The sequence below is a fragment of the Acinetobacter sp. GN11 genome (assembly GCF_054823985.1).
In genome coordinates this window covers 1-45,598 of sequence record NZ_JRVL01000030.1, presented here as the reverse complement: position 1 = coordinate 45,598, position 45,598 = coordinate 1, and the positions used below count along the sequence as shown (strand labels likewise).

Annotated in this window: 42 protein-coding genes and 1 riboswitch; of the genes, 18 read left to right on the top strand and 24 right to left on the bottom strand. The window is 39.7% G+C overall.

The genetic code is table 11. The features are described 5' to 3' along the window. The first annotated feature begins 5 nt into the window (after positions 1-5). Positions 6-2,162, top strand: coding sequence for a TonB-dependent siderophore receptor (locus tag NL42_RS03960; RefSeq protein WP_461311833.1), 2,157 nt, complete (start codon positions 6-8; stop codon positions 2,160-2,162). Between the two features lie 60 nt (positions 2,163-2,222). Here NL42_RS03960 and NL42_RS03955 read toward each other — a convergent pair whose 3' ends face one another. The 5 genes from NL42_RS03955 to NL42_RS03935 all read right to left on the bottom strand — a co-directional run bounded on the left by NL42_RS03955 (position 2,223) and on the right by NL42_RS03935 (position 9,073). Continuing rightward, positions 2,223-2,798 (bottom strand): TMEM165/GDT1 family protein, encoded by a 576-nt coding sequence (locus NL42_RS03955; protein WP_003654075.1) that lies wholly within the window; start codon positions 2,796-2,798, stop codon positions 2,223-2,225. Positions 2,799-2,813: 15 nt separating this feature from the next. Further along, a riboswitch (yybP-ykoY riboswitch) is annotated at positions 2,814-2,999 on the bottom strand. A 28-nt stretch (positions 3,000-3,027) separates the two neighbouring features. Next, on the bottom strand, positions 3,028-3,306 hold the full coding sequence (locus NL42_RS03950) for a hypothetical protein (RefSeq protein ID WP_461311830.1): 279 nt from the start codon (positions 3,304-3,306) through the stop codon (positions 3,028-3,030). Between the two features lie 145 nt (positions 3,307-3,451). Beyond that, positions 3,452-5,410 carry a 2-oxo acid dehydrogenase subunit E2 gene (locus tag NL42_RS03945; RefSeq protein WP_461311829.1) on the bottom strand — a complete coding sequence of 653 codons (1,959 nt, stop codon included), beginning with the start codon at positions 5,408-5,410 and terminating at the stop codon, positions 3,452-3,454. Positions 5,411-5,412: 2 nt separating this feature from the next. Beyond that, positions 5,413-8,130 carry a pyruvate dehydrogenase (acetyl-transferring), homodimeric type gene (gene aceE / locus NL42_RS03940; protein WP_461311828.1) on the bottom strand — a complete coding sequence of 906 codons (2,718 nt, stop codon included), beginning with the start codon at positions 8,128-8,130 and terminating at the stop codon, positions 5,413-5,415. Between the two features lie 250 nt (positions 8,131-8,380). Beyond that, positions 8,381-9,073, bottom strand: a complete 693-nt coding sequence (locus tag NL42_RS03935) for a M23 family metallopeptidase (RefSeq protein ID WP_252611270.1) — start codon at positions 9,071-9,073, stop codon at positions 8,381-8,383. A gap of 107 nt (positions 9,074-9,180) precedes the next feature. Between NL42_RS03935 and NL42_RS03930 the strand changes: the two genes are divergently transcribed. Beyond that, positions 9,181-9,621 carry a DUF721 domain-containing protein gene (locus tag NL42_RS03930; RefSeq protein WP_461311827.1) on the top strand — a complete coding sequence of 147 codons (441 nt, stop codon included), beginning with the start codon at positions 9,181-9,183 and terminating at the stop codon, positions 9,619-9,621. Positions 9,622-9,718: 97 nt separating this feature from the next. Here the strand turns inward: NL42_RS03930 and lpxC are convergent, their stop codons facing one another. The 8 genes from lpxC to gshB all read right to left on the bottom strand — a co-directional run bounded on the left by lpxC (position 9,719) and on the right by gshB (position 18,955). Beyond that, on the bottom strand, positions 9,719-10,621 hold the full coding sequence (gene lpxC, locus NL42_RS03925; protein WP_004790060.1) for a UDP-3-O-acyl-N-acetylglucosamine deacetylase: 903 nt from the start codon (positions 10,619-10,621) through the stop codon (positions 9,719-9,721). Between the two features lie 110 nt (positions 10,622-10,731). Next, positions 10,732-11,907 (bottom strand): cell division protein FtsZ, encoded by a 1,176-nt coding sequence (ftsZ, locus tag NL42_RS03920; RefSeq protein ID WP_016139861.1) that lies wholly within the window; start codon positions 11,905-11,907, stop codon positions 10,732-10,734. 164 nt (positions 11,908-12,071) lie between these two features. Next, on the bottom strand, positions 12,072-13,334 hold the full coding sequence (gene ftsA, locus NL42_RS03915) for a cell division protein FtsA (RefSeq protein WP_016139860.1): 1,263 nt from the start codon (positions 13,332-13,334) through the stop codon (positions 12,072-12,074). Positions 13,335-13,394: 60 nt separating this feature from the next. After that, complete coding sequence (locus tag NL42_RS03910) at positions 13,395-14,249, bottom strand: cell division protein FtsQ/DivIB (RefSeq protein WP_461311826.1); 855 nt, start codon at positions 14,247-14,249, stop codon at positions 13,395-13,397. Positions 14,250-14,251: 2 nt separating this feature from the next. Then, the gene (locus NL42_RS03905) at positions 14,252-15,178 is read right to left on the bottom strand and encodes a D-alanine--D-alanine ligase (protein ID WP_461311825.1); all 927 of its coding nucleotides are present in this window, start codon (positions 15,176-15,178) and stop codon (positions 14,252-14,254) included. A 36-nt stretch (positions 15,179-15,214) separates the two neighbouring features. Next, positions 15,215-16,663: a UDP-N-acetylmuramate--L-alanine ligase gene (gene murC, locus NL42_RS03900; RefSeq protein WP_003654096.1), complete on the bottom strand. Its 1,449-nt coding sequence runs from the start codon at positions 16,661-16,663 to the stop codon at positions 15,215-15,217. 11 nt (positions 16,664-16,674) lie between these two features. Then, the gene (gene murG, locus NL42_RS03895; protein WP_461311824.1) at positions 16,675-17,772 is read right to left on the bottom strand and encodes an undecaprenyldiphospho-muramoylpentapeptide beta-N-acetylglucosaminyltransferase; all 1,098 of its coding nucleotides are present in this window, start codon (positions 17,770-17,772) and stop codon (positions 16,675-16,677) included. A gap of 238 nt (positions 17,773-18,010) precedes the next feature. Continuing rightward, positions 18,011-18,955 carry a glutathione synthase gene (gene gshB, locus NL42_RS03890; protein WP_461311823.1) on the bottom strand — a complete coding sequence of 315 codons (945 nt, stop codon included), beginning with the start codon at positions 18,953-18,955 and terminating at the stop codon, positions 18,011-18,013. Positions 18,956-19,115: 160 nt separating this feature from the next. Here gshB and NL42_RS03885 point away from each other — a divergent pair, with 160 nt between their 5' ends. Continuing rightward, positions 19,116-19,328, top strand: a complete 213-nt coding sequence (locus NL42_RS03885) for a DUF1737 domain-containing protein (protein ID WP_002122004.1) — start codon at positions 19,116-19,118, stop codon at positions 19,326-19,328. Positions 19,329-19,554: 226 nt separating this feature from the next. Beyond that, positions 19,555-21,744: a TonB-dependent receptor gene (locus NL42_RS03880; protein ID WP_461311822.1), complete on the top strand. Its 2,190-nt coding sequence runs from the start codon at positions 19,555-19,557 to the stop codon at positions 21,742-21,744. Between the two features lie 514 nt (positions 21,745-22,258). Here NL42_RS03880 and NL42_RS03875 read toward each other — a convergent pair. After that, complete coding sequence (locus NL42_RS03875) at positions 22,259-23,119, bottom strand: ImmA/IrrE family metallo-endopeptidase (RefSeq protein ID WP_461311821.1); 861 nt, start codon at positions 23,117-23,119, stop codon at positions 22,259-22,261. Then, positions 23,112-23,447 (bottom strand): helix-turn-helix domain-containing protein, encoded by a 336-nt coding sequence (locus tag NL42_RS03870; RefSeq protein ID WP_461311820.1) that lies wholly within the window; start codon positions 23,445-23,447, stop codon positions 23,112-23,114. The genes NL42_RS03875 and NL42_RS03870 overlap by 8 nt, the downstream gene beginning before the upstream one ends. 206 nt (positions 23,448-23,653) lie before the next feature. Here NL42_RS03870 and NL42_RS03865 point away from each other — a divergent pair, with 206 nt between their 5' ends. Continuing rightward, positions 23,654-23,833 (top strand): hypothetical protein, encoded by a 180-nt coding sequence (locus NL42_RS03865; protein ID WP_461311819.1) that lies wholly within the window; start codon positions 23,654-23,656, stop codon positions 23,831-23,833. Between the two features lie 101 nt (positions 23,834-23,934). Then, complete coding sequence (locus NL42_RS03860) at positions 23,935-24,879, top strand: hypothetical protein (RefSeq protein ID WP_461311818.1); 945 nt, start codon at positions 23,935-23,937, stop codon at positions 24,877-24,879. 292 nt (positions 24,880-25,171) lie between these two features. Here NL42_RS03860 and pyrE read toward each other — a convergent pair whose 3' ends face one another. Continuing rightward, positions 25,172-25,822 (bottom strand): orotate phosphoribosyltransferase, encoded by a 651-nt coding sequence (gene pyrE, locus NL42_RS03855; protein ID WP_461311817.1) that lies wholly within the window; start codon positions 25,820-25,822, stop codon positions 25,172-25,174. Between the two features lie 38 nt (positions 25,823-25,860). Between pyrE and NL42_RS03850 the strand changes: the two genes are divergently transcribed. Beyond that, positions 25,861-26,685 (top strand): exodeoxyribonuclease III, encoded by an 825-nt coding sequence (locus NL42_RS03850; protein WP_461311816.1) that lies wholly within the window; start codon positions 25,861-25,863, stop codon positions 26,683-26,685. Between the two features lie 456 nt (positions 26,686-27,141). Next, a complete protein-coding gene (locus NL42_RS03845) occupies positions 27,142-27,492 on the top strand; it encodes a Spx/MgsR family RNA polymerase-binding regulatory protein (RefSeq protein WP_461311815.1) in 351 nt (116 codons plus the stop codon). Positions 27,493-27,530: 38 nt separating this feature from the next. Here NL42_RS03845 and NL42_RS03840 read toward each other — a convergent pair whose 3' ends face one another. Then, positions 27,531-27,968 (bottom strand): DUF2147 domain-containing protein, encoded by a 438-nt coding sequence (locus NL42_RS03840; protein WP_003654111.1) that lies wholly within the window; start codon positions 27,966-27,968, stop codon positions 27,531-27,533. A 152-nt stretch (positions 27,969-28,120) separates the two neighbouring features. Here NL42_RS03840 and NL42_RS03835 point away from each other — a divergent pair, with 152 nt between their 5' ends. Next, entirely contained in the window at positions 28,121-29,032 is a 912-nt protein-coding gene (locus NL42_RS03835) for an alpha/beta hydrolase (protein WP_461311814.1), read from the top strand. A 174-nt stretch (positions 29,033-29,206) separates the two neighbouring features. Next, a complete protein-coding gene (locus NL42_RS03830; RefSeq protein WP_461311813.1) occupies positions 29,207-30,400 on the top strand; it encodes a GGDEF domain-containing protein in 1,194 nt (397 codons plus the stop codon). Here NL42_RS03830 and dsbD read toward each other — a convergent pair. The 4 genes from dsbD to NL42_RS03810 form a co-directional block, all read right to left on the bottom strand. After that, positions 30,395-32,230, bottom strand: coding sequence for a protein-disulfide reductase DsbD (gene dsbD / locus NL42_RS03825; protein ID WP_461311812.1), 1,836 nt, complete (start codon positions 32,228-32,230; stop codon positions 30,395-30,397). The two genes, NL42_RS03830 and dsbD, sit on opposite strands and share 6 nt — an antisense overlap. Positions 32,231-32,248: 18 nt before the next feature. Then, the gene (locus NL42_RS03820) at positions 32,249-33,016 is read right to left on the bottom strand and encodes a transporter (RefSeq protein WP_461311811.1); all 768 of its coding nucleotides are present in this window, start codon (positions 33,014-33,016) and stop codon (positions 32,249-32,251) included. A gap of 12 nt (positions 33,017-33,028) precedes the next feature. Continuing rightward, entirely contained in the window at positions 33,029-33,574 is a 546-nt protein-coding gene (locus NL42_RS03815) for an ankyrin repeat domain-containing protein (protein WP_252611249.1), read from the bottom strand. A 152-nt stretch (positions 33,575-33,726) separates the two neighbouring features. Then, the gene (locus NL42_RS03810) at positions 33,727-34,077 is read right to left on the bottom strand and encodes an HPF/RaiA family ribosome-associated protein (RefSeq protein ID WP_016139845.1); all 351 of its coding nucleotides are present in this window, start codon (positions 34,075-34,077) and stop codon (positions 33,727-33,729) included. 252 nt (positions 34,078-34,329) lie between these two features. Here NL42_RS03810 and puuE point away from each other — a divergent pair, with 252 nt between their 5' ends. The 5 genes from puuE (at position 34,330) to NL42_RS03785 (ending at position 38,457) form a co-directional block, all read left to right on the top strand. After that, the gene (puuE, locus tag NL42_RS03805; protein WP_461311810.1) at positions 34,330-35,295 is read left to right on the top strand and encodes an allantoinase PuuE; all 966 of its coding nucleotides are present in this window, start codon (positions 34,330-34,332) and stop codon (positions 35,293-35,295) included. Between the two features lie 99 nt (positions 35,296-35,394). Then, the gene (uraD, locus tag NL42_RS03800; RefSeq protein ID WP_461311832.1) at positions 35,395-35,898 is read left to right on the top strand and encodes a 2-oxo-4-hydroxy-4-carboxy-5-ureidoimidazoline decarboxylase; all 504 of its coding nucleotides are present in this window, start codon (positions 35,395-35,397) and stop codon (positions 35,896-35,898) included. Further along, positions 35,895-36,218: a hydroxyisourate hydrolase gene (gene uraH, locus NL42_RS03795; protein WP_198307380.1), complete on the top strand. Its 324-nt coding sequence runs from the start codon at positions 35,895-35,897 to the stop codon at positions 36,216-36,218. The genes uraD and uraH overlap by 4 nt, the downstream gene beginning before the upstream one ends. A gap of 24 nt (positions 36,219-36,242) precedes the next feature. Then, positions 36,243-37,610 (top strand): nucleobase:cation symporter-2 family protein, encoded by a 1,368-nt coding sequence (locus NL42_RS03790; protein ID WP_461311809.1) that lies wholly within the window; start codon positions 36,243-36,245, stop codon positions 37,608-37,610. A 121-nt stretch (positions 37,611-37,731) separates the two neighbouring features. Beyond that, positions 37,732-38,457 (top strand): outer membrane protein OmpK, encoded by a 726-nt coding sequence (locus NL42_RS03785; protein ID WP_461311808.1) that lies wholly within the window; start codon positions 37,732-37,734, stop codon positions 38,455-38,457. A 52-nt stretch (positions 38,458-38,509) separates the two neighbouring features. On the opposite strand, the gene hpxO is transcribed toward NL42_RS03785, so the two are convergent. Beyond that, a complete protein-coding gene (hpxO, locus tag NL42_RS03780; protein ID WP_461311807.1) occupies positions 38,510-39,667 on the bottom strand; it encodes an FAD-dependent urate hydroxylase HpxO in 1,158 nt (385 codons plus the stop codon). 199 nt (positions 39,668-39,866) lie between these two features. Between hpxO and alc the strand changes: the two genes are divergently transcribed. Then, positions 39,867-40,877, top strand: coding sequence for an allantoicase (gene alc / locus NL42_RS03775; RefSeq protein WP_461311806.1), 1,011 nt, complete (start codon positions 39,867-39,869; stop codon positions 40,875-40,877). Then, positions 40,874-41,377, top strand: a complete 504-nt coding sequence (locus NL42_RS03770; RefSeq protein WP_461311831.1) for an ureidoglycolate lyase — start codon at positions 40,874-40,876, stop codon at positions 41,375-41,377. Before alc ends, NL42_RS03770 begins: the two co-directional genes overlap by 4 nt. A gap of 120 nt (positions 41,378-41,497) precedes the next feature. Here NL42_RS03770 and parE read toward each other — a convergent pair whose 3' ends face one another. Both parE and NL42_RS03760 read right to left on the bottom strand, forming a co-directional pair. After that, positions 41,498-43,381, bottom strand: a complete 1,884-nt coding sequence (gene parE, locus NL42_RS03765) for a DNA topoisomerase IV subunit B (RefSeq protein ID WP_461311805.1) — start codon at positions 43,379-43,381, stop codon at positions 41,498-41,500. 14 nt (positions 43,382-43,395) lie between these two features. Then, positions 43,396-43,977, bottom strand: a complete 582-nt coding sequence (locus NL42_RS03760) for a YqiA/YcfP family alpha/beta fold hydrolase (RefSeq protein WP_016139835.1) — start codon at positions 43,975-43,977, stop codon at positions 43,396-43,398. Positions 43,978-44,187: 210 nt separating this feature from the next. Between NL42_RS03760 and NL42_RS03755 the strand changes: the two genes are divergently transcribed. Continuing rightward, positions 44,188-45,531 carry an alpha/beta fold hydrolase gene (locus NL42_RS03755; RefSeq protein ID WP_461311804.1) on the top strand — a complete coding sequence of 448 codons (1,344 nt, stop codon included), beginning with the start codon at positions 44,188-44,190 and terminating at the stop codon, positions 45,529-45,531. The last annotated feature ends 67 nt before the right edge of the window (positions 45,532-45,598 follow it).

The following is a 45,598-nucleotide window of genomic DNA, read 5'->3' as shown; positions in this document are numbered from 1 at the left end:
CTCCCATGAACCAAGCACCTTATTTTTCAAGCTCCAAAACATTGTTAGCAGTCGTTATTTTTAGTTCGATGACAGCAAGTCATGCTGATGAAACAGCAGAACAACAAAATTCGACCAGTGTGCTACCCACAATTTCTATTCAGGCGCAAAAAGAACCCACTTCGCCTTATGTAGCAACAAAAGCAACCTCTGCCTTAAAATCAGATGCGCCCTTATTTAAAACGGCTCAATCGGTTTCAGTAGTGACGCGTGAACAGCTCGACCAGAAACAAGCAAAGACACTTGCAGAGGCACTTGAAGGTGTTGCAGGTGTTGAAGCCGGAAAACTTGGTCGTCGTGGTTGGGATGATTTCGTTATTCGAGGACAAACATCTTCCGATTCGGTTTATGTAGATGGTTTAAGAATCGGTCAAAGCTCTCCAACGCCGTCTGTAGCAGCTGAACTATCGGGCATGGATCAGGTACAAGTTTTAAAAGGCCCAGCCTCTATTAATTTCGGTTTGGTTGCGCCAGGCGGCATGGTGAACTTAGTCACTAAACGACCTGAAGCAGAAAGCTTTGCACGTGCTAGCATGACTTATGGCAGCTATAACTTAAAAGAAGGTACATTCGATTTAAACTATAGCCCTAATAATAGTGAGAAAGGTGCTTTTCGTTTAAATGGCCGCATCTCTGACCAAGATGACCCGACAGATTATGTGTATTTTAAAAATTACTATATCTCCCCTTCTTACAACTTCGACTTAGGTGATAACACTGACCTCTCTGTAATCGCAAGCTATCAGCACCGTGAATATATTCGTCAACAAGGTTTACCTGTTATTGGCACCTTAAAAGACAATCCTAACGGCGCTATAGATCGAAGTTTATATATTGGCGATCCTAATTTCGGTAAATATGAAGCAGATGTTTATCGTACGGGTTATACGTTTAAACATGCATTTGATAATGGCTGGAACTTCAATCAGAATTTTGCCGTACAAAAAACCGAAATGGATGGCACTGCGGTTTTTGCTCGTACAGGTAGTAACTTTTGGGCAGATAAAAACTACACTACCATAAGCCGTAAAAATAATAGCCGCCACCAAATTATTGATAACTTAAGTTTTGCCATCGATAACCGTTTAAATAAACAGTTTGATTTATATGGTATGCAACATGATTTCAATATAGGTGTAGATGCCTTCCAAGAAAAAAGTGATTACACCAATAACCGCTGTAATGTAGGTGATTTAAACATATATGCTCCTGTATATGGGCAAACTGTTACCTGTTCCGACCCTGTCAGCAACCACGATATTAACCGCTTAAAATACGCAGGTTTATATATTCGTGACCGTATTCAACTCAATGACCAATGGCTTTTAAGCTTGTCTGGACGCCAAGACTGGGCACAGACCCAAAGCACAAGCTTAGTTTCAAGTAATACGAGTAAACAATCCGACAATGCATTTACGGGTAGCGCCTCTGTCATGTATACCCTTAATGATATTGTTGCTCCTTATGTTAGCTATGCCACTTCATTTACACCTAACAGTGGTACTGATGTAAATAATAATCCGTTCAAACCTGAAGAAGGAAAACAGGTTGAAGTCGGAATGAAATTACAAAGCCCTGATCAACGGATTCAAGGTGCTATCGCTTGGTATGATTTAAAACGTCAAAATGTTTTAGTCACTGATACTGCGAATAGTGGTTATAAAGCTCAGCGTGGCGAACAGTTAACACGCGGTATTGAAACTGAGCTCAGCGCAGAAATTTTAGAAGGCTTAAAATTAACCGCTGCATATACCTACACCATTGATGCTGAAATTAGTAAAGATGCAAACTCAAGCAATGTAGGAAAAGCACTCGATAATATTCCTGAGCATGCTTATAGCTTGTCAGCACGTTATAAATTTGACCCAGCATCAAAACTTGGTTGGTATGTTGGCGGTGGATTCCGTGGTGAAACATATAAAACTGTCGATGGCTTAGATGTTCACGTTCCGGGCTATACAGTCTTTGACACTGAAGCTGGCTATGACGCTGGACATTGGGGTGCCCAACTTGCGATTCGTAACTTATTTGATAAAGATTACTATGCAGGTGCGCTGAACGAGAATTTAGTGACACTCGGTAACCCACGCCAAATTAACTTCACAGTGAAATTTAACTACTAAAAAGACCTACAAAAAAACGCACTCAATTCGAGTGCGTTTTTTTTGGCAGCTTTAAATGTTTTAGAAGAAGTAATGCTGTACTAAAGTAGAAACACCAACAATTAAGAAAATCGCAGCACCAATTTTATGAATGAGTGAGATAGATAAACGTTCAGCTAATTTATTACCAATAAATACAGCTGGTGCATTGGCAATCATCATACCTAAGGTTGTACCTAGCATCACCCAGAAAATGCTGTCATAACGTGCAGCTAAAGCCACTGTCGCAATCTGAGTTTTATCACCAATTTCTGCTAAGAAAAACAGGATAAAGGTTGCACCAAAAACACCAAATTTTTGCCATCTGTTAATGCTATCAGTTTCATCATCTAGCTTATCTGGAATAAGCATCCAGAAGGCCATACCAATAAAACCACCCGCAAGTACCCAAACTAAAATTTCGGGACTCAAGACGGTCGTAATCCACTGTCCAAGCACAGCAGAGATACCATGGTTAATTAAAGTTGCTAAAAGAATCGCAATGAGAATAGGGATTGGCTTACGGAAACGTGCAGACAGTAAAAGGGCCAACAATTGAGTTTTATCGCCCATTTCAGCTAGGGCAACAATCGAGGTAGAAATCAGAAATTCTTGCATGTCGTTTCTCTGGCTAGCATAAATGCCCATGACCTACCCCTCCTGCTAGCCAAATATCTGCAGAGTGGTAAATCAAAGGTCTTGCCAACTCGGAAACGATGAGACGTTTAAGCTATGATGACCATGTTCTGTTGAACAATTATGTTGATCATCACCTATTCACTCAGAAATGAATAGCGGCTACTCCCCAATGAAGTATGTGCCTATTATATTCGAGCAGTTCTATTTTTCAAACAAAAAATTTTATCCATGCCCACACTAACAGTCGCCCCAAGCCCAATACTAAAGCTAAACAGATACTTAAGTTAATAAACCCAAAATTGTTAATACCAGCTATATGTTGTGATTGAAATTCAAATGGCAAAATAAGTGTTGCCACAAATACTTCCAAACCGATGGCAACGTAGGTCATCCACTCCCAAGGAAAGTGCAAAAGACTGACCCATAATCCCATCAATAAAAATACCACCAACAAAATCGGCAACATGATTTTTAAAAAACCTACCATTTATTATTTCTCCTTTACCTAAAACGAGAAATTTTTCCTCTCTCGATCACTCCCTCTTTATCTGTAGATTAACCTAAAATCAATTAAATTAAATACCAAAATAAAACCCCGCCGAAGCGAGGTTTTAATGATTCATTTCAAAATATTAGATTAATAAAGTACGAATATCTTTAAGAAGTTTCGTAAGTTTATTAGTGAAGCGAGCGGCATCTGCACCATTAATTACACGGTGGTCATAAGACATCGACAACGGCAACATTAAGCGTGGGTCAAAGTCTTTACCATTCCAAACCGGTTGCATCGTTGCAGGTGAAATACCCAAAATCGCAACTTGTGGCCAGTTTACAAGTGGTGTAAATGCTGTACCACCAATCGAACCTAAGCTTGTAATCGTGAAGTTCGCACCTTGTAAGTCTTTCGGTGTTAATTTCTTATCACGTGCTTTTTGACCTAACACACCCAATTCAACTGCAATTTGCTTAATTGATTTTTGGTCTGGGTTACGAAGTACTGGCACAGTTAAACCATCAGGTGTTGCTACCGCAATTCCCATATGGATTTCATTGCGCAAGAGCACTGATTTACCGTCATCAGATAGATGACCTGCAAACTCACGCTCTTCTTTCAACAAATGCGCAACCGCTTTGATAATGAATGCCATAATCGTCAGGCTGATACCTTCTTTTTTGAAGTTGCCTTTCAGCTCATTACGCCAATCTTCTAACTCAGTAATGTCAGCCGAATCAAACTGGGTGACTTGCGGAATAAAGTTATTCAACGACAATTGCGGAATAGATACTTGCTGCAAACGCGTCAGTACTTTTTCTTCCACACCACCAAATGCAGTGAAGTCAGGAAGCTTTGGCAAACCCGAAACCGCTGGTGCAGCCGCAGCAACTGGTACAGCTTGTGGTGCAGTTAAACGAGTCTTCACATAAGTAAAGATATCTTCTTTAACAACACGGCCATGCTCACCAGAAGTTTTAACTTGTGACAAAATCACACCAAGTTCACGAGCAAGCTTACGTACAGCAGGACCTGCATATACTTTAGCGTTTTCGGCTTCTTGCTCTTTGGTTAACTTGTCACTACCAGATGTTGGAGCAGATACAGCCTGAGTCGGAGCAGGAGCTGCCGCTTTAGGTGCTGCTGCCGGAGCTGGAGCTACTTCTGCTTTTGCCACTGGTGCTTGGCCTTCTGCTTCAATTGTTGCAAGCAATATACCTTGTGAAACCTGTTGGCCCGCTTGCAAGTGAATCGCTTTCACAACGCCCGCAACAGTACTTGGTACTTCAACAGTCGCTTTATCTGACTCAACCACAACAAGGCTTTGGTCTACATCAACTTTATCGCCAACTTGTACCAAAATTTCAGCAACAACTGCTTTGTCTACACCCAAATCAGGAACGTTAATATCAACTGGTCCAGATTGAGTAGCAGCCGCAGCTACAGTTTCTTGTTGAACTGGTGCAGGCGCTGCCGCTGGAGCTGCTGTAGAAGCAGGAGCTTCAACTGGCGCACTTGCTGCAGATGTTGTTTTCACTTTAATGAGCACAACGCCTTCTTTAACTGTATCGCCTTCTTTAACTTGAATGCTTTCTACAGTACCCGCAACACTGCTTGGTACTTCTACAGTTGCTTTGTCAGATTCAACAACAACGATGCTTTGCTCAACATCGATTTGTTCGCCAACTTTTACTAAAATTTCACCAACAAGTGCTTTTTCAACACCAATGTCAGGAACTTGAACTTCAACGACTTGGCTAGTAGTTGCCGCTGCTGGTTGTGCAGCAACTTGTGGCGCTGCAGCAGGTGCTTCTTTTTCAGCTGCTGGAGCAGGTTTTGCAACTTCTTCTGCTTGAGCTACAGGTGCATTACCTTCAGCTTCAAGTTCAAACAATACCGTACCTTCAGTTACGCTATCGCCTTCCTTGATTAAGATGCTTTTTACAACACCTGCTGAAGTGCTAGGCACTTCAACAGACGCTTTATCCGACTCAAGCAAAACAAGGCTGTCATTTTCAGCAATGCTATCGCCAACTTTTACCAAAATTTCAGCAACAATTGCTTTATCTACGCCAATATCAGGGGTCTTAATTTGCATGCTTAGTTCCCCTCACCTGTTTGCGCTTCATTGTATTCAGCAACTGCCTGAACTTCTGGATGTGCTTGTGGAGCCCATGCCACTGGACGGTCAGTGTCTAACTCAAAGTTAGAAATTGCATCTTTAACTAAACGTGCATCTACTTCACCTTCGTCAGCTAATTTTTTCAAAGTAGCAACAACGATATGTGCAGCATCAACACCAAAGAAACTACGCAAGTTAGCACGTGTATCTGAGCGACCATAACCATCTGTACCCAACGCAACAAATGGACGACCATCTGGAAGATAAGCACGGATTTGTTCGCTATACGCACGCATATGGTCTGTTGCTGAAACAACAATACCTTCTGTACCGCGTAATTGTTTAGATACCCAAGACTCTTTCACTTCTTCAGTAAGTGGGTGTAAGCGATTGTATTCTTCACATGCCATACCATCACGCGACAACTCATTGAAGCTTGTTACACTCCAAACGTTTGAATGGATTTGGTATTCATCACGTAAGATTTTTGCAGCTTTGATCACTTCACGAAGAATTACACCTGAACCCATCAATTGGACAGTTGCTTTTTCATCTTTTTCGAACAAGTACATACCACGTTTAATGCCTTCCTCAGCGCCTTCAGGCATTGCAGGATGCTCGTAGTTTTCGTTCATTACAGTGAGGTAATAGAACACACGCTCTTGGTTCACGTACATACGTTGTAAACCGTCATGAACGATTACAGCTAACTCATAACCAAAACATGGGTCATAAGATACACAGTTAGGAATCGTGTTCGCCAAGATATGTGAATGACCATCTTGGTGCTGTAAACCTTCACCGTTCAATGTGGTACGACCAGCAGTTGCACCTAACAAGAAACCTTGAGCTTGTGCATCACCCGCAGCCCATGCAATGTCACCAATACGTTGGAAACCAAACATTGAGTAGTACATGTACATTGGAATCATTGGCAAGTTATTGGTTGAATAACTTGTTGCCAACGCAGCCCATGCGCTCATCGCACCAGCTTCGTTAATCCCTTCTTGAAGCATGTGACCATCACTTGCTTCACGGTAATGCATTAACTGTTCTTGGTCTTCTGGGGTATATTTTTGACCGTGAGCAGCATAAATACCAAGCTGACGGAACATACCTTCTAGACCAAAAGTACGCGCTTCATCTGGAACGATTGGTACTACGCGGTCTTTAATTGCTTTTTCTTTAAGTAAAGCAGCAATTAAACGAACCATCACCATAGTGGTAGATTGCTCTTTACCACCTGAACCGTTTAATACTGCATCAAATACAGATAATTCAGGAATCGCTAAAATTTCACTCTCTTTACGACGTGCAGGTAGATAACCACCTAATGCTTCACGGCGCGCCTTCATGTACTTCATTTCTGGAGAGTTTTCACTTGGGCGATAGAATGGAAGCTCTTCTAATTGATCATCTGTAAATGGCAGGTTAAAACGGTCACGTACATATTTTAAAGAATCGATCTGCATTTTTTTGATTTGGTGAGTCTTATTCACCGCTTCAATTTCTTCAGACAAACCATAACCTTTAACAGTTTTTGCAAGAATAACTGTTGGTTGACCTTTGGCTGTCATTGCTTCTGCATAGGCAGCAAAAACTTTGTACGGGTCATGACCACCACGGTTAAGATTATCGATGTCTTCATCGCTTAAATCTTTTACAAGTTCCGCAGCTTCTGGGTACTTGCCAAAGAATTTCTCACGTGTATATGCACCACCTTTCACTTGATAGCGCTGGTATTCACCATCAACTGTTTCTCCCATTACCGCTTTTAAAGCGCCTGTGCTGTCTTTTGCAAGTAGCGGATCCCAATGACGACCCCATACCACTTTAATGACACGCCAGCCTGCACCACGGAATAAAGATTCTAATTCTTGAATGATTTTACCGTTACCACGTACAGGGCCATCTAGACGCTGTAAGTTACAGTTAACAACCCAGATCAAGTTATCAAGTTTTTCACGACCAGCAAGTGAAATTGCACCAGTACTTTCTGGCTCATCCATCTCGCCATCGCCAAGATATGCCCAGACTTTACGATTTTCTTCTTTGATCAAGCCACGATTCATCAAATATTTTTGAATGTGCGCTTGATAAATCGACATGATTGGACCAAGACCCATTGATACAGTTGGGAATTGCCAATAGTCCGGCATTAAATATGGATGTGGATAGCTTGGTAAACCGTTACCGCCAACTTCACGGCGGAAATTACTTAACTGTTCTTCAGTCAAACGCCCTTCAAGGAATGAACGAGCATAAATACCAGGAGCACAATGTCCTTGGTAATAAATCATATCTCCGCCAAAGTTATCGCTGTTTGCGCGGAAGAAATGGTTAAAACCTACGTCATATAATGTTGCACTTGATGCGAAGCTCGCCAAGTGTCCACCTAAATCATCACCTGTTTTATTCGCACGAAGTACCATTGCTAAGGCATTCCAACGAATCAATGCACGAATACGGCGTTCCATATCTTGGTCGCCTGGCATTGCAGGTTGTTCTTCAACAGAAATTGTATTTAAGTAAGGTGTATTGAGACGTTGAATGGGAACATGCTTAGCAATTGCTTGTTGGTAAAGTTTTTCCAATAAGAATGCCGCGCGCTCAGTTCCCATATGTTGTAAAACTGAATCGAATGCATCTTGCCACTCTTGGGTTTCTTGTGCATCGGAGTCACCGTAAAACGCCATAATTCACCTGTTCCTTGTTCTTTAATCTACTTTGTATTTTTACCACGTTTTACCCCTCTCTAGTTATTGCCACGGGTGAATGTGAGGGGGCCCTATTATTTTCTGAATGAATAGTCATTGACCGAGCATTAAACAAAATAACAAAAAAACGCCAATAATGGCGTTTTTTTACACAATCTTTACGTTAAAAAAGGTTTAAGCTAATTTCAGATTCATAAATTTAATAACCTCAACCTTTTTAACTATGCTTTTAAGGAAGCATCGCCAAGTAAGTCGTTGGATTCTTACGTTGACCATCTTTTACTACTTCGTAGTGCAAATGTGGACCAGTACAGCGACCTGTACAACCTACATTAGCAATATGTTCACCTGCCGACACTTGGTCGCCTACACGTACCATTAAGCGCGAAGCATGAGCATAGCGTGTTAAGTAACCATTCCCATGGTTAATTTCAACATATTGACCATAGCCAGTGCCCCAGCCAGATTTAGTTACAATACCTGGGCCTGTCGCATAGATTGGTGTGCCACTCGGAGCAGCCATATCTAAACCGCCATGATGTTCGGCACGACCGCTCATTGTACGACCACCAAAGTTCGAAGAAACTCGTACAGTGTCAGGAAGGGGATGAGAAATTAACCAAGAGTAAGCATTTGAAGAAGAGGCATTAAAAGAGTTCTTTGCGCTCGTATTGCCATATTTTTTTGCGAGCGATTCATTGTTGAGCTCAACCGTTTTTTGGCGTAAGGTCACTGAAACTTTCGCACTCGCCGGAAGATCTAAATCATCAGGATGGGTGTATGAACCTTGAGATAATGTTTTTGATAGTTGTTCCAATCGATCTGAATCAGTAGATTGGTTAATAGTTTGATAATCTGCAAAAGCAACTGATGCTGCCGAAGCGGCAAGTGAAAACGCTAATAAAATACGACGCGTGTGCATAAAAACCTCTTGAAACTGTTCTTACTCAAGTTCCTTATGATCTCTTCCTTGATATCAATCGAAATGAACGCTTAAGATGAAGACAAGAATCTATCCGAGAATGACCCATGTCTAAACCCGATAACGTTTTTCAACAAACCGGAAAACACATAAAAACAGGAAACCTTACGTTTCTAACAACGCAAGTCGCGCAATGGCAAAGACTTACGAAAATAATCCAACCCTTATTGCCCCAACCGGAACAATGGCAGGTCGTGTGTTATCAAAATGGTTCTTTGATCATTACTGGTGAAAATCAGGCGATGATTAGTCAACTCAGTTATTTACAGAACCAATATGTATCTAAATTATCTCAACTTGAAGGGTTAAAAGACTTACAGAGAATTCAGGTTCGCTTGAGAAATAAAAACATTCCAAATCCACCCTCATCTGAGTCATCTAAACCCATTCCCCCGGAAACACAAGAAATGTTACGTAGTGCAGCCGACTTCGTGAGCGACCCTAAGCTTAGCCAAGCTTTACTACGTTTGGCAAGCAATAAAAAATGATGGGCTTTCTATTTCTTAATTAGAATCGTTCTTGTTATGTGATAATAATCACACTTTACAACGTTACAATATAACGTAGCCAAGTAAAGACAATGACTTATGTCACGCTGACATATGGAATTGGACACTCATTCTCGTCATTAAATGTTACAATTTCATAATTACTCGGATCACTTTGAACATTGCGTAACAACTGATTATTTAAAGCATGTCCCGATTTGTAGCCATCAAACTTGGCAATAATTTGATGACCAAGCAAATACAAATCACCTACTGCATCCAAAATCTTATGTCTTACAAATTCATCAGCGAAACGTAAGCCTTCTTCGTTCACAACGCCGGTATCATCTACACCAATCGCATTATCTAAACTTGCGCCCAAAGCTAAGTTATTTGCTTTGAGATAATCTAAATCTTTCATGAAACCAAAAGTACGAGCTTCACTGACTTCATATACAAAAGTTTCAGTAGAAAAGTCGATCGTCGCAGATTGATATTCTTTAGCAAATGCCGGATGGTCAAAATCAATTGTAAAATTTAACTGAAAGCCATTATGCGGACTAAAAATCGCTTTTTTATCATCGATTAATGCTTCAACTGGTTTTAATATTCTTATAAATTTTTTCGGCGCATCCAGCTCACGTAATCCACCTTGCATTAATAGGTAAATAAACGGACCAGCACTCCCATCCATAATCGGAACTTCAGATGCAGATACCTCAACAATAAGGTTATCAATTCCCAAACCTGCAATTGCGCTCATCACATGCTCAATTGTTCCAACTTTTATATCTCCAATCACTAAGTTAGAGCACATAAAAGCTTCTTGAATGAGCAATGCATTTGCATGGATTTCAACGGGCGGGTCTAAATCGATACGACGAAATACAATACCTCCATCCGCGGTATGTGGAATGAAATTGATCATCACTTTTTGACCGCTATGAAGACCTATTCCACTCGCTTTTACCACACGATTGAGAGTACGTTGTTTCACCATGCTTTGTAACTTCTTTTTTAAAACCGCTATACGTTAGCATATTTAGTCATTGATCAAAAACAAAAAAAGGCAGTGTTTAAACACTGCCTTTTTTAAAATTTAATAATTTTTTACTTACGTTGCTGATTTTTCAAGTAATCTTGAATACTCATCGGAGAAGAGCGTGGAGAAGAACTTGCATTACTACTCACTTCATTGTCTGCATTTTGACGCTTATTAATAGCAGGAACGTCATCTTCATCAACAGATTGAGCTGCTTGAGACGATGCATGACTTACAGTATTACGTTTTCTCGGCTCTGCATCTGCTGCATTACGAGTTAAACCAGTTGCAATCACTGTTACACGTAATTCATCACGCGCATCTGGATCAAATACCGTACCGTAGAAGATTTCGCCTTCATCAAGGTCAACAATCTGGTTCACGACATCAGTAATGATTTCAGTTTCGCGTAACGTAATATCATCACCACCAGTAATGTTAATCAACACACCTTTAGCATTAATAATATTGACGTTATCAAGCAATGGACTACGAATAGCCTGTTCAGCTGCTTGACGTGCACGATCTTCACCACGACCTAAACCAGCACCCATCATGGCATAACCACGTGTACTCATTGCAGTTTTCAAATCGGCGAAGTCAAGGTTAATATGACCACGGTTTACAACAAGGTCAAAGATACTACGTACAGCATTTAACAATACATCATCAGCTTTTTTATAAGCATCTTTCATTGAAATATCGCCATATACGCTGAGTAAGCGTTGGTTAGGGATAATAATCAATGAATCAACATGTGCTTCAAGCGCTTCAATACCGCGTTCAGCAGATTTTAAACGGCGACGGCCTTCAAAGTTAAATGGGGTTGTTACAACACCAACGGTCAAAATACCCATTTCTTTGGCAACTTCAGCCACGACAGGTGCCGCGCCTGTGCCCGTACCACCACCCATACCAGCGGTAACGAATACCATATCCGTACCTTCAAGATGGTGACGAATAATTTCACGGCTTTCTTCTGCTGCAACTTGCCCTACTTCAGGGTTAGCACCAGCACCTAAACCACGTGTACTTTGCTCGCCTAACTGAATTTTGAAAGGTGCATTCATACAGTCTAGTGCTTGTTTGTCTGTATTGGCACAAACGAATTTAACACCCTGAATATCAGACTGCACCATGTGTTGAACGGCATTACCGCCACCACCACCTACACCAAATACAGTGAAACGGGCTTGACCGTTGCCATCGTTTAGTTCATCTTCTATAAATTCAAATGAGGCCATGACCTTTAGGGTTCCTAATACATTATGGCAGTCACTTCAGCCCGTATACTGCCTTGATTTTCAAAAATAACTAATTTTAAGAATGCTGTGCAATACAAACCTTGTCAAGTACAGTGGTTTTCTCTTACAACTTCCTAACAATTCTACCAATAAATCCATACATCCTAAAAAATGGCTTTTAGCTTGCTATTAAATGCATTCCAGCCATTTACCATTCGCTCCCATACCGAACGGTCATTTGCCTCTTCAGGCTCTTCAACAGCTTCTTGCAACTCACTTTGGCTAAACATGAGCAAACCAGCGGCTGTTGCATACATCGAACGACGTAATGCTGCCTGATGTTGATCATCAGCATAAACCTGTAACGGCGGATTACCCAAATGTGCGGATACCCCCAACATGCGACGAGCCAAACTCACCATACCTTCGATTTGACAAGCATCTCCTGTCAACACTACACCATGGTATAAACCATGAATTGCACCACTATGTTCGAGTTCATCGCGAATCTGGCTAAAGATCTCTTCATAGCGGGCAATAATAATTTCTGACAACTCAATTCGACTAATGGTTTGAGGGCCATCAATTCCTTCTACCTGAATCATGTGATCTGGCTTAACCGCACTTAAATCGACACAACCATATAGAATTTTAATACGCTCAGCTTCTTCTGTCGTAGTTTGCAATACAGCAGCAATATCACGCGTAACGTGCTCACCACCGCGTTGCAATGTACGTGCCAGAGCCAAACGTCCATCTAGATAAACCGCAAGATTAGTAATGCCTGCGCCAATATCGACCAGACAAACACCATATTCTTTTTCATCTTTAAGCAAGCTTGCCTCAGCGGTTGCCAGGCAAGATACCACCATTTTTTCAACCCCGATATTTGCACCTTTCATAGCGCGATCAAGGTTTTGCATAGTCGCAATCGGCATCATCATTAACTGATAATGTCCGGTCATACTATGGGCAGTCATGTTAATTGGATTCTGCACCCATTCAGCAGAATCACCTAATTCAAAGCCTAACGGCACTGCACTTGCTAAATAGTAATCAGAAGTCACATGACTTGCTTTTGCCAATTCTAACGCGCGCACGACTTCATTTGTTGTAATAACATGTGCTGGATTAGCAACTGGTGTGCGGCCAGAGGCATAAAAACTTTGCAACTCGGTACTCGGAATCGATACCCATGCGCTATGAATGCGACATTCGGCCATATTTTCCGCTTCAGCGACAGCATTTTTAATCGCAGCGATAACTTTATCGAGGCTTACGATTTTTCCTTTATTCATGCCACGATTGCGAGCAGTTGCCATACCGATAACTTGAATGTTATCCGGCGCATGAATTTTTCCAATCAAAACTGAAACTTTATGCGTCCCAATGTCAATCGCAACAACTGAGGGAACAGCTTCATTCATCACTCATACCATTTCTTTGTTGTTTAATACCAGGCAAATTGCCTATTTTAAAGCCACGTATTATGGCTTTGCTTTTGTTCCACCTGCAATGCTTGTGTCATCAATCGTTACAACAAACTGACCATTCACAATTTTAGGTGGTGTTGCGTTCTTCCATTGAATAGATAATCCATTACGATATCGCAAATCAATGGCTGAGATTTTCGACCAGACCGGTTTTAAGTCAGATTGTGCCAGATGACTTAAACGTTGCAACTTATTCATTGTTTGATCTTGGTCAACGATAATTCGTAAACCTGTATCAAACTGCATAAACCAAGTCATTCGCTCCGTCAGATATAACTCTTTTAGGCGCAAATTAGCTGGATGAAATAATTGATTGATTTCATTATAGCGTCGCATCATCATTTTCGACTGGCTTACCGGACCATGGAGTAACGGAAGCTCAGGATGAATCGTCGGATCTGCTTCACTGAATACATCGCCTCCATCGCTTAACAAGCGACCTGTTCCCCAACGGGCGATAGCATGTCGAGGCATCACACGAACACGAATACCATTAGGCCAGGCACGAGATACGACAACTCGGTCTACCCACGAAATTTCTAATGTTTTGTCACGAATCTGTTCTAAATCAGATGTGAAATAATTCGCTTTTATAATTGGAGCAACATGCTGCATCACTTGTTGTGTTTCAACTGAAGACGTTGACCCCACAACCTCTAGCTTTGCAACTGTTGCATCTGTAATAACTTTATATAGCCCATAAATTCCGAATGCCAGCACTACAAATGCAATAACCAACAGCACCCATCCACCAGCATTGGCAAGCTTCTGCTTACGTGTAGGTGGTTTATCATGAATAGAGGTGATGGCCGCACGTTTACGGCGCATGGAAGCCGGAAGTTGTGCCATATTTAAGCCGTACCTTCCAATGTTTGCTCAAGAATGGCAACACACAATTCATCAAAACTATAGCCAACAGCTTTCGCAGCTTTTGGAACTAAAGAGTGGCTGGTCATACCTGGCACAGTGTTTACTTCTAAAAGCCAGAAATTACCCTGCTCATCCTGCATCGCATCAATACGGCCCCAGCTTTCTGCACCAACTGCCTGAAAAGCGCGTAAGCACAATGCTTGTAGGTTCTTCTCTTCTGTCTCACTCAGACCACAAGGAATACCATACTCTACATCATTACGTTGATATTTTGCTTCGTAATCATAGAACGCAACATCTGCTGGTGGCTGTAAACGAATAACTGGTAAAGGCTGACCATTTAGGAATGAGATTGTGAATTCACGACCTGTGATCCACTTTTCTGCCATCACAACAGCATCGTGCTGAGTCGCCTTCTCAATTGCAGCAGCAAAGTCTTCTGCTTTCTCAACCTTACTCATGCCGACACTTGAGCCTTCATGTACAGGTTTGATAATTACAGGTAAGCCTAACTCAGTAATAACCGCATCTAAATCTGTTTCTTTAGTAATAATGCGATATGGTGCTGTAGGTAAATCGCTACCTTGCCATATTTGCTTGGTTTTGACTTTATCCATGCCAATCGCAGAACCTTGCACGCCAGTTCCAGTATAAGGCAGATTTAACCATTCAAGTACACCTTGAATCTGGCCATCTTCACCGCCACGACCATGCAATACAATAAATGCACGATCATAATTTACAAGTTCAGTCACACTGCGGTCTTGCGGATCAAATGCTTCAGCCTGAACACTTGAACGCAATAAAGCATCCAGAACTGCCTGACCACTATCTAAAGACACAGCACGCTCAGCCGATTTCCCACCAAATAGCACGGCAACTTTGCCGAATTTTGTAGCATTTGACACGTTTAAATCCTTAACCCGATAATTCAATATTTTTGTTTATTTCACATACAAATGGTGTTGTGCAAGTTCTACTGAAATTGCTCCAACGTTACCCGCACCCTGCGTTAATAACAAGTCATTTGGTTGTAACACATTTTGCATGATGTTTTGTAAATTACCTTCAACCGGATCGACCAAAATCGGTTCCACCTGTCCACGTAAACGAATACTACGCGCCAAAGTACGGCTGTCAGCACCTACAATAGGCTTTTCACCGGCAGGATAAACTTCCAGTAATAATAATTGATCGACTTGAGAAAGCACTTCAATAAAGTCATCAAAACAATCGCGGGTACGAGAGTAACGATGTGGCTGGAATAACATCACCAAACGACGATCCGGATGGCTCTGACGTGCAGCTTTAATGGTTGCTTCTACTTCTTTCGGATGGTGCCCATAGTCATCAACTAGCTTAACGTTGCCATCAGCAAGTTCGAATTCGCCTTGTACTTGGAAGCGACGACCAACACCACTAAAGCCTGCTAAAGCACGACTAATTGCGTCATCAGAAACACCTTCGTCAGTCGCAACACCAATAGCAGCTAGAGCATTTAAGATATTATGCATGCCCGGTTGGTTGATGGTTAAACGTAGCGGCTCACGACCTTTACGTAACACCGTGAAGTGTGAACGCATGCCATCTTGTTCAACATCAATTGCGCGAATGTCGTTATCTTCATTAAAACCATAAGTAATCACTGGACGGCCTACACGCGGCATGATTTCACGAATGTTGGCGTCATCACCACAAACTACAGCCAAACCATAAAATGGTAAGTTATGAAGGAACTGTACAAACGTATCTTTTAACTTATCAAAACTACCTTCATAGGTATCCATATGGTCAGCATCGATATTCGTTACAATGGCTGCCATTGGCTGCAAATAAAGGAAAGATGCATCTGATTCATCAGCTTCAGCTACGATGAAACGACTTTCACCCAGTGCAGCATTTACACCTGTACTGTTAAGTAAACCACCAATGACATAGGTTGGATCAAGGTTTTCTTCAGCCAACATTGTAGTTAAAAGACTAGTCGTCGTGGTTTTACCATGTGTACCAGCTACAGCAATACCATGACGGTAACGCATAAGCTCACCTAGCATCTCTGCGCGGCGTACGATTGGAGTACGTTGTTCAATCGCTGCTTTGATTTCTGGATTTTCTGGATCAATCGCTGTAGAAACTACAAGCACATTGGCATTTTTAATATTTTCCGCTTGATGGCCGATATAAACCTTGATGCCATTTTGCTCTAATTGTTCTGTAGTTTTAGATGCTTTAATGTCTGAACCAGAAATTTTATAACCTTGGTTACCCAATACCTCTGCAATGCCACACATCCCAGCACCACCGATCCCCACAAAATGAATGTGTTTGATACGGCGCATTTCAGGCACTTTAATCAGTTTTTTTGCTTGGTTCGCAGCTGTTGATGGAGACATAGTAAATCCGATTACATTTTTTGGATAAGATCAACCACATGCTGAGTCGCATTTGGTTGGGCATGTTGACGCGCTTTCACTGCCATTTCTGTAAGTAATTGGCGGTTCATCAGCGAAGTGAACAATTCATTTAAAACATCTGGTGTCATAGTCGATTGCTGGCAAATTTTTGCAGCACCGATATCAGCCAGAAATTTGGCATTTGCAGTTTGGTGATCATCAACTGCTATCGGAAGTGGCACAAAAACTGCGGCCACACCTGCTGTTGCAACTTCTGTTACCGTGAGTGCTCCAGCTCGGCAAATAATTAAATCTGCCTCACTATAAGCCTTTGCCATATCTTCAATAAACGGCAAAACGTGTACAGTTAAATTGGCTGGTGCATCTGCATAGAGTGCTTGAGTTGCCTCAACTTGTTGCTGACCGCACTGGTGAAAAATATTAAGTGGAACTTGTAATTGTTTTAATGCTGGAGGTAAGCGTTCGTTGAGTGCTTTGGCACCTAAAGAACCACCAACAATTAGAATATTTAGAGGCTGCCCTGCTTGCGCGCGCTCATCATAACGCCACTTTGGGCTTAAAATATCTGTGATTTCATGACGTACAGGATTTCCTGTTGTGACGACTTTTCCACCTGCAGGAAATGTATTTGGAAATGCTTCACACACGACTTTAGCAACACGAGACAACTGCGCATTGGTAAAACCAGCAACCGCATTTTGTTCGTGAATAAGTACAGGAATACCTAACAAACGTGCTGCCAAACCACCCGGTCCCGCAACATAACCGCCAAAGCCTGCAACTGCATCAACTTTAAGCTGTTTCATATAACGCATTGCACTTAAAGTAGCTTTTAAAATTTTAAAAGGTGCAGCAATTTTACGGACTAATCCATTGCCACGAACACCTTGAATATCAATTTGATATATTGGAATATTTTGATCTTTTAATAATCGGTTTTCCATACCTGTTGGCGTGGCTAACCATGAAACCTGACAACCTTGTTGTTGAAGTTTTTTGGCTACGGCGAGGGCTGGAAAAACATGTCCACCTGTACCGGCAGCCATCATCATGACATGTTTAGGTTTACTTTGCTTTGAATCGGTCACGGTCTAATTCTTCAACTCAAAAAACAATGGAAATTTTCATCTATTTTTGTAGCCGTTTATTTTAATCCTAAAGCTTCATTAACGAAAAGCTAATTTCACTCGTTTATAACAGAAAGATGTGCTTTTTTGAAAATATGCCTACAAAGCTGTGGTGTATTTAGTATTGTTATTTTATTAATTCATATATTTTCAGGTGATTTCCCATAAATACCGCGGAAAATCACCTGAAATACCTAAATTAAGCTGAACGTCCAGCTTCTAATACATCAAACAGATTATCGGCAATTGATGTACCAAATTGAGCATCAATTTCGCGTATACAGGTTGGACTAGTGACATTAATTTCAGTGACATAATTACCAATCACATCTAAGCCTACAAAAACTAAACCTTTTTCGCGTAAGAAAGGACCAATTTTAGCTGCAATCAACTTGTCATTTTCAGTAAGCGGACGCGCTTGGCCTAAACCACCTGCCGCTAAGTTGCCGCGTACTTCACCATTTTGTGGAATACGAGCTAGACAGTAAGGAATAGGTTCACCATTCACCATTAAAATACGCTTATCCCCTTCTACAATTTCAGGAATATAGCGCTGAGCCATAATTGGGCGGTTGCCTAGCTCTGTAAGCATTTCTAAGGTAGAACCAATATTTACACCATCTTGGTATAAACGGAAAATCCCCATACCGCCCATACCATCAAGCGGCTTAACAATCACATCACCATGTTCTTTAATAAATTCTCGAATTAAACTTTGCTGTGATGTCACAAGTGTAGGCACTTGTAGCTCTGGAAATTGCGTTGCAAAAAGCTTTTCGTTGCAATCACGCAATGATTGAGGCTTATTAATAATCCATGAACCTTCGCGTTCCGCTTGCTCAAGCACATAAGTTGTGTAGACAAAATTCATATCAAACGGCGGATCTTTACGCATAAGCACTACATCATAAGCCGCGATCGATTCTTTTTTCTTTTCGCCTAACTCATAGTAATGATTGTAATCTTCAAAAACTTTTAACGGTGAAATTAGACCGTAAGCCTTACCTTGATCGATATATAAATCTTGCTGTAATGCATAACCTAATTCATGTCCACGACGGCTCGCCGCCCACAACATTGCCATGGTTGAATCCTTTTTAAGGTTTACGGTTTCAATCGGATCCATGACGACAAGTACACGCATGCTCAAGCTCTTCTTAAAATTTAAATTAACATGAGTATAGCTGAGATTTTTCACTGGTTTTTCTTAATTTCAGTAAAACCTTATCTGTTATTTCTTGATCTGGAATTTAAGTAAATTCAGTTAAACTATGACCATAAAATATTATTTTTAAAGGCTAAACATGAAACTTTATCGCTATTTAACTGGCCCTGATGACTCTGCTTTTTGTGCAAGAGTGACTAAAGCACTGAATCATGGTTGGGAATTATATGAAGCACCAACCATGACCTTTAATGGCACACATGTGATTGTTGGACAAGCAATTTGCAAAACGATTGACGAGAATTATGATCCAGAAATGGATATTTTAGATGTTCTCAAAAATAATGCTTAACTCAAACATTTCCTTTCATCTCTAAAAACATCTTCTTAATCCCAATTAATAACTCAAGCTAACCAATACTCCCCCTTGTTAGCTTGAGCAATCGCTACACCATTTCAAAACAAAGACTTAAAAAAGCAATCTCATAAATTTTAAAGACAATAGTTCTTTTATTCTAAACAATTAAATGATTATAATTATCATTTATACTTTTATTTTTGTTAATTGATTTTATTTTATGTTAAGAATTTCTTTATCATCTCCCCAAATTAAGCGTTTATTCCCTCTGAGCTTACTCAGTTTAATGATCTTGAACATTCAAGGTGCTTATGCAGAGGAAGCGACTGATTCAGCCGTAAAAGTTGCGGCTACCATGCCCACCATAAAAATTGAGGCCATGAGTGAACTCGACCCAATTAAAAGTTATATCGACTATGACAAAGCCAATGTCACACGCAATGGTTTAGACAAAAAAGACATTCCTCAAACCGTTGATACGATTGATGTTCAGAAATATAAAATTTATGGATCGAATGATTTAAGCGTTATGCTGCAAGGCACCCCAGGAGTATCCACCAATTACGATATGCGTGGTGACGGTATTACGATTCGTGGTTTTGGTGCCGATACAGGTGATATTTACCGTGATGGCATACGTGAAAGCGGACAAGTACGCCGCAGTACTGCCAATATCGAACGTATTGAAATTTTAAAAGGCCCCGCTTCTGTTTTATATGGTCGTAGCGCTGGTGGTGGAGTTGTGAATATGGTGAGTAAGTTCGCCAATTTTGACTCTAAAAGTTCAGTTGGTGCTTACGCAGGTTCTTACGACAACTACGGAACAACGGCTGACATTAACCAAGTCATTAATGACAATTTAGCAATACGTTTGACTGGAGAATATGGTGAGTCAGGAAGCTTCCGCTCTGGCATTGAAAATAAAATTGAAATGTTTTCACCAAGTTTCACTTATAAAAATGACGATGGAACTCTCACTTGGACTACACAATATACCTATGACAAATTAGGTCGTGTGCCTGATCGAGGTCCAGCATATGAAAACTTGCCTGCGGGAACTTCAATTAAAATGGGATTTGCCCAAGACTGCGATTATGTTGATGATATTTTGCAAGTTGTGCGTACCGATGTGAATTATCAATATGCGCCTGATTGGAACTTTCACTGGGCAGCAAGTTACCGGCAAGCAGAACAAAACTTTGACCACTTTTACTTTGGAACTTATTGTGGGTTAGATGGAAATGACCTAAAAGGTAAAGCATGCACCAGTAAAAAAGGCTACATCAATCAAATTTACTACTGGCAACAAACCAGCAATAAAACCACCACCAATACATTTGATATTAAGGGCAAGTTCAAAACAGGCTCGCTTGAACATCAAATCATGATGGGTACAGACTGGACCTATGAACAGCGAGAACCACGCTTAGCAAATGAAGCTAAAAATGGTTCTATTTACGGCTACGTTAATCCATTCACAGGCGAACGTGAATATAGTCGTGGCAATGGTCCATTAGTGATGAGACAACATAACTACAATGAAGGCACAACTTATGGCGTATTTATTCAAGATTTAATTGCTCTAAACGACCAACTTAAACTCATGTTGGGCTTACGTTATGATTACTTTGACTTTTCAACCACCAACAAATTAACGAATGAACACCGCAATGTAAAAGATGGCAGCTTTAGCCCAAATGTTGGTTTGGTATGGCAACCGCTTCCTGAACATAGTTTTTATACGTCTTACTCTAAGAGCTTTGCACCATTTGGCGGACAAATGGGTGTTAACCAAGTTACTGGAAGCACCGATGTCACAAAAATGGATAAAGAGCCTCAATATAACGAGCAATATGAAGTTGGGGTAAAAAGTGAATGGTTAGATAGTCGTTTAAATACTCAATTTTCTGTCTTTGATATTCGTAAAAATAATATCCGCTATAAACCAAACCCTGACAGTGAACCAGAGGTATGGGCAACCGCGGGTCAGCATCAATCTCGTGGTCTTGAATTTAGTTTTATTGGTCGCGTACTTGATAATGTCTTTGTTCGTGGTGGTTATGGCTACACAGATGCAAAAGTAAAAGAAGACAAACAAAAGCCCGAACAAGAAGGTAACTATTTAGCCAACACATCTAAGAACACTGGTAATTTATTTGTTCGTTATTTACCAACCGAGCAGTGGTATACCGAGGTGGGCGTAACCTATGTCGGGTCTTATTATCCAAATATTAATAATGCAGTAAAAATGGAAGGCTTTAATCGCGTCGATGCAGCAATTGGCTATAGTGCAGACCCTTGGAATGTCACTATTGCAGTGAATAACCTGACCAATAAAGAATACTGGCGCTCAGACAGCATGCCGGGCACACCACGTAATGTGCTATTGCGTTTGAATTATCAGTTTTAAGTAAATATTAAAAAGGCATACCCCTATTTAGAGGTATGCCTTTTTATTTTTAGATACCGTATTTCTCGCGATAAGCTTGCATATTTGCTAGCGCTTCTTTTTCGCATTTGGTGATGATTGAACAAGGTTAACAAGACAAGTTGAGCATGGCCTTGAAGTGTAAGAAGTGGGATGTAAAAGATTTAGAATAGATCGCTTTATTGACAACAAGTGATAAATCCGCTTAAAAAAAGCCGACATATTACAAAGTCGGCTTTTTTACTTTTTTAGAGTAATGCAAATCAATTTAAGATATTGATTTGAAATACTTAAATCAGAATAATTTCGGATAAGAAATTTTATGTTAAATTATAAGCATCTTATCTACGATAGGTTTGCTCATGTTGTAACTTAGGCCATGTGTATCGCTCATGAAAGAGTTTAGAATACAAACTCTTAGTGAAGTTACAGGTAGTTTTTATACTATTTCACTTGCTGCTTAATCTACCATTTTTTATGGATTACACTGTTATAACTAATTTTGGTTTGAACAATACCAAAGTTCCTCATCACGAGGAAGTTTTAAAATAGTAATAATACGATCAAGGCTTTCGGTTAAAAGTTTATATTCTGTCAAATATCCATGAGGTGCTGCACCCTCAAACCAAATATTTGTTTGAATAAGAGAACCTTCTAAACAATTCGGGGTTAAATGATTGGCGCAAAGAGATTTTTCAGGAATTTGAATAATTTTCTTCCGCGTAGGAAATACAGCTTTTGCCCGATATGCTCTTTTACTTGAATAGGACCACTTCATAAAACCATCAATAGAAATAATTGCCACCATATTTTCATCAGTTAATTCCAGCCATTTAATCAAAATGGCTTCCAATGAAACACCATATCGATTGGTGCAAAAACTGAGAAAATCGAAGGAAAAAACTTGCTGTTCTGTAATTTTTCTAAAATCTCGAATAGGTATAAGTAGATTAGAAGCAAATAGGTTTGCTTGATCTTCTATGTTGATCTGATCATCATCAAATTCTCGAATAATTTGTTCTGAACACATGAACTCTTCTTGTTGAGTTCTATGGAGAACATAATGTCCAATTTCATGAGCTTGGGTGAAGCGAATCCTTTCTTTAGAAGGGATCGTATTATTGTAAAGTAGCGTCCAACTGTTATTGTTATTTTTAAAAAGAACCCCTTCAAACCGATCCACATTCGCAGATTCGACTTGGGATATAGGATCATTCCAGTTAAAAAGCGCATGTATATTTTTTGCCAAAAACTCTAGGTCAATTGGAAAGCGCTCAGTTGAATGAGGATAAATAGTATCAAGCATTTTATTTATTTTCGTTGTTGCTTTATAAGGGGTCCAGACTGTTTCAGTCATTTTTATTCCCTGCTTGCTTCAAAACATTCATAATATCCCTAAGCTGCGCTTTTTGGCTCGACTCTAAATTTTTATAGTTTCTAAAAAAAGAATTATCGCTATCAATTTCTGTAGGTTCACGATCATCTTTTTCTAAAAGAAAATCTGTTGTAACGTCAAGATGTTCTGCAATTTGGGCCAATATCTCAGCGGATGGTTTCTTTGCATCATTGTTTTCAAGTTCCCACAAATAACTTTTGCTAATGTTCGCTTTTTTTGCAAGACCTTCTAAAGTCAAATTTTTACCTTTTCTGAGTTTTTTAATTTTATCTCCAAGTATGGTTGGCATGTTGAGTACTCCTTAAAGCATATTTTTCATAATAAAAAATTTTAGCACATAAAAGTTCGTAATAGAGGTATTTATTGCTTGACAATAATGTTAAATACGGTTAATTTTTATTCCAAGTTCGTAATAGAGGTATTTTTATTACTTTTTTTAAGGGCGAAACTTAATTTATTTTGGATATCTCAGTCTGCATAGTAAAGGAGCAAGACATGGCTACAAACACTGGTAATGATTACCGCATTGGTTCTATCAAAGACAGGACCCAACTTAAACATCCCCAAAATCCAGATTATTCAATTAAGAGAGATACAGATACTGGGCGATTCATGCAGGTAAAAGAGGGTGATTTCAAAGGTGTTGCTCACGAAAAAGATCATCGCCGAAAGTGAGTGTTAAGAGCTTTTACATCTAACTCTAATCCACTTTCGGAAAAGCACTGGTGTAAAAGCTATTTATATGGCTAATTTAAATTTATGTGGAGTAAGGGGTAATGAATTTTTTATATTCTTCGTACAAATTAGATTATAAAAACCCAGAGTGTAATTTTTTAAACATAAACCTTGATGAAGACACTTGTTTATTTGTTGATGCCTATGCGATGTCTAGGTCATCAAATCAGTATATGCAGTCAGGGCATAAAACTTTACGAATATTTATGTCTGAAACGCTAATAGGGTTAAAAAATTATATTCAAGATCAAACAGGCATTAACAGGTTATGGCAACCAAAGTGCTTCGCTGAACCAAAAGGTACTGGTATTGGACTGGCTAAGAATGGGCATAAAGGTCGAGGAAGCCATGATGTTAAATGTCAGCAAATTATTACCGCATTGAGGCACTCAAAAGCTGTAGAAACAGGCGATTTAGAAGATTTAGAAGAATTACTGTTGGTTATTGAAGGAATTGGTTCAGATACCATATCAGATATTACAATCAATATCGCCAAAAAACATTTTATTGAATATACACAAGAAAAGTGTCAAGAATTGAATATTCCAATGATTGTAACGAAGGAAAAAATCAGATATTTCTGTAGCGTAGATAGAAAATGGAAAAGCGATACATTCGAGTTACCACACTTGGATGTGGGATTAAATAAAACTTCGAGTTACTTAATTTTTATTCCAAATGAAATTCTCGAAAAAAATATGGCTTATGGGTGTAATTATTTTTACACAAATATTGCAACCCCTATTTATGTTGACCAAGTTCTTCGGGCTGGATCGTCTTTCATTTACTCATTGAAAGATGGGAGTAAAAGAGTTAATAAAAGGGAAATGCGTAAGGAAGATAAATATAAAGGTGGTAAAAAAAGAATGGATGGTTTTATCTCAGAGGACCCCAAATCGCTTAAAGAATATAGAAAATCTGTTGCAGATAAACGGTATAAGCGAAATCAAGAAAAGAAGAATCCAAAAAAAGATGATTCAGAATAATATTAAAACTTATTCATACTAGGATTAGATTTAAAACAATCAATTTCTAGTATGAATAAGTTTCTTAGATTCGCTAAACCTACCATAATACATCTAATGCGAAATTATTTTTATTCAAATATAAGTATCAATATCTTATAAAAAATCGCTCTAAGACTCAGCACACTAGAATGGCTTTTAGTGATTCTTCACGCCCCATGCTTATTCTGCAATCACTATTTCCAATTATTATTTAATTACACTCACCAAAACAAAAAAGGAAGCCACAGCTTCCTTTTTTAATACCTACCTATTAAATACCGTATTTTTCACGATACGCTTGCATATTTGCTAGTGATTCTTTTTCGCCTTTCGCTTCTAAATAATCCATTAAATCTTTCATGGTAATGAGTGCATGCACCGGAATTTCTAATTCTTTTTGAACTTCTTGAATTGCAGAAAGTTCACCTTGCCCACACTCCTGACGATCTAATGCAACCAATACGCCCGCAATAGTCGCGCCTGCATTTTTCAAAATCGTTACGACTTCGCGAATGGCTGTACCTGCAGTAATGACGTCATCAATAATCCAGACTTTTTTACCTTCAACCGCAGCACCCACTAAAACACCGCCTTCACCATGATCTTTAGCTTCTTTACGGTTAAAGCCCCATGGTACGCTTTTGTTATGTGTTTGCGACAAAGCAACAGCAGTCGCTGCTACAAATGGAATCCCTTTATAAGCTGGCCCAAAAATCACATCAACATTTTCACATTGTATTAATTTATCAGCATAGCCTTGTGCTAAAAGAGATAAAGCTTCACCATCGTTGAGTAGGCCTGCATTAAAAAAATAAGGACTCACGCGTCCAGATTTTAAAGTAAACTCACCAAATTTAAGCACACCGCGTGATAATGCGAGTTCGATAAATGCTTGCGGGTTAAATGACACAGGCGTTGTCATGAGGTGCTCCAAATTCACAATTGAGGTTAAATTTTCGCATGATACCAAAGGATCAGTATCCAAGTGATGTAAAAATTCTTCGAGTCGTTTCCATTAACGTAAATGGCTTGCGTTCTTCAGTAACGAAAGGCTTACTTGAATGGTTAGAACAATCAGATGCCGATGTCGTATGCATGCAGGAAAGCCGCATTACCCATGAACAATGGACTGAAAAATTTAGACCCGAAGGATGGCATACCCATCTCTTTCCAGCAGAGCGTGCAGGTTACGCAGGAACTGCCATATATAGCCGCTTACCCTTTATCTCTATTAAAGATGGTTTAGGGTTTGAGTTGGCTGACAGTCAAGGCCGCTTTGTTTCTGCTGAATTCGATTTAGGTTTGTCACATCCGGTACATATTGCGTCATTATACTTACCTTCAGGCTCAAGTGGTGAAGAAGCGCAAGCACGTAAAGATTTATTTTTAGGTGAGTACGCAAAAATCTTGAAACAATGGCGTGATGAAAACAAGTCAGTCATCATTTGTGGTGACTACAATATTGTTCATAAACGAATTGATATCAAAAACTGGTCAGGTAATCAGAAATCATCTGGTTGTTTACCACATGAGCGCGCATGGCTTGACCATATTTACGATGAACTTGGCTATGTCGATACCTTCCGTGTAGTTCGCGCAGAAGCAGAACTTTATTCATGGTGGTCAAATCGAGGTCAAGCTCGTGCAAAAAATGTAGGGTGGCGTATTGACTATCAAGCATGTTCACCAGACTGGAAAACACGTGTAGCCAACGCATGGGTCTTTAAAGATCAATGGTTTAGCGACCACGCACCCGTTATCATCGACTATAAAATTCAAGAATAAGTGAACAAGTGTTCACTTGCATTGTCGTTTTCGCTTACAGCATATGTCGTTTTTGAGTATTTTTCTTACACAGCTTTAACGGCATTATAGCTGCACGGCACAGGGAAGCAGTCAGGATGACGCAAAAGGATAGGACGCCGTAGGAAGATAAAATAAACTTATGATAAGTTTATTTGCAAGGATGTGACATTGGACGTTGAAATGAGACCCGCATGATCAGGATGATTAAATGCGGGTTTTCTCTTTTCTGCCTCTTATATTTTTTGCGCTAAGTTCTTTTAGTTTTAACTTCTTCTTATTAAGCTCATTATCGCTTTGTCTTATGACAATAACATGACATTTCTCTTTCGATTAATCATTATTTTTCATTTGTTTTAAAAGTATCTGTATAAAGTAGTGCTCACATGCATTTTGAGTTAGGCTGTGTGATCTCTCTTTTTGACATGGTCCGATAAAATGTTAAAAATTTATGGAATTAAAAACTGTAGTTCAATGAAAAAAGCATTTGATGCTTTGCAGGTTAAAGCGCTTAGCTATGATTTTCATGATTATAAAAAACAAGGCATTGATGCAGATACCTTAAAAATCTGGTTAAAAGAAATTGGACAAGATACTGTTCTCAACAAAAAGGGAACGACTTGGCGCAAGCTTTCAGAAGACGAACAAACTCGTGCTTTAAGCAGTGAAGATAACCTTATTGAAGCACTGATTGCTCAACCAAGTTTAATTAAAAGACCTGTTTTACAAACCTCAAAAGGTTTTGTTGTAGGTTTTGATGAATCTACCTATCAAAACATCCAAGCATAAAAAAACGAGCCAAATGGCTCGTTTTTTTATGAGGGCTTTTAGTTAGCGCGAATCCACGTTTGGTTACGACCAAGTGCAGAAACACCAATATAGCCACGCAATTTAAGCTTCTTACCGCCGTCTGTTAACTCACCTTTCAATTTGTAAGTTTTGCCAGATTTTGGATCTAAAATCGTACCGTTTTCATAACTATTGCCACCCACATTTTTCAAATTATGTACAATGGTGACACCTTTAAGCGGTTTGTTTTTGTACGGACCTTCACATTTTGTACAAGCATTTTCTTCGCCTGGCGTCAAAATGTTTTGAATGGTAGCAGTTAAGGTTCCATCCTTCTGTTCCGTAAATTTAACTACGGCTTTTGGCTTGTTGGTCTGATCATCAATTGTTTTCCATACCGTTCCATTGAGTGTATCAGCCGCATTGGCAAATGCAGCCATACCAATGAGTCCTAAAGCTAAAGCAATCTTTTTCATTTTTGTAATATCCTTGGGTCTTTCAAGATTTTTAGTATTCAGAAGTCGCAAAGATATTGCAATTTTTGAATGTGACTGTTTCGTGTAACCTTGTAATCTTGCAAAATAAAATTTACAAGAAAACAAGAAACTAGCATAAAAATGGATGCTGTATGAATATATCAAATGTTTGGAAATATTACTTTACAGAAACTTTTCTTAAAACAACAATTCGCAAGCCAAGTCAGCTCAATTTGCCGGCTACCGCCTTACGTCCCGTTCTAGATCAGATGTGTCGTGCTTTCCCACGACAAAAAAATGTTTCTGTACGCCCAATTCGGTTAGCAGGCATTAAAGGTGAGGAAATCAAGCCACAAGATTCTGCCACTCAACTGATTTTCCACATTCACGGCGGCGCTTTTTTTCTTGGCAGTGTCAAAACACACCATGCTTTCATGACCGATTTAGCTTCCCGCACCCAAATGCAGGTTATTCATGTGGACTATCCGCTTGCTCCTGAACACCCTTATCCGGATGCAGCTGAAGCTCTATATGACATCTATCAATCTTTAGTAGTACAAGGCATTCAGCCTAAAGATATTATTTTGTCAGGTGATTCATGCGGAGCAAATTTAGCGTTAGCACTTTGCTTACGTTTAAAAGAGCAACCTGAGCTCATGCCAAGTGGCCTGATTTTATTATCTCCATTTCTAGATTTAACGCTTACCAGCGAGTCTCTCAGATTTAATAAAAAACATGATGCCTTACTATCTATTGAAGCCCTGCAAACCGGAACTCAGTACTATATAGGCAATCAGATCGCGGCCGATGATCCACGTGTTTCACCTATTTTCGATGACTTGCAAGGCCTACCACCCACCTTAGTTCAGGTGGGCTCTAAAGAAATATTATTAGACGATGCCAAGCGTTTTAGAGAAAAAGCTGAAGAAGCTGGTGTTAAAGTTCAATTCAAACTTTATACAGGCATGTGGCATAACTTCCAGATGTTTAATGCATGGTTTGATGAGGCTAAACAAGCATTGGCAGATATTGCTGAATTTGCTCACGAACTCGATAAAACTTAATTTATCTATAAATGATGTGAACGGTGAATAAAACTTTTCACATCATTTACTTTATAAAAAGTCATCATGTATAAATTGAAAATCATGTTATGTTTAAAATATAAATTATTTAAACAATCCAATTTTAGGATGGTCCAACAAAGAGGCATCTATATTTAGGAGCCCTTACTTATTATGAAAAGTCGTTTAATCACTCATCTAATACATAGAATAAAACAGGTGATAATCGATTTCATCCACAATAATCACATCATTAACTGGACGCCATTACAAAAAAGCGCTCTGATGCTCACACTTGCCTGTGCAATGAATTTCAGTTGGATTTTATGGAAAGGTTATATTCTAATTACCCCAAGTGTCTGGCAATGGACACATTTACCTTTAGTTGAATCGCAACTCTGGCTCAATTTATTAACCTTATTTTTATTGGCTCTTTTGATTATCCCCTGCTATCGCTATAAAAATGATGAATGGGCTCAAAGAATTATTCCTTTCGTGAGTGTGCAATTTTTTACGCTCATGCTATGCCATGATGGATATTTAATTGGCAGTATTAGCCCCGCTACCATGGTGGGTTATGTCGGTACCATTGGTGTTGGTCTGGTGTTATTTGACCGAAAAATTGTTTATAGCGCTTTCGTACCTGCAACAATTATTTTAACGGTATGTACTTATTTAAGTATGAGAGGCACTTTGCCTTATGCGCCTTTATTTAATCTGATTGCTATGCAACGTGCCCAAACCAATCCTTTCTGGTTAGGAAGCATGGCATTTTTTATTATGCCCATTTTATTGGCCTGTTTTATTTTATTTGAAATATTACTGACCCAATGGCGTCAGCGAGAAACTTATATTCAACGCTTAAGCCAAATCGATCCATTAACTAATGTATTAAACAGGCGCAGTTTAAACACGCATTTAGAATCAATGCACCAACAGCAATTTGAATATGCAGTGGTACTTCTTGATATCGATCATTTTAAAAAAATTAATGATATATACGGACACCACCAAGGTGATCAGGTCTTAATTGAAATTGCTCAATGTCTGTCAAAAAACTTGCGCAATGAAGATATTATTGGTCGATTTGGCGGAGAGGAATTTATTTTATTACTCCCCCACACCGATATTATTCAAGCAGAAAAAATTGCTGAGCGTTGTCGTCATGCTTTGCAAGAATTGCCTGTTTGTAGCACTCAAAATAATCCAATTCACATTAGTGCAAGTTTTGGTATAAGCTGTTCAGCTTTTGCACAAGACCCTTATCTTGTTATTCGGCAGGCAGACCAAGCACTTTATGCAGTAAAAGCTTCAGGACGTAATCAGGTACGTACATTTCATCAAACTGAAGCTGTTAATACACTATGATTTTTTTAGTTTTGCCAAACTCGCGAGTTGTTGTAAAAGTTCTTGCTGACTAAAAGCACCCGTTAAGCGTAAAGCACGAATCTCTTTTTGCTCTGGGCTTAAAAATAAATAGGTCGGTGGCCCCAAAATATTCCATTGCTTGAGTAGCGCTTCATGTGACTGATCATAATGGCTCAAATCAAGCTTAATTAAATAGTAAGGTGCGAGAGCAGACTGGACCTCAGGTGCTTTTAAAATACGGTGCTCAATCGGTTGGCAAGCAACACACCAGTCTGCATATACATCAACCACAATAGCCCGATCAGTAGGTGCTTCTGCTAAAATCTTTTGGAAGTCTGCCGCGCTAGTCGCAACATGCCACTCGGCCATGTGTTCGGAACTTTGCAAATTTCGATTCTGAATATGTTGATATTGGTTATAGGCTACAAAAGGGATAACGATTAATAATAAGATCGCGTAGAGCCATTGTAGCTGCCCTTTTTTCCAGAAAAACTGATAAACAGCATAGGCTATAAAAGCGAGGCCTAGTACTAAACTAAGTACTTGCATACCCCAATCTGGCAATAAGGGACGAATAAAGTAGAGGCTTAAACCCAACATCAGAAAAGCAAAAATCACTTTAATCTGATGCATCCAGTCGCCTGCTTTAGGCAAGAATTTTGCGCCTAAAATACTTGCCAGTAACAACGGAATTCCCATTCCAAAACCTAAGCAGAATAAAAGCAAAGCGCCTTGCCATTGGTTTTGTGTTTGAGAAATAAATAATAAAGTTCCAGCCAGAGGCGCGGTCATACACGGACCGACCAAAAGTGCAGAAACCACACCCATGACTCCCGCACCTACTAAAGTGCCGCCTTGTTGCATTGACTGAATACGGTCAAGTCGATTTAACCATGTTTGCGGTAAACGAATTTCAAACAAGCCAAATAGGTTCAGAGCAAATACAATAAACAACAAACTAAAAGCAATTAAAGTCGCAGGCTGTTGTAACCAACGCTGAAAATTTAAGCCTGCTGAAGAAGCAATTAAACCCAAGCCTGCATAAACCAATGCCATACTACAAACAAAAGTGAGTGCAATGGTCCAAGCCTTTAGACCTTTATGTTCTCGAATAATTAACGAAGTTAAAATAGGCAGCATCGGTAAAGAACATGGCGTAAATGCGAGCAACATGCCTAAACCGAGAAATAATAAAATCCCATACCAAAGCGAGTGTTCAATTAACTTAGCTGACCAAATCTGATCTTGCGCAATTTGTGGCTCTGAATCTGTAGATGATTCTATTACTGGCTCTTTACTCTGCTCTTTTTCTAAAAGTTTTGAATCTGAAGGAGCTTCTGGTTGGGAATTTGCTAAATCGAGAAATCGTTTTGGCGCTGTTCCCGCTTGGTTTTGCACACCGACCAAACCATCTGCATCGGTTTGAAACTCAATAGTTTGTGGTGGATAACAAATACGGTCTTTGGCGCAGCCCTGCCAAGTCACACTATAGTGCTCTAAAGGCTTTGTCTTAATTTGGAAATTAACTTGATGGTAGTAAACCTGACTTTGCCCATAATTTTCATCATATTGAGCAATCGCTTTAGGTAATTTTAAAGCTAAAGGTTGAGTACCTTGTTGTACGGTAAATTTATGCTGATATAAATAATAATTTGGCTGAATCTGCCAAGATAAACTCGCCGTATGCGACTCAGAAGATTCAACCGAAAATGAAAAAGCCTGTTCGGGAGAGAGCAACTTATCTTGTGCAAAAGCCAACTGGCTAAACACACAAACAGCAACTGCTAGAAAATAAAGAATTCCCTGATGAATAAGCTTTTTCATTAACATAAATTTAAATTGCTTCGATTAGAACAAGAACGCCACGCCTAAGCCACCATTGTAGCTCTTGTCTTGACCCTCTAAATCAACCCCTATACTTGCGTCAAGCTGAGTACGATTATTTACGGCGTACACTAAACCTGTACCTAAACCATATTCATAGTCTTGGCTTTCAGCTTTACGGTAAATGAATTCAGAATATCCGGAAAGTTTACCAGCTATCTTATAGTTGATTGCTGGAATTGCGGTCACAGCCCAATTACTGTTTTGCACTTCGTAACGCATGGTAATTGAGGTATCAATCAAGTCATCATATTTATAAGCCACTGCTGAGCTTAGGCTATAAATATCATCATGCGCAGTAAATTCATCATTACCAGTTGCAATGACAGCCTGAGCTAACACAGCCATTGATAAGTTTTCATCATCGAGATCAATTGCTTTTTTCAAACCGATGCTTACATCACCAAAGCCTGAATTGTCAGTTTTTTTACCAGCATGTTTGGTTTGAGTCCATGCTGGACCTTGCCAACCTAATTGTAATTCTAAGCCATCAGCCAAACCTGTACGGAATAGCATATCTTCACTTACAGTTACGGTCTTTTCTTTAACCCCATCGACAGTCGACTCTGTATAAGTCGCACTAGGTAAACCTTGTTCCCAAGCTAACTTACCCACTGGTGTAATACCTGTTCCGAAGCCTGCTCCAGGACGGTCAAAGGAAAACTCTGCGGCGAAAGTACTTCCGGCAGCAACAGTTGTAAGAGCAAAAGTTAAAATTTGTACTATTTTCATTTTAATATCCAATCAAGTAGTTAATTCTTTCGTCATTTTAGCCCCATGACGGCGCAATAATTCTAATGTTTCACGCTCTTCTTCAAGCGATTCTGACCAATCTATTTCATCAAAATCACAATCAAAGAACAACTGACTGATTGAAGATAAAATGGTGAGTCCTTCTTCATCACGTGAGTTTGGATCAACTTTTTCATCGAGTAAACGTTGAACAGCTGGAGCACATGCCGAGCTTGCAGCATCCCATAACGGACCGTAAAACTCTTCTGCATCCCAAAGGTGTACATTGGCTTTAGCCTGAATTAAAGCTTCAAGAATATCGAGGTAAACTTGTAACGCTTGTTGCTTCTCTTCTTTTGATAATGGTGTACCTGCTTCATAAGCTTCCGATACATTTTCCCACCATTTAAAAATTCCGTCACAAATAATTGATACAGGTGGCCCTTGCTCCGGATCAATAAAGTTCGGATCAAGTCCGTCAGCAAGTAATTTCTGCACTTGCGCGAGTTCTAATTCTTCTATGGCTTTAATTAAAGCTTGCTGCTGGGTGGTTAACATGACCATCTCTCAAAAATATATTAGGGCTATTATGCCTAATCTCATCTCCAGATTTTAGAGGTTGATTGCATCGCATTGCAAACCTAATGTTGTGAATAGTTTATTTTCATCAAATATAAAAAAAGCCCCGAAGGGCTTTTTAGCATTTTCAATTAAACTTCATCATCAATGAATTCTGGTTGCCCACCTCTCGGGTGTTCTTTTTTCTCAAAAGTATGTTCGAGGCTGCGTTTTAATTTTTCAATCGCGCCATGGATTGAAGCGTCAATATTTCCTGCCTTATGGTGAACTGCAACTGGTTTCAAACCTGAAGGACGTGCTTCAATCATACAGTGGATATCTTTGTCACCACTTTTGTCCCCATTTTCATCACTAAAATGAACCGAGAAATGCGTAATACGTTCGCTGTGACGTTGGAATTCTTGAGTAAGTTCTGTACGTACATAAGTAATTAAACGTTCACTATTATGGATGTTTTTATCTGTGCGGATTTCAATATTCATAAATACCATCCTTTCTTTCTTACTGTGGAACTTTTCTATGCAAAACTTTTTTATGTTGGCATGTTTTAAGCATGCATGAACTGACTTCAATTGTACATTTTGATGGTGTAATGGTTTGTTATCTCCTGACTTAAACGTACTGGTTTTAATTTATTTTGAAGATCTTCATATCTTCAATATCAGTCCATCTATAAAAATATGCAAGCTGATTTTTTAAATTTTTATGAAAAATTGAACAAAAGGAGAGCAATCGTGTCCAAATCTTATCTATCTGGAGCCGAGCTCATTGAGCAAATTCAAAAGTCTCCTTATTCACGTGATTTGATCGGTTATCACGGACAGCCTCCACAAGTTAAATGGCCTAACCATGCCAAGATTGCAGTGCAATTTGTTCTTAATTATGAAGAAGGTGGCGAAAAACATATTGAGCACGGCGATGAAGGCTCAGAACAGTTTTTATCGGAGATTATTGGGGCTGCAAGTTACCCAGCGAAACATATGTCGATGGACTCTATGTACGAATATGGTTCACGTGCTGGTTTTTGGCGCATTCATAATGAGTTCCAAAAGCGCAAACTTCCAATGACCATTTTTGGAGTTGCAATGGCACTTGTCCGCAATCCTTATATTGTGGAAGCGATTAAACAAGCTGATTATGATGTGGTTTCTCATGGTTATCGTTGGCTTCACTATCAAGATACTGATATTGAAGTTGAAAAACAGCATATAGAACAAGCTTTATCTATCTTAGAAAACTTATTTGGAAATAAAGTAATAGGTTGGTACACCGGACGTGACAGTCCCAATACCCGTCAGTTACTTGCAGAGTTCCCACAAATTCAATACGACTCTGATTATTATGGCGATGATCTACCTTTTTGGACGACTCTCACCAATGCTGCGGGTGCATCATGTCCTCATCTAATTATTCCTTATACTTTGGAATGTAACGATATGAAATTCTGTTCACCAGGCGGATTTAATAGTTCAGAACAGTTTTTTCAATATTTAAAAGATAGTTTTGATGTGCTGTATGCAGAGGGAGAAACTGCACCAAAAATGATGTCGATTGGAATGCATTGCCGTATTTTAGGGCATCCAGGGCGTTTTAAAGCACTACAAAAATTTCTCGACTATCTTCAAATGCACGATCGAGTCTGGATATGTAGTCGTCAAGATATTGCTGAACATTGGTATAAAAATCACATAACTAAATAATTGATTTTTAATTTTCCAAATTCATAAGCGAACCATGAACCACTCTTGGCACTGTTATTGCTAAAACTCTATATCACGACAACGAGTTTAGGAATAACAGTGTTTTTAGCCGAGTTTAATCAAGCCCCACCCGAACAACTCAAGACTTTGTTAAAAAACTGTGTCCACATTCCCGCATGGGCCGAGAAAATCATCTCAGAACGCCCTTATTCATCAAAAGCGTCTCTTTTAGAGCATGCAGAAAATTTAAGTCAAATGTGGTCATGGCAAGACATTGAAACTGCTTTAGCAACCCACCCAAAAATTGGTGAACGACAAGCAAAAAAACAACTCAATGCAAAAGAGCAACATTTTTCAAATCAGGAACAAGCTGGCATTTCTTTAGATGAACAAACGCAGCAAGCTCTGCTGCAAGGCAACCTCGATTATGAACAAAAGTTTGGCTTTATTTTTTTAATTAGAGCAGCGGGCCTCAGTAGCGATGAGATTTTAAAAAAGCTACATGAACGTTTACAACATGACTTAGCTATCGAAAAAATAATTGTACATGAGCAACTCGCAGCGATTGCTCTGTTACGTCTATCTCAGGAAATACAAGCATGATCAGCACTCATATTTTAGATACGAATTTAGGCAAACCAGCTGCACACGTAGAAGTGAAGTTGTTTCATGCAGAAACCCATGAGCTGATTGCGACCGCAACCACTAATCCAGACGGTCGAGTGGGTGATTTTGGAATAACAGACTTTGCAAAAGGTGCATATCAACTTGAATTTGAAATTGCGCCTTATTTTTCATCGCAGCAAATTAAAACTTTTTTCCCACGTGTTTGTATTCAGTTTTTTGTAGAAGACGTCAATCAGCATTACCACATTCCATTACTGATCAGCCCGTTTGCTTACTCCACTTATCGCGGTAGTTAATTCAAATATAAATAGGAGAAAAATATGAATCATCAGCAAAAAAATGCGATTTCTCCAGAGCATGAATATTTAGGAATTTCCAAAAGTTTTGCTTACGGCTTACAGCATGTGCTTACCATGTATGGGGGCATTGTAGCCCCGCCACTTATTATTGGAACAGCAGCTGGATTAAGCTCAGCACAAGTCGGAATGTTGATTGCAGCAGCCCTATTTGTAGGTGGATTAGCAACACTGATTCAAACCATTGGAACCAAATATCTAGGTGCAAAATTACCTTTAGTTCAGGGCGTGTCTTTTGCAGGTGTTGCAACCATGGTCGCAATTATCACCACGGGCGGTGGCTTACCTGCTGTATATGGTGCGGTCATTGCTGCGTCTCTGATTGGACTATGTCTTGCGCCTTATTTTTCTAAAATTATTCGATTTTTCCCGCCTGTTGTAACGGGATGCGTCATCACAATTATTGGTTTATCTCTGTTACCTGTCGCGATTCGCTGGATGATGGGTGGTAACAATAAAGCACCCGACTGGGGAAGTGTAGAAAATATCTCTTTGGCCTTGCTAACCTTAGGCATTGTGATTGTTTTAAATATGCTGCCGCAAGCCAGCATTCGTCGCTTATCGATTTTATTGGCTATTGTTGCTGGTACTGCCCTCGCCTATTTTATGGGCTTTGGTGATTTTAGTCAGGTAAGCTCAGGCGCATGGCTGCAATTTCCACATTTATTTGCATTTGGTTTGCCAACATTCGAGCTCAGCGCAATCTTGTCAATGTTGATTGTGACTTTAGTCATTATGACGGAAACCACAGCCGATATTATTGCTGTCGGAGACATTGTAGGAACTGAAGTAGATGCTAAACGTATCGCCAATGGTGTACGTGCGGATATGTTTTCAAGTGCTTTTGCACCTATCTTTGGTTCATTCATGCAAAGCGCTTTTGCCCAAAATGTTGGACTGGTTGCGATTACAGGCATAAAAAGCCGCTTCGTAGTAGCAGCAGGCGGTGTGATTCTGATTATTTTGGGTCTACTCCCTATTATGGGTCGTTTGATTGCCGCGATTCCAATGCCCGTACTTGGTGGTGCAGGTTTAGTCTTATTTGGATCGGTTGCAGCAAGTGGAATTCGCACTTTGGCAAAAATAGATTATAACGATCAGAAAAATTTAATTATTGTCGCGACCGCTTTATCGGCAGGTATGATTCCAATTATTAACCATGAATTTTATGCTCATTTCCCAGTTTGGGTACAAACTTTGTTCCATTCGGGCATTAGTTCAACTTGTATCTTTGCTATCTTGTTGAATTTATTATTTAATCATTTACCTACATTTCGCAGCTCGCGCACCCCTCATTTAAGCCAAACAATAAATACCAGAAATACACATTAAAGATTTAGTTTTTAGCGCCCCACTTCGGTGGGCCTTTTTTTAACCGTTGATCAAATTTGGCTTCATTTTTGCTTAAGACACTGTATCCTTAGCGTGCTTTATTTGGGGGGAGATCATTTAAATGCAATTAAAGCAACTTGCGGCGACGTGTGCCTTGTTATCTGCAACTGCCATGGTTCAGGCAAAACCAATCTGGCAAGATTTTAGCGTGACTGGACTTTATGGTGAAAACTATGAAGTTGTAGATGACAAAGAAACCACCCTTACTTTGGAATATGCAGCGAAAGTTAAATACGCTGATGTATTTTTCTTTATGGACCGTATGCGTGGTGAAAATGACCACAAGAGTACTTACTTCGAGTTATCACCACGTTTAAGCTTAGGTGAAATATCAGGTAAAAAACTGGCGTATGGCCCAATCAAAGATGTGTTAATTAGTACCACTTGGGAAGGCAATAGTGAAGACGGCAACAACTTCGATAATTTCCTTTATGGTTTTGCCGTCGACTTAAATATCCCATATTTCCAATATGCGAATTTAAACTTCTACCGTGCAAATAATGAGAACACTGACGACGATTATCAAATGACGTTTGTTTATGGCATTCCATTTAAAATCGCATCTGAAGATTTCTTGGTAGATGGTTTCCTTGACTGGTCAACTGCTGAAGGCGACCATGCCAGCGAGTTGAACTGGACAACACAATGGAAATGGAATGTAGGTAAACACATTTCTCCTGACACACGTCTTTACCTCGGTATTGAGCATTCTGTGTGGAATAACAAATTCGGTATTAAAGATGCAGACGAAAATAACGTCAGCGCATTGGTTAAATACCACTTCTAAAATCATGCTTTAGAAGATTAAACAGCAAGGAAAATTCCTTGCTGTTTTTGTTTTAATCGAGTGGATTACCCACAATATTGCTGATAATCCCCTGCATAATATGTCCGCCTTGTTCACGGCGTAATTCTGCATACCACGCTTGTGTAACGCTTTCATCTTTCATATGAGTCACATCACAGCGTTTACGCGCACGAAGTACCAATTCATTTGCACGTTCATTGCGCTTGTTTTGATAGCGACGTAAAGCATCTTCGATACCTAAAGTGTTAATTTGCAGAGAACGCGCTAAATAAATAGCATCTTCCATCGCTTGGCAACCGCCTTGACCAATATCAGGTGTGGTGCTGTGTGCAGCATCACCTAAAATCACCACACGACCTTTATAAAACTGAGTAAACGGTTCAATGTCATGGATTTCTACCCGATTCGTCTTTTGCGGGTCTAAACGCTCAATGAGCTGATGTACTGGTTGGCACCAATCAGCAAAATATTGTTTTAAAAGTTTTTTATAGTCATCTCGATTATTGTCTAATCCTGCTGGCAACGGCACATCTAAAAAGAAATAGAACTTGCCATCTGCAACTGGCATTAAAGAAGCTCGCTTGCCTTCCCCCACATAAGTCGTCCATTGCTGAGCTGGCGCTAAATCTTCAGATATTTCAACCAAACCATTCCAGTTCACATAACCCGCATAACGGCGCTGTACCTGTTGGCCTAACACATAGGTTCGTGTAAGTGAGTGGGTACCATCAGCCCCAATTAATAGATCAGCCTGCGTTGAACTACCATCTGCAAAATGGACCTCAACATAATCAGCTTTGTCTTCAAGGCTGACCATTTTTTTACCTAGATAAATCTGGTCTCGGCCAAACTCATCCATCAGCATATTTTGTAAATCGGCACGTGCAACCGGATAAGGTCTTTGCCCTACTTCTTCAATTAATGGTAGTAAACTGAATTGTGTCATCACATCTCCAGTTAGACCATCCACATAGGCCAAATCATCCATTTGTCCACCAAGTTTGGCGATTTTATCAGTTAATCCCAGATAGTTTAGACATTTCACACCATTCGACCACAGCGAAATTGCAGCGCCAACTGGAAGAATCTTTTCAGTTTGCTCAAAAATGCGAACTTGGTGACCAAATTTCTTTAATGCAATGCCTGTGGTTAGACCTCCCATTCCCGCACCAATAATCACCACATTCATAACACGCTCCTATAGATATTCACCTATAGAGTGCTTATGCTAAAAACATGCCATCCTTCAAAATTTATTTAGCTTTTCCACAAAACTGGCATGCACCATGCTTATATATTTATGTGTAAAACTCGTCTCAGCACGCTCCGTGTTAGCGCAGTTTTAAATGAAAAATCATGTTTTTAACAAGAAATACGGATAATCCACTATGGCAACCTTGCACGCTCCAGCATTTGAACTTCCTGAAATTTTGAATACGAAAACCAATTTGGCAGATGCCCGAATTGGTGCACAAATCATTGAGTGTTCAGATGATTTCTTTGCAGAAGCAAAGCGTATGCTGCAATTTGATGCACCTATTTTTGTTGAAGATAAATTTGATGACAACGGTAAATGGATGGACGGCTGGGAAACGCGCCGTAAGCGTCACGCAGGCTATGACTGGTGCATTGTGAAGCTTGGTGTGAGTGGAAAAATAAGTGCACTCGATATTGATACCAGCTTTTTTACAGGAAATTATCCTGCATCTGCATCATTAGACGCATGTTATGCACCAAATGATGACCTTACAGGGGCAAAATGGGAGAGTCTTTTGGGAAATACAGAACTCGGCCCAAGCCAGCATCATATTTTTATGGTCAATAATGATGCACTTTTCACTCATATACGCCTCAATATTTTCCCAGATGGTGGTATTGCCCGTTTACGTGTTTATGGAGACGTTCATATTCAGATAACTGACAGCGAGCAAACTCTCGATTTATTGGCCCTAGAGAATGGTGGTCGCGTAGTTGCTTATAGCGATGCTCATTTCGGACATCCACGTAATTTGATTAACCCTGGCCGTGGCGTCAACATGGGCGATGGATGGGAAACTAAACGCCGCCGAGCTCCGGGTTATGACTGGTGTATTCTTGCGTTGGGTAAAAGCGGGAAAATTGAGAAACTTGAAATTGATACGGCTCACTTTAAAGGGAACTTCCCTGCCCAAGTATCTATTCAAGCGGTTTACCTTGAAAATGCAACCGATGCACAGTTAATTCCACAAAGTATGTTCTGGTCTTATTTACTTGAAGCTCAACCGATGCAAATGGATCATATTCATGAATATGTAAATGAGATTTTACAGCATGAAAAAATCTCTCATATTCGTATTAACATGATTCCGGATGGTGGTATTAGTCGTGTTCGTTTATGGGGAAAAATTGCCAAGTCATGATCATGAAGAATGTTCAAATTCAGCCTTTAACAATTGAAAACTTTCAGTCCTTCGGAGAGGTCATCTGTTGCGACGGGCATGACTTTTTTCATATTAACGATGCCCACACCGAGCGCTACCATGCGCTCGTTGAAACTGAAATTGAAGGGGAAGCAAAGGCAGGAATTAGTATTTTCCGTAATATTAAGGCCAGTGTACTGCCTCTGGAAATTTCAATGCTAGAACGTCATCCGAAAGGCTCTCAGGCATTTATTCCACTACAGCAACAAAAGTTTTTAATTATTGTGGCACCCGCTTTAGACGAGAATACTCCCGACATTTCAAAGCTATGTGCATTTGTTTCAAATGGAAAGCAAAGTATCAATTATCGGGCAGGCACTTGGCATCATCCTTTGCTTACCTTTGAAGCACCGAGTGATTTTGTAGTGGTGGATCGAATTGGAACGGGAGCAAATTGTGATGTTTTTCAATTTCCACTTGCTATAAAAATTACGGCCTAAATTAAAATATACAGATCTGTCTATTTTAATTTAATGGCAGAAACTGTTGTGGTGATTTCCAACAATTTAGATTTACATAAAAAATCCCCGCCTATTAAGCGGGGATTTTTTTATTCTATTTTAAACAGTAATATCGGCTAAGTTACCTTTCTGCTCAAGCCACTGCTTACGATCTGCTGAACGTTTTTTGGCAAGTAACTTATCAAGTAAACCCGCTGTTAAATGAGCATCGTCTAGATCGAGTTGTACTAAACGACGAGTGTTTGGGTCCATGGTCGTTTCACGTAGCTGACTCGCGTTCATCTCACCCAGTCCTTTGAATCGGGTAATTTGCGGATTACGATTGCCTTTCACATTTTTCAAGATGACTTCAAGCTCATCATCATCAAGCGCGTAATGGACATCTTTACCAATGTCGATACGGAACAATGGTGGCATTGCTACAAACAGATGACCTTCCTCAACCAATGTCGGAAAGTGTTTAACGAATAAGGCACAGAGTAAGGTCGCAATGTGTAAACCATCCGAGTCAGCATCGGCCAAAATACAGATTTTGCCATAACGCAGCTCTGATAAATCATCACTACCTGGGTCTACGCCAATGGCAATCGCAATATCATGAACTTCTTGAGAAGCCAATACTTCATCTGAAGAAACTTCCCACGTATTTAAGATTTTTCCACGAATTGGCATGATAGCTTGAAAGTTTTTATCACGCGCTTGCTTGGCACTACCACCTGCTGAGTCACCCTCGACAATAAATAGCTCACTGTCTTCGCGAGTTTGCCCAACACAGTCAGCCAATTTACCCGGTAAAGCAGGACCAGAAACAATCTTTTTACGCTCAACTTTTTTAGCTGCTTTTAAACGACGACCCGCTTTCGAAATCGCCATTTCTGCCAGTTGCATGGCAATTTCAGCATGTTGGTTTAACCAAAGTGAAAAAGCATCTTTGGCAATATTTAAAACAATATTGGATGCCTCTCGACTAGAAAGACGCTCTTTGGTTTGACCAGAAAACTGCGGTTCTTGGAACTTGAGTGATAAAATATAGTTCACACCATCCCAAACATCTTCTGCGGATAGTTTGAGATTACGTGGCAACAAGTTACGCAGCTCACAGAACTCACGTAATGCTTCGGTTACCCCTGAACGTAAACCGTTCACATGAGTCCCGCCTTGCGCGGTTGGAATCAGGTTGACGTAACTTTCTTGAACCTGCTCACCACCTTCTACATTCCAGCAAATCGCAAATTCACACGCCGCACGATCTGCCTGACCATTACTCACAAAAGCGGGATTTGGCAAAATTTCGCGGTCTTGCAACTCATCCATCAAATAATCGACGAGGCCATTTTCAAATTGCCATTCGATTTTTTCATCGTTAATTTGATCGATATAAATAATTTTTAACCCAGCGGCTAAAACAGCTTTGGCTTTTAAATTATGTTTTAGGGCTTTTAAAGCAAATTTCGGACTATCAAAATATTTGGTTTCTGGCCAAAAATGTACTGTTGTACCTGTCGCGCGTTTTGGAGCTTTACCTTCGAGAATGGCCAAAGGTGCAACGGGTTCACCCTGCTCAAACGCCATTTGGTATAGATTACCCTGACGTTGAACTTCGACCTCAACACGTGTTGATAAAGCATTTACAACTGAAATTCCCACGCCATGCAAACCACCAGAAAACTGATAGTTATCAGTACTGAATTTACCGCCAGCATGGAGCTTGGTCAGAATAATTTCGATACCACATTGACCATATTCAGGATGAATATCGACTGGCATACCACGGCCGTTATCTTCAACCGACAATGAACCATCTTTATAAACTGTGACACATATTTTGTCGGCATGACCCGCTAATGCTTCATCAACAGCATTATCAATAACTTCCTGAGCTAAATGGTTAGGTCGAGTCGTATCGGTATACATCCCTGGACGACGACGAACAGGGTCTAAACCAGAAAGGACTTCAAGCGATTGAGCCGTATATTGTGTCACGTTGTACGTTTTCCTTATTTGATGGTGTGCGCAAAGAATTCGATCACTAACGGTAATTTTTCTTCAAAATCTTCCATAGCATGATTGCCATGAGCATCCGTCAAAATCAATGAGGATGGCGTTGCAGCACTATAATAGCGTTGTGCTTGACGATAATCCAAAATTTCGTCGCCTTGTTGCAACAAGACGAGTATTTTGTCGGCATTTTTAGGTTGTTTCAGTTCCAGTTGTTGTAATTGTCGCAACTGAACATGATCAATTGACCATTGATCATTCACCACATAGGGCATGCTTTCAACTTGAAACAACTCATCAAACAACTTCCATGGTTGCATAGCAGGATTAATCAGTACAGCTGGAATATTATATTTCGCGACAAAATATGTCGCAAAAAAACCACCTAAACTACTACCAACCAATGCAACATCATCCAGACTTTCAATAAGTTCTGAAACTTGCTCAACCACCTGATCTGGAGATCTATTTAGGTTTGGCAAATGCACATCAATCCCTAATTCGCTACAATACTGCCTTAAGCTCAGTCCTTTAATCGAAAGAGAGCTACTATTAAAACCATGGAGGTAGATAATATTCATATATTTCCCTCTAAATTGAGACAAAATTCACAATTTTGTTCTCAGTTTGTATAGAAAAGCACAATTGTCAGACAAGAAAAACCACTCAACTAACCATTCATCAGTATTTTAAAAAAATGTGTTATTTAAACTACTAAGATGGAAACGTTTACTGCCGTTGATAAAAAGTACAGCTTAAAACGTCGGTTATAACGTATATGGGGAAAAGATATGCCGAGCTTAACACCACTACATGAAACTTATTGTAAATGGGATCGTACGCCACCGAGTCAGGCAGACGTATTAGAAGGTTTAGCTCAACTGTTCAGCACCAGCTTAAATGGTGTACATGAATTAATACAAGTAATTAATATTGAAGTATTAAAAAATGCTTTTGGTATTAGCACACAAAATGCAAAAAACTTTCAAAAACGACCATTTGTGCAAAAGGCATATCAATTTTCTTATGGCGCATTACAAAAATATGGGAGCCACTTTTTAGCGCCAAGTTTGCGTCACATTATTGAAAAATATCCCACGCTTCACGAAAAACCACTCACCCCGAGCCAACATTTTTTGGTCGGAATTTTGAATGGAATTTTTGGGGATTATTTACTTAAACAACATAGTCCACTCGCCTTACCAATGGTGTTATACGATCACTACGGTGCAATACAACAAGGGGAACTTGCAGGACGTATTGTGATTTTGGTTCATGGTTTGTGTATGAATCATCTGAGTTGGTCAAATGCACATTATGGGGGTATTGGGGAACGTCTGTTAGCCCAGCGTGACCACAACACCATGCTCTATTTAAATTACAATACAGGTCGCCGCATTTCAGCAAATGGGCGCAGTTTTTCCAACTTATTAGAAGATTTGGTACAACGTAATCCAAGAATTACGAGCATTGATATCATTGGCCATAGTATGGGCGGATTGGTTTCTCGTAGCGCCTTGTTTTACGGCAAACAAAATATGTATCAATGGATTCATATGGTCGAGAATTTGGTATGTATTGGCTCTCCACATCATGGTGCGGTGTTGGAACGCTTTGGCTTTACCATACAAGATAAACTTGGGGCCTTCCCTTTTGTTGGTTTACTCGGTCAACTAGTTAATATTCGTAGTAATGGCATTTTAGACTTACGCCACGGTAGCGTTCGTGATGACGACTGGGAATATATGGATGCCCGAATTGGCATGATGGATGATAACCGTGCCCCAGCTCCGCTACCTTCCCATATCAATACATTTTTAGTGGCAGGAACACTCGAATTTGAAAAAGTACGCAACAAAGCACTTACCGTAATTGGCGATTACTTGGTGAGTGTGAAAAGCGCGCTAGGTGAACATCCAAATCCACGTTTTCAGCTCAAAGTTCCAGACTCTCATAAAGCCGTGTTTTATGGCTTAAATCACTTTGAAATTCAGTATCACTCGAGTGTTGCCGAACAGATCACACGCTGGTTGTATCCTAATGTTAATGATTATGTACAAGAAGGTATTCAAACTCATATTATTGATATGCCGAACTATACGCTCGAAGATTTAGAAGGAATTGTAGAGACGTAAAAAAAAGCCCAACTTAAGTTGGGCTTTTTTATAGAATCTTAAATATTTTAAAAAGAGCTCTATAACT

Coding starts and splice junctions, on each gene's coding strand:
- aceE (WP_461311828.1), bottom strand. CDS start 8,130: ATGGCGTTTTACGGTGACTCCGATGCACAAGAAACCCAAGAGTGGCAA.
- NL42_RS03785 (WP_461311808.1), top strand. CDS start 37,732: ATGCAATTAAAGCAACTTGCGGCGACGTGTGCCTTGTTATCTGCAACT.
- NL42_RS03845 (WP_461311815.1), top strand. CDS start 27,142: ATGTTAAAAATTTATGGAATTAAAAACTGTAGTTCAATGAAAAAAGCA.
- ftsA (WP_016139860.1), bottom strand. CDS start 13,334: ATGAATGAAGCTGTTCCCTCAGTTGTTGCGATTGACATTGGGACGCAT.
- NL42_RS03810 (WP_016139845.1), bottom strand. CDS start 34,077: ATGAATATTGAAATCCGCACAGATAAAAACATCCATAATAGTGAACGT.
- NL42_RS03955 (WP_003654075.1), bottom strand. CDS start 2,798: ATGCAAGAATTTCTGATTTCTACCTCGATTGTTGCCCTAGCTGAAATG.
- uraH (WP_198307380.1), top strand. CDS start 35,895: ATGATCAGCACTCATATTTTAGATACGAATTTAGGCAAACCAGCTGCA.
- NL42_RS03885 (WP_002122004.1), top strand. CDS start 19,116: ATGAAACTTTATCGCTATTTAACTGGCCCTGATGACTCTGCTTTTTGT.
- lpxC (WP_004790060.1), bottom strand. CDS start 10,621: ATGGTGAAACAACGTACTCTCAATCGTGTGGTAAAAGCGAGTGGAATA.
- ftsZ (WP_016139861.1), bottom strand. CDS start 11,907: ATGGCCTCATTTGAATTTATAGAAGATGAACTAAACGATGGCAACGGT.
- NL42_RS03910 (WP_461311826.1), bottom strand. CDS start 14,249: ATGGCACAACTTCCGGCTTCCATGCGCCGTAAACGTGCGGCCATCACC.
- pyrE (WP_461311817.1), bottom strand. CDS start 25,822: ATGACAACGCCTGTGTCATTTAACCCGCAAGCATTTATCGAACTCGCA.
- NL42_RS03960 (WP_461311833.1), top strand. CDS start 6: ATGAACCAAGCACCTTATTTTTCAAGCTCCAAAACATTGTTAGCAGTC.
- NL42_RS03760 (WP_016139835.1), bottom strand. CDS start 43,977: ATGAATATTATCTACCTCCATGGTTTTAATAGTAGCTCTCTTTCGATT.
- NL42_RS03850 (WP_461311816.1), top strand. CDS start 25,861: ATGATACCAAAGGATCAGTATCCAAGTGATGTAAAAATTCTTCGAGTC.
- gshB (WP_461311823.1), bottom strand. CDS start 18,955: ATGCGTGTACTTGTCGTCATGGATCCGATTGAAACCGTAAACCTTAAA.
- NL42_RS03875 (WP_461311821.1), bottom strand. CDS start 23,119: ATGACTGAAACAGTCTGGACCCCTTATAAAGCAACAACGAAAATAAAT.
- NL42_RS03930 (WP_461311827.1), top strand. CDS start 9,181: ATGTCTAAACCCGATAACGTTTTTCAACAAACCGGAAAACACATAAAA.
- NL42_RS03830 (WP_461311813.1), top strand. CDS start 29,207: ATGAAAAGTCGTTTAATCACTCATCTAATACATAGAATAAAACAGGTG.
- NL42_RS03945 (WP_461311829.1), bottom strand. CDS start 5,410: ATGCAAATTAAGACCCCTGATATTGGCGTAGATAAAGCAATTGTTGCT.
- NL42_RS03770 (WP_461311831.1), top strand. CDS start 40,874: ATGATCATGAAGAATGTTCAAATTCAGCCTTTAACAATTGAAAACTTT.
- NL42_RS03860 (WP_461311818.1), top strand. CDS start 23,935: ATGAATTTTTTATATTCTTCGTACAAATTAGATTATAAAAACCCAGAG.
- NL42_RS03865 (WP_461311819.1), top strand. CDS start 23,654: ATGGCTACAAACACTGGTAATGATTACCGCATTGGTTCTATCAAAGAC.
- NL42_RS03935 (WP_252611270.1), bottom strand. CDS start 9,073: ATGCACACGCGTCGTATTTTATTAGCGTTTTCACTTGCCGCTTCGGCA.
- murC (WP_003654096.1), bottom strand. CDS start 16,663: ATGTCTCCATCAACAGCTGCGAACCAAGCAAAAAAACTGATTAAAGTG.
- hpxO (WP_461311807.1), bottom strand. CDS start 39,667: ATGAATGTGGTGATTATTGGTGCGGGAATGGGAGGTCTAACCACAGGC.
- dsbD (WP_461311812.1), bottom strand. CDS start 32,230: ATGTTAATGAAAAAGCTTATTCATCAGGGAATTCTTTATTTTCTAGCA.
- NL42_RS03840 (WP_003654111.1), bottom strand. CDS start 27,968: ATGAAAAAGATTGCTTTAGCTTTAGGACTCATTGGTATGGCTGCATTT.
- NL42_RS03820 (WP_461311811.1), bottom strand. CDS start 33,016: ATGAAAATAGTACAAATTTTAACTTTTGCTCTTACAACTGTTGCTGCC.
- NL42_RS03835 (WP_461311814.1), top strand. CDS start 28,121: ATGAATATATCAAATGTTTGGAAATATTACTTTACAGAAACTTTTCTT.
- NL42_RS03950 (WP_461311830.1), bottom strand. CDS start 3,306: ATGGTAGGTTTTTTAAAAATCATGTTGCCGATTTTGTTGGTGGTATTT.
- NL42_RS03790 (WP_461311809.1), top strand. CDS start 36,243: ATGAATCATCAGCAAAAAAATGCGATTTCTCCAGAGCATGAATATTTA.
- NL42_RS03755 (WP_461311804.1), top strand. CDS start 44,188: ATGCCGAGCTTAACACCACTACATGAAACTTATTGTAAATGGGATCGT.
- NL42_RS03880 (WP_461311822.1), top strand. CDS start 19,555: ATGTTAAGAATTTCTTTATCATCTCCCCAAATTAAGCGTTTATTCCCT.
- NL42_RS03815 (WP_252611249.1), bottom strand. CDS start 33,574: ATGTTAACCACCCAGCAGCAAGCTTTAATTAAAGCCATAGAAGAATTA.
- alc (WP_461311806.1), top strand. CDS start 39,867: ATGGCAACCTTGCACGCTCCAGCATTTGAACTTCCTGAAATTTTGAAT.
- NL42_RS03870 (WP_461311820.1), bottom strand. CDS start 23,447: ATGCCAACCATACTTGGAGATAAAATTAAAAAACTCAGAAAAGGTAAA.